Genomic DNA, 50,636 nt, shown 5'->3' with positions numbered 1-50,636 from the left:
CGCCAGCGTCGCCCAGCGCCCCGCAAGCTTGCGGCTGGCCTCTGCCCGCGCGCCTCGATCCGCGCTCCAGCGCGACAGCCGCGCTTCCAGATCCTCGCCGCGCCCGCCAAGGCCGCGTTCCTGAAGAAGGAGCGCCAGCCGCGCGGCTTTCCCGGCGCTGCCGTGCTCCGCCCCAAACAGCAGCATCGCCGCCGAGGCCGGATCGAGCGGGAGGCTGGCGAGTTGCTTCCCGCGTGCGGTAATCCGCCCGTCCGCATCGAGCGCGCCCAGCCCGACCAGAGTCGCACGCGCTGCCGCCACCGAGGCCTCGGGCGGCGGGTCGAGCCATTGCAGGCTTGCCGGATCGCCCGTCCCCCATTTTGCGAGGTCGAGCACCAGCGGCGCCAGATCGGCTGTCTCCATATCCGGCGGATCGAACTGCGGCCTTCCCGCATGTCCGCCCTCCTCCCACAGACGATAGGCCACGCCCGGCCCCTGCCGCGCCGCACGCCCCGCGCGCTGCGCCGCCGCGGCCTGGCTGGCGCGGTGAGTGACGAGATGCGTCGTCCCTGCCGCCCGGTCGAACTCGGCCCTTCGCGAGAGCCCAGCGTCGACCACGACCGACACGCCGTCCAGCGTCAGCGAGGTTTCGGCGATTGCGGTGGCCAGCACGATCCTCCGTCGCCCTTCGGGATCGCGGCGGATGGCTGCGCGCTGCTCGACCGGCTGGACCTGCCCATGGAGTGGCAGAGCCAAAGCGCCCGGCAGACGCTCGGCCAGCCGCTCGCGGGTGCGCTCAATCTCGCCCACACCGGGCAGGAAAGCGAGAATATCGCCCTGCTGTTCCTTCCACACGGTCGCGATGGCCGAGGTCATGGCATCTTCGACCCGTGCCTGCGGGGAGGAGCCAAGCCAGCGGATCTCCAGCGGATAGGCCCGGCCCTCGCTCTCGATCACCGGCCTATCGCCGCCCATGAGCGAAGCGAAGCGCGCCCCGTCGATGGTCGCCGACATCACCAGCACACGCAAATCCTCGCGCAGCACGCCCTGCGTCTCCAGCGCAAGCGCGAGGCCGAGATCGCTGTCGAGATGCCGTTCATGCGCTTCGTCGAACAGCACCGCCGAAACGCCCTCCAACTCGGGATCGTCGAGAATGCGGTTCACGAATATCGCCTCTGTAACGACCAGCACGCGCGTTTTGGACGAACGTTTGCTGTCGAGGCGTGTCAGGTAACCGATGGTGTTGCCCGGCTTCTCACCCAACATCTGCGCCATGCGCTCCGCCGCCGCCCGGGCCGCCACGCGTCGGGGCGAGGTCAGGATCACCGTGCCGCTGCACCACTCCTGATCGAGCAGCGCTGGGGCCACCGCGGTCGTCTTGCCCGCACCCGGCGGCGCAACCAGCACGGCACCACTGCTCTCCCGCAGCGCGGCGAGCAGGTCGGGCAGGACAGCGTGGATGGGTAGCCGGTCGGACACGTTTTTGCGTCCTATCTCGTGCGGTGGGGAATTAGTAGCCGCGCGATACGGCGAACAGGGCCGCCTGGGTCATGGCGCGGCGGGCCTTGCCGTCGGGGAAGATCGACAGCGCGTCGATCGCGCGCTGGGCGAAGTGGCGGGCGCGCGCCTTGGTGTCGGCGACGGCGTTGTGCACTTCGATCAGGCGGATTGCCTCGTCGAGATCGGAGTCCGAGGTGCGGAAACCGGCGATGGCGGCCTTCCAGAACTCGCGTTCTTCTTCGCTGCCGCGGGCGTAGGCGAGGATGACCGGCAGGGTCATCTTGCCCTCGCGGAAATCGTCGCCGCGGTCCTTGCCCATTTCGGCCGCGTCGGAATCGTAATCGAGCGCGTCGTCGACCAGCTGGAAGGCGACGCCGAGGTTGCGGCCGTATTCGTCGAGCGACTGCTCTTCTTCCTCGCTGCATTCGGCGACCACGGCGGCGATGCGGCTGGCGGCAGCAAAGAGCGCGGCGGTCTTGGCGCGGATGATGTGGAGGTAGCGCTGTTCGCTGGTATCGATCTTGCGCTGCGCGGTCAGCTGGTCGACCTCGCCCTCGGCGATGATCGCGCTGGCGCCCGATAGGATCTTGAGAACCTTGAGGCTGCCGTCCTCGGTCATCAGCTCGAAGCTGCGGCTGAACAGGAAATCGCCCACTAGCACCGTGGCGGGATTGCCGAATATGATGTTGGCCGCCGCCTTGCCGCGCCTCAAGTCGCTGCCGTCGACGACATCGTCATGCAGCAGCGTCGCGGTATGGATGAATTCGACCGCTGCGGCGAGCTTGTGATGGCGCGTGCCGCTGTAGCCGACCAGTTCCGCGCCAGCGAGCGTTAGCATGGGGCGCAGGCGCTTGCCGCCGCCCGAAATCAAATGTCCGGCGAGCGCGGGTATGAGCGGCACTTCGCTCTGCATCCGGTCGAGGATGACCTGGTTGACCGCGTTCATGCCCTGCGCCGTCAGCGCCAGCATGGGTTCGATCGAGGGCTCTGGGCCCTTGCGCGGGAGGGGAACGACGTCGGCTGTCATGTCAGCTTGGCCATGTCCTGCCTAAGCTTTCTTGGCAAGAGGCGGTTTGGCGCTAATCTGGCAAGCGATGACGCAAGAGGTGCAACAGACCCCCGCCGAAGACGCGACGCTGGCGGCCTATCGCAAGAGCATCGACAATATCGATGCCGCGCTCGTGCATATGCTTGCCGAGCGGTTTCGCATCACGCAGGCGGTGGGTGCCTACAAGGCCAACGCCACGCTCCCCCCCGCCGATCCCGCGCGCGAGGCCGAGCAGATTGCCAGGCTGCGGCGGTTGGCGGAGGAAAGCGAGCTCGATCCCGAGTTCAGCGAGAAGTTCCTGCGCTTCATCATCGACGAAGTCATTCGCCACCACGAAAAAGCGCAGGGACTGGTACCTTAATCGGGATGCTTTTCGCGGGTGCGGCGCGATGCGGCAGGAGAGTTGCGGCGCGATGAGCGTTCCGACCGTTCGGGACGCGCAGGTTCCTGGCGGCGCGTTTCCTGCGCATCGCTACGCTGGGCCGCCGGCGCGGCGCGTTCCTGGCGACGGTTCTCGCGCTGGGCGGGAGCCGGTGCCGGAGCACGGCGGGTCGCCTGCGGCGCGGGTGCGCGGCGAGTAGCCTGGGGAGCCGGCGCCCGGCGGGCAGCCGCTGCCGAGCCGGTCGGCCCGCGGCGTGCGGCCTCGCGTGCCGGAGCGCGGCGGGCGGTGTCCGATGAACGGGTTACGGCCCGCTGCTGGTTGGAGCGCTCCTCGCGGCGTTCGCGCGCAGTTGCCTCGGCAGCCCGGCGAATGGTCGAACTGCGGTTCGCATCCTCGCGGCGGTCACGCGTCGAGGCGCGATCGCGGCGCTCGGCCCGGCGGTAATCGGTCCGCTGGTCTTCATACCGGCCATCGGCCCCGCGCTCGAAACCAGCCCAATTCTCGACAAGCGCCCGGTGCGCTACGCGGCGCTCGTAGCGTCCACGGCGTTCGGCCCACAGTCGGCGCTGATAGTCGTTCCAGCGATGTCGATAGCCGTAGCGGTCGTAGACGTAATAACCCGTGCCGGGGTAATAATAATCGTCGTACCAGCCGTAATAGCTGTCGTAGTAGGGATCGTAATACGGGTCGTAGTACCCGCCCGAACTGTATCCCACACCCACTGAAACGCCCGAGTGTCCATAGGAGCCGGCCATCATCGTGCAGCCGGAGAGCCCGAGGCCGACAAGCCCGACAAATCCGATCCGAAGAGCGAAGGGCGCGCGGCGCGCCATGATGTTTTTCTCGTCCATGATCCGTGGCTTACATACGATGGATTGAACAACGTCTGAACCTAGATACCGGGCCTCGGTAATCTTAGCGTGACCATCAACCCGCCAAGGTCCTCGCTGGTACCGAGCTCGACCGAGCCAGCGTAGATTTCCGCAACGTCGCGCACGATCGCAAGGCCGAGGCCGGTGCCGGGCTTGCCGGTGTCGAGCCGCGCGCCGCGATCGAAGATGCGAATACGGTCCGCTTCGGGAATTCCGGCACCGTCGTCCTCGACCCAGATGGCGCATTGCTCGGCCTCCGGCTCGGCATCGACGGTGACGAATACAGAGCCGCCGCCATATTTGGCCGCATTCTCGATCAGGTTTCCGAGAATCTCGTCGAGGTCCTGCCGCTCGATGGCGACAGCGGCCTCGCGCTTGCCGTCGAGGTCGAAGCGCGTTTGTTCGTAAATGCGGGTGACCGCGCGCAGCACGCTTTCCGCGCTCGGCCAGACCTCGGCGCGGGCATGACCCGTGGCACGGCGACCCACCGCGCGGGCACGGGCGAGATGATGCTCGACATGGCGCTGCATGGTCTTGGTTTCGCGGCAGACCAAGTCGGAGAGCTTGGGATCATGCGCTGTGGCAGCGTTGGTCAGCACGGTGAGCGGAGTTTTCAGCGCGTGGGCGAGATTGCCGGCGTGGGTGCGCGCTTCCTCCGCCTGTTTCTCGCTGTGGGCAAGCAGCGCGTTGATTTCGTCCACCAGCGGTTCGACTTCGAGCGGCAACGGCTCTTCGATCCGGTTCGCACCTTCGGACCGCATCGACTGGATCGCGGCGCGCACACGGCGGAGCGGCGAGAGGCCGTAATAGCTTTGCAGTGCGGCCATGATGAGAAGGCCAAGGCCCAGTACGGCAAAACTCCACACCAGGATCGAGCGGATGCGCGAAATCTGGAAGTCCAGTTCCTCGCGCGCGCTGGCCACGGTGAAGGTCCACTGGGTGTCGCTGTCGGGCAGAATGATGTTGCGTTCGACCACGCGCAGCGGTTCATCGGCGAACTGATCGCTGTCGTAGAAATGGGGCTTGTCGTCCGTGTGGTCGCCCTCGACCTCGAGCGTGCGATCCCACAGGCTGCGGCTGGGATAGGGGTCCGTTCCCGGCCCGCTGATCTGCCAGTAGACGCCCGAATTGACTTCGAGGAAACGCTGGTCGCCGAGCGAGCGATAAAAGCGCACATCGCCCCATTCGTCGACCTCGGCCGAGGCGATCAGGGCAGTCAGGACGTATTCGAGCTGGTCGTCGAAATTGCTCTGCACCTGCCGGGTCAGCGCGCGTTCAAGCGCGAAACCGCCACCCAGCAGGAGGACCCCGATCCAGATCGCCGCAATCGCCATCATGCGCGCGGCAAGGCTGCGGCGCGGCGCGGGCGGTGCAGGGAGCGTTACGTGTTCGGCTTCGCCGGAAGGCACGGCGGTTTCGCCGGGCGTGGAACCCGCCGCCGCCCTCGCCTCGCTGCCCTCCTCAGGATGCGCGGGGCTGTTCGGCGGGGTCGTCGAGGCTGTAACCGAGTCCACGGATCGTCGTAATTACCTCTGCACCCAGCTTCTTGCGGATGCGCGTGACGAAGACTTCGATCGTGTTCGAATCGCGATCGAAATCCTGGTCGTAAATGTGTTCGATGAGTTCGGTGCGGCTGACCACCTTGCCCTTGTGGTGCATCAGGTAGGAGAGCAGCTTGTATTCCTGCGCGGTCAGCTTGACCGGCTCGCCTTTCAGCGTGACGCGGCCCGAACGCGTATCGAGACGCACCTCGCCAGCCGTCAGTTCGCTGGAGGTGTTGCCCGAAGCGCGGCGGATGAGCGCGCGCAGGCGGGCGATCAGCTCTTCGGTCTGGAAGGGCTTGGCGAGATAATCGTCCGCGCCAGCGTCCAGCCCGGCGACCTTGTCCGACCAGCTGTCGCGCGCGGTCAGCACGAGGACGGGGAACTTGCGCCCCTCCTTGCGCCACATGCCGAGCACAGTCAGCCCGTCGATCTCGGGCAGTCCGAGGTCGAGGATGACTGCGTCATAATCTTCGGTAGAGCCGAGGAAGTGGCCATCCTCGCCATCGGTGGACAGGTCCACCGCATAGCCGTTCTGCTCCAGCGTGCTCTTGAGCTGCTGGCCCAGCGTCGGCTCGTCTTCGACGATCAGGATTCTCATGAATTGCTTTCCTCGCTAATATTCTTGCGCATGTCGTTCATGTAGATGAACGCGTCAAGATGAACGAGGTTTCTGATCGACCGAAATCACCGGGCGGATCAGCGGCTGCGGCTCAGGATACGGCCCGTACGCGCGTCCACGTCGACATAGAGGACCTTGCCCTTCTTGATGAACTTCAAGCGGTAAGCCATCGCGGTCGAATCGTAATCGAAGCCGAGATATTCGGCATCGCCCATCATCGACAGCACGCGGTTCTCGATCTCGCGAGCGCGCAGGATATTGCCCGCCCGCATCTCCTTGCGCGCCTCGCCCTGGTCGGAGCGACGCTGCGCTTCCGCCGGCGTGGCGGTCAGCGGCCCGGCGACGAGGCCGAGGGCGAGCAGGGAGACGAGAAGCTGTTTCATGACAGTGAACTTACTAGGCATCGAGCGTTGAACAAGGTGTGAATGTTGCCGTTCACACCCGTTCAGCGGGTCATCTCGTAGGTCAGCGCAATTCCGACACCGGTCGCAACGACACCGGGCGCCACCGGCGGGGGCGGCGCGGCCATGCTGCGAGAGCCGGTCACGACGATGGCGTCGCTCTGCTCGATCATGCCGCTCGACCCGCGGATGGCCTCGGCGACCTGAAGCAAGCGAACACCGGTATAGCCAGCCAGCCGGGCGTAGTCCTCGGCCTGTGCGCGTCCGCGTTCGAGCGCGTTGCTACGGGCCTGCGCCTTGGCGACCTCGTCGTCTTCGATGGAGAAATTCGGTCCGTTGATATTGGTCGCACCCGCCTGGACCATCGCATCGAGCACTTCACCGACCCGGTCCAGATCGCGCAGCTTGACGGTCACCTGGTTGCTGGCGCGATAGCCGAGAAAGCGCGGTGGCTGGTCGCCCCGGTTCTGGTAATCGTAACGTGGGTTCAGGTTGATGTGCGAGGTCTGGATGTCGCGCTCGGCAATGCCTAGCGCCCGGATCAGCGAAACCAGCCGCTGCATTTCGGCCGAATTGCGCCGCAGCGCCTCGACAGCCGTGTTCGCGTCGGACTGGACTCCCGTCCAGATCGTCGCCGTGTCCGGCTCCACCTCGATCTGCTCGAATACCGTCAATTCGATCACTGGGTTCTGCGCGGCAATCTGCACTTCGCCTGCCTGCGCGGTCATAGGAAGGGCTGCGGCTAGCACCAGCGCGGGGGCGGCAAGCAGTCTGGCGGGGCGCTTCATGGGCAATTCTCCTCTTCTCGGACGCACTGTCCGCGTTGCCGGTTTACGCGCGGCTGAACGGAGAGGTTCCGCAAAAGCCTTTGCGCGCAGGGTTTTGCACGTTAGCGATGCTCGGGAGAGGGAAATTAGCCGCCATGAAACTTCCGAAAATCCTGACCGCAGCGCTAGCCGTGCTTATCGCTGCGCCGCTTGCCGCACAGATGCAGCCCGTCCCCGACCGGGTTGAGGGCGAGGGCCCCTACCCCACGCTGATCGTCTTGGGCGTGACCATGGTCGAAGGTTCGGGCGCGCCGCCGATGGGGCCGGTCGATATCGTGATCGAGGGCAACCGCATCGCCGCGATCCATGGCGGCGGCGCTCCGGACGCGGTGCGCGCAGGCGCTGCGCGGATCATCGATGCCAAGGGCATGACGGTGATGCCCGGCTTCGTCGACACGCATGGCCATAATGGCGATCCCTCCAAGGCCGGGCAGCCTTCCTATGGCTACAAGCTGTGGCTCGCCCATGGGGTGACGAGCGTGCGCGGCGTCTCCTTCTACTGGGGGCCGGGCCAGCCGGACCTGTCCGATACACAGCGCAGCGCCGCCAACACAATCACCGCCCCGCGCCTGTTCCCCTATGCCGCGTTCGGCGACAAGTGGGACCGCGGACCGATCACGACCGGGGCGGAGGCGCGCGAATGGGTGCGCTGGGCCAAGGCGCAAGGGTACTGGGGCATCAAGTTCTTCAACAGCCTCGAACCGGCGCTGCTCGAAGCCGCGCTCGACGAGGCGGAGAAGCAGCAGATGGGCAGCGTCGCCCACCTCGCCCAGCCTGGCGTCCAGCGCGTGAATGCGGCGAAGGCGGTCGAACTCGGCATGGACGGCGTCACCCACTTCTACGGCCATTTCGAAAGCCTGCTGGATGAGGCCGCGCTGCCGACCTACCCGCAGGGCTACAATTACTACGACGAGCAATCGCGCTTCGCCTGGGTCGCGCGGCTTGCCGACCAGGTGGTGGAGCCGGGCAGCGAGGAATGGGACGCCTATATCGACCACCTCGTCGACAGCGGCGTGACGCTGAGCCCCACCTTTAACATCTATTCCGCCAGCCGCGATGTAATGGCGGCCAAGAACCGCGACTGGCACGAGCGTTACTCGCTTCCCAGCCTGATGGATTTCTACGCCCCCAGCGCGACCAATCACGGCAGTTATTACAAGGACTGGTCGACCGAGGACGAAGTCGCCTGGCGCAAGTTCTACCGCTACTGGTTCGACCTCACCAAGGAGTTCCACCGGCGCGGCGGGCGGGTCACCGCAGGCAGCGATCCAGGCTATATCTACCAGACCTGGGGCTTCGCCTATATCGGCGAGTTGGAAATGCTGCGCGAGGCAGGGCTCGAACCGCTGGAGGTCATCCGCGCTGCGACTGTCGCGGGGGCAGAGGAAATCTACCAGGCGCGTGGGCAAACCCCGCCGATGGGCACGATCCAGGTCGGCAAACTGGCCGACCTCGTCATCGTGCCGGGCAATCCGCTCGACAATTTGAAACTGCTCTACGGCACCGGCCACACCAAGCTGAACTACGAGACCGGCGAAATCGAGCAGGTTGGCGGTGTGCGCTGGACGATCAAGGACGGCATCGTCTACGACGCGCCCGCGCTGCTGGAAGACGTTGCGCGCATGGTCGAGGCGCAGAAAGCGGCGCGCTAACCGCTTGCGGGATGCCCTTCGCGTGACTACCTCGCGCGGCCTATGGCACAGCCCCCCATCCTCAGCCTCGAAGGCATGGCCCTGCAGCAGGGCGGCAAGTGGCTGTTCGGCGGCCCGGATCACGCGCCGCTCGACCTGCATATCGGGCCACGCGATCGCCTTGCGCTGATCGGCCGCAACGGTGTGGGCAAGACCACGCTCTTCCGCATGATCGGCGGAATGATCGAAACCGATGCCGGCACGCGCAAGGTGAAGCCGCACGCCAAGATCGTCCTGCTCGAACAGGACCCGGACCTTTCGGGCCACACCACGCTGATGGACTGGGCGCTGGACGGGGAACACGCCCCGCAGGAATTCGAGGTCGAGGCCATCGCGGGTCAGCTCGGCATCGACATGAGCCGCGAGACCACGGGCGCCAGCGGGGGCGAGAAGCGCCGCGCCGCCATCGCCCGCGCTCTGGCGCAGGAGCCCGACCTCTTGCTGATGGACGAGCCGACCAACCACCTCGACCTCGGCGCGATCGACTGGCTCGAAGGCTGGCTCGAGCGCTACAAGGGCGCCTTCGTCGTCATCAGCCACGATCGCACCTTCCTGAAACGCCTGACCCGCGCGACCATCTGGCTCGACCGCGGTGAACTGCGCCGCAAGGAAGTGGGCTTCGGCGGCTACGAGGCGTGGGAAGAACAGGTCTATGCCGAGGAAGCGCGCGCGGCGGAAAAGCTCGACGCAAAGTTGAAACTCGAGGCGCACTGGCTCGAACGCGGCGTGACCGCGCGGCGCAAGCGAAACCAGGGACGGCTCGAGAAACTCTGGCAAATGCGCGCGCAGCGCGCCTCGATGATTTCGGCGGGCGGCACCGCCAAATTGAAACTGGCGACCGAGGAGGACTTTAAGTCCAAGTCGGTAATCGTCGCGGACAAGATCACCAAGGCATACGCTGACCGCACGATCATCAAGCCCTTCTCCCTTCGCATCCAGCGTGGCGACCGCATCGGCATCGTTGGCGCGAACGGTGCGGGCAAGACGACGCTGCTGAAGATGCTTACTGGCGAACTGGAGCCCGACAGCGGTACGGTGGAGATCGCCAAGACGCTGACCGGGGTGATGATCGACCAGCAGCGCCAGCTCCTCACTGCCGACAAGACCGTGCGGCAGGTGCTGGCCGAAGGTGGCGACTGGATCGACGTGCGCGGGGTGCGCAAGCACGTGCAAGGCTATCTCAAGGAGTTCCCGTTCGATCCCAAGATCGTCGATATGCGCGTCGGCGTCTTGTCGGGCGGCGAACGCAGCCGCCTGCTGCTGGCGCGCGAGTTTGCCAAGGCATCGAACCTGCTGGTGCTGGACGAACCGACCAACGATCTCGACCTCGAGACGCTCGATCTGCTGCAGGAAGTGATCGCGGATTACGAAGGCACGGTGCTGATTGTCAGCCACGATCGCGACTTCCTCGATCGCACGGTGACCATAACGCTGGGCCTCGACGGGACTGGCAAGGTCGATGTGGTCGCGGGCGGTTACGAGGACTGGCAGGCCAAGCGACAGGCACCCGTCACCGGCAAGGCGAAGGCCGATAAGGCTGAGGACAAGCCCGCGGCCTCTCCCCCGCCCCCGCCCAAGCCGACCAAGCTGAGCTACAAGGACCAGCGCGACTACGAGCTGCTCCCCGCGCGCATTGAGGAACTGGAAGCGGCCATCGCGCGCGGCGAGCAGATCCTCGCCGATCCGGACCTCTACACCGCCGACCCGCAGCGCTTCGCCAATGTCTCCAAAGGCATCGAGAACGCGCGCGCCGAGAAAGACGCCGCGGAGGAACGCTGGCTGGACCTGGCCGAACAGGTCGAGGCGCTTTGAGCCACGAGGCCCTTGCCGGGGAAATCGCGGGCTGCCGCCTCTGCGCTGCCCACTTGCCCCACGGGGTCCGCCCGGTCGCCAGCTTCTCGCCCACCGCACGCTTGCTGATCATCGGGCAAGCGCCCGGTTCCATCGTCCACCAAACCGGCATCCCGTGGGACGACAAGAGCGGCGACCGCTTGCGCGAATGGACCGGCCTCTCGAAGGAACAGATGTACGATCCCACGCGCGTAGCGCTGGTGCCGATGGGCTTCTGCTATCCCGGCAAGGCAAGCGGCGGCGACAAGCCCCCGCGCCCCGAATGCGCCCCGCAATGGCATCGGCGCGTGCTCGATGTGCTCCCCGAGGACCGGCTGACTCTGCTCGTCGGCACCTACGCGCAGAGCTATTACCTGCCCGACGCGCGCAAGCTTTCGATGACCGAGCGCGTGCGCCGCTTCCGCGAGTTCTTGCCCCGCTTCCTTCCCCTGCCCCATCCCGCGTGGCGCAGCGCGATCTGGATGAAGCAGAACCCGTGGTTCGAAGCGGAGGTCCTGCCGGTTCTGCGCCAAGCTGTTGCAGGACGCGTTTAGGATTACTGCCCGTCCAGTCCGTCAGGCTGGAACACGTGGAACACAGTCCCAAGAGAAATCGCATCGCTCACCGTATCCGGTAGAAATCCGCCACTCGGTCGAGGGCCAGCTTGAGCACCAGCTTACCGCTCCGAGCGGGCCAGCCGAGAACCTTTTCCGCTTCGGACAAGGCTTCACAGCCGCAGGCGACGCGCCAGAGGATGTCTTTCAGCCCCGCCCCCGCCTCGGCCATGGCACCGTCGAAACGAGCCTTCGCGGCGAGCTGGCGTTCCGATGGCGTCAAGCCGTCACCCGCCCCGCCGCCATCCAACCGCACAGGGTCCCAGCGCATCGTGACCGAAGGCGAGAGCTGCGCGCGTTCGTAATCCGCCCGCAGGCGCTCGCCCGCATCGAACTGCCGATCGTCGAGGTGGCCACGTGCGTGGAGCCATGTCAGCGGGCTCTCCCCGAGATTTACCGTAACGGTTCGCCGTTTGCCGGTTGCAGAACCAGCGCGCTTCGGCCCGACCTCGGTCAATTCGCGCTCGACCAGTTCCTTCTTCATGCCGCATCTCCTCGTTCGTGGACAGCGGGCTTGCATTCTTGTGGTTCGTGTAGGAAAGTGGTTTCACCATTTCGGTTAAGAGGGAAAGCATCGTGATCAACCGCATCCGCGATATCCGCAAGGAAAAAGGCATGACGCTCGCCGATCTGGCCGAGGCCTGCACCCCGCCCACCACACCGCAGACAGTGGGCCGGCTCGAGACGGGCATGCGCAACCTCTCGCTCAAATGGATGGAACGGCTTGGAGCAGCCTTGGGCGTAGAACCCGAAATGCTGGTGCGCTCCGAAAGCGCGGGCCAACCGCAGGTGGTCGCCACGCTCGGCCAGACGGGCCCCGAGGCCCTGCCTTCCACCCGCGATGCGATCCTTGCCACCGACCTTGGCGGCGACGGCGCGCTGGTAGTACTCACCATCGACTACCCGCATGGTGAATACCGTCCGGGCGACCAGTTATGGCTGCGCCAGCTCCCTCCGCAAGAGGCGGCGCGCGCGGTCAACCGCGATGTGCTGGTCCCGAGGAAGGGCGGACGCTTCGCTTTTGGCCGGCTGATCGACCGACAAGGCAATCTCGTCGGCCTGCTTCCGCCGGGCCATGGCGAGAAACAACAGGTGGTCGACAATCCGGCGTGGATCGGGGTTGCGGAGATGCTCGTCCGCCGCCTCTAGGGGCGACGGACACGCAACGTCACACTTCGCCGCGCAGCTTCTTTTCCTGCCGGTCGGCGATGGTTTCCTCGGGCACGAAGCTGTTCGAATTGACGCCCATCCAGACCAGCAGCGGTGCCGCCATGTAGACCGAGGAATAGGTACCGACAAACAGGCCGAGCACGATGGCCGCGGTCAGGCCAAAGAGGCTGGCCGGGCCGAAGAACAGCAGCGGCAGCAGCGCCACGAGCAGCGTCAGCGAGGTCATCACCGTACGCGCCAGTGTCTCGTTGACCGAAAGGTCGAGCAGCTCGGGCAGCGGCATCTTGCGATACTTCTTCAGGTTCTCTCGGATGCGGTCGTAGACGACGATGGTATCGTTCAGCGAGTAGCCGATGATCGCCAGAATGGCGGCGATGATTTGCAGACTGAATTCGAGCTGGAACAGGGCGAACATGCCCAGCGCCAGCGACACGTCGTGGAACAGCGCGAAGAGGCCGCCCACGCCGAATTGCCATTCGAAGCGGATCCAGATGTAGAGCGCCACGCCCAGCATGGCGAGCACCAGGGCAAAGACCGCGTCCTCGCGGAATTCGCCCGAGACCTTGCCCGAGACATTGTCGTTCCCGTCCAGACGGAAGTCGGGGTAATTGCCCTGAAGCTCTGCGACAACGGCATTGGCCGCGTTCTGCGCGGCCTCGTTGTTCGCCGCAACATCGTCGGGCAGGCGCACGCGTATCGAAACCTGGTTGTCCTCGCCGAAGCGTTGGACGACCGGCGAGCCGTAACCCAGTGCCTCTATGTCGGTACGCAGCTGCGAAACCGGAGCCTCGCTGCGTTCGGTGAAGGTCGCGCGCACTTCGAGACCACCGGCGAAATCGACGCCGTAATTGAGGCCCTTGGTCATCACCAGCGCCCAGCTCGCCGCGATTAGCAGCAGGCTGACCACGAAGAAGGGCACGCGCCATTTGAGGAACTTGATGTTGGTGTCGTCGGGGACGAGCTTGAGAAGTTTCATGGGTCCGTCCTCCTTAAATGTTCAGGTCCGAAGGCCGCGCCTTCCGCAGCCAGCCCGCCACCCACATCCGCGTCAGCGGCACGGCGGTAAAGACCGAGGTGAACAGGCCCACCACCAGCACGACGGCAAAGCCTTTGATCGGGCCGGAGCCGAACTGGAACAGCAGCACGCCGGCAATGAAGTTGGTGACGTTCGCGTCGTAGATGGCGCGGCTCGCTTCCTTGTAGCCGTTCTCGACTGCCGCCATCACGCGCCGTCCGCGCTTGCGTTCTTCGCGAATGCGCTCGTTGACAAGCACGTTGGCGTCGACCGCTGCACCGATGGTCAGCACGAACCCCGCGATACCCGGCAAAGTGAGCGTCGCCCCCAGCATGGCCATGATGCCAAGCAGCATCATCACGTTGAGGACGAGCGCCACGGTCGCATAGATCCCGAAGCGTCCGTAGGTGACGATCATCAGCACCATGACCAGCAGCGTGCCGATGCCCATGGCCAGCAGGCCCTGCTTGATCGAATCGGCGCCGAGGTCCGGCCCCACCGTGCGTTCCTCGACCACGGTCAGGTCGACCGGCAGCGCGCCCGAGCGCAGCTGGATGGCTAGTTCGTTGGCACTTTCCGTCGTGAAACTGCCGCTGATCTGCGACTGGCCGTTTGCGATCGGTTCGCGCATGACCGGCGCCGAGATCACCTCGTCGTCGAGGATGATGGCAAACTGGCGACCGGTGTACTTGGTCGTCATGGTGGCGAACCGGCGCCCGCCTTCGGGGTTGAATGTGATCGAGACGACAGGCTCGTTGGTCTGGCTGTCGAACGTCTGGACGGCGCCGGTGAGCGTCTCGCCGTCGATCCCGCCGAGGCGTTGCACGACAACGCCGGTGCCCTGGTAAGTTTCGGTATCGGCATAGGGATAGACTTCGCCGCCCGGCACGAAGCCGCGCTGGACTTCTTCGGCTGTCGCATCGCGTTCGACGAGCTTGAACTCAAGCTGGGCGGTCTTGCCAAGCAGTTCCTTGAGCTGGTCGGGGTCTTGCAGGCCGGGCACCTGCACCACGATGCGGGTATCGCCTTGGCGCAGGATGGTCGGCTCGCGCGTACCCAGTTCATCAACGCGGATACCGATGGTGCGCAGCGCGCCTTCCATGGCAGCGTCAACCGCGTTGTCGAGTCCCGCCTCCGTCGGCGTTAGGACGAAGCGCTGACCGTCGACGACTTGCAAATCCCACTCGCGCACGGGACCGGTACCCGCCATCAGGTCCTCTATCTCGCCGCGGGCGCGGTCGATATCGGCCGCGTCGTCGAGAAGGAAGCTCAGCGCTCCATCCTCGGTCGAGACATCCCCGATGCGAATGCGCTGCGGCTCGGCACGGCGCAGGGCGTTGCGCACGCCCTCTTCCATGTCTTCAAGTCGCTTGGCCGCGACCTGACTGCGTTCCGCCTCGAGCAGGATGTGGCTGCCGCCGGCAAGGTCCAGCCCCAGATTGACCGTGGGGTCGGGAAGCTGGTCGGGCCAGTCGTTATTGGTCAACGAAGCGATAGAGGGCAGCGCTGCGAGCGCACCCAGTATCGCGATGCCCCAGAGCATGACCTTTTTCCAGGTCGGGAATTCCAGCATGGCGGCGGCCTATCCTTCTTGTGGGGGCGCTCAGTCGTTGGCCGGCTTGGCCGGTTTCGCGTTCAGCACTTCGCCGATGGTGTGCTTGACCGCGCGGACCTTCATGCCCTTGGTCAGTTCCAGTTCGACAAACTGTTCTTCCACCTTGGTGATCTTGCCGACGAGGCCGCCTGCAGTGACGACTTCGTCGCCGCGCTTGAGGCCGTCGACCTTTTCCCGGTGAGCCTTCTGCTGGCGCATCTGCGGGCGGATCATCAGGAACCAGAAGACCGCGAAAATGGCGACCCAGGGCAGAATCTGGAGCCACACCGGCGGCTCTGCAGCGGCGGTGCCGGCGGCGGCAAGAAGCGTGATCATGAAAAGAAAGCCTGTTGTTGGTAAGCGTCTGTGTCGGTTGCCAGTTGGGCCTTGACGAGGCGCGCTTCAAGGCACGCCCGCAACCCCTCCTGCAAATAGTGGCGCGCGGTTAGCAGCTATGCGATGCACTGGCAATGAATTGGGCAAGACAGGTGCTTGCCATGTGGAAAGACCGCGCCTATAGGGCCGCCTCCACTGGTTTCGGGATGTAGCGCAGCCTGGTAGCGCACCATACTGGGGGTGTGGGGGTCGCTGGTTCGAATCCAGTCATCCCGACCAGTGGTTTTCCCCCTTTTTCTGTCCACACCGACATAGCCGCCAGAAAACGCGGATGCACCCTTTCCTACATGAACCGGTTTGGTTCAGTCAAAGCGGAAAGGAGATCGCAAATGGCACTCATCGATTCGCTCATCGGCCCTATCGCTTCGATCATCGACAAGATCATCCCCGACAAGGAGGCGCGCGCGAAAGCCAAGTTGGAACTGCTCGCGCTGGAGGGCGCGCACGAGCTGAAAACCATCGAGGCGCGGCTGTCCGCCATCATCGCCGAGGCCAATTCGCGCGATCCCTGGACCAGCCGCGCGCGGCCGAGCTTTCTCTATGTCATGTACACGATCATCCTTTTCGCCCTGCCGATGGGTGTGCTCGCCGCCTTCTCGCCCCAAGCCGCGCAGGACATCGGCAGCGGCATCACCGCCTATCTGCGCGGCCTGCCCGACGAACTCTACGCCCTCTTCGGCACCGGCTATCTCGGCTACACCGCCGCGCGCCAGTGGGGAAAGGCGAAGGGGCTGGAAAGGTGAGCCGGGCGCGCTAAGACGCAGGCCATGACCAACACCGTCTTCGTCCTCAACGGCCCCAACCTCAACCTGCTCGGCACGCGCGAACCGGAGATTTACGGCACCGAAACGCTCGCCGATATCGAGGCCATGCTGCACGAGCAGGCGGGGCGGCTGGGGCTGGAGATCAGTTTCCACCAGACCAACCACGAAGGGCAGCTGGTCGACTGGCTGCACGAGGCGAACCGGCAGTGCGCGAAGGCCGTTCTGCTGAACGCCGCCGCCTATACCCACACCTCGATCGCCCTTCTCGATGCGATCAAAGCGATCACGGTGCCGGTCATCGAAGTGCACCTCTCCGACCCTTCCACCCGCGAGGAGTTTCGCCACGTCTCCTTCGTCGGCATGGCCGCGGCCGATTGCGTACAGGGCCTCGGCCCGCGCAGCTATGCCGTAGCGTTGGACAAGGCCGCAGCGCTCTAAATAAGCCCCCTCCCCCTTGTCTTGCGCGCGCGGCTCACGCATAGGCGCGTGCAATAACTGACAAGGGACCATTCATGGCCGAACGTAAAGGTAACGCCGGGAAATCCGGCATGAACGTCGACACCTCGCTCGTGCGCGAACTCGCCGAGATGCTGGGCGACACCGGGCTCACCGAAATCGAAGTCGAGGATGGCGAGCGCAAGATCCGCGTATCGCGCGGCGGCGGCGTGGCAATGGCCGCAGCGCCTGCCCCGATGGCGGCTCCGGCACCCGCAGCAGCCGCGCCGGCTCCGGCAGCCCCTGCACCCGGTAACGACCCCGCGCCCGCCGCTGCCGACACCGCCGGTGCGATCAAGTCGCCCATGGTCGGCACCGTCTACCTCGCGCCGGAACCGGGCGCTTCGGACTTCGTCAGCGTCGGCGACAGCGTGAAGGAAGGCCAGACCCTCGTGATCGTGGAAGCCATGAAGGTCATGAATCCGATCACTGCCGACAAGGCTGGTACGGTGAAGTCGATCCTCGTCGAGAACGCCCAGCCGGTCGAGTTCGACCAGCCGCTCGTCGTCATCGGGTAAACCATGGCCATTTCACGCATCCTCATCGCCAATCGCGGCGAAATCGCGCTCCGCATCCACCGCGCCGCGCACGAGATGGGTATCGAGACGGTCGCGGTTCACTCCACCGCCGACGCTGATGCCATGCACGTCCGCCTCGCCGACCATGCCGTGTGCATCGGTCCGCCGGCCGCCGCCGACAGCTATCTCAACATCGCCAACATCATCTCGGCCGCCGAAATCGCGCAGGCCGATGCGATCCACCCGGGCTACGGCTTTCTCTCGGAAAACGCCAAGTTCGCCGAGATCGTGGAAGCCCACGATATCAAGTGGATCGGCCCAAAGCCCGAACACATCCGCACCATGGGCGACAAGGTCGAGGCGAAGAAGACCGCCGGCGCGCTGGGCCTGCCGCTCGTGCCCGGTTCGGACGGCGCGGTCGCAACGGTCGAGGAAGCGCGTGCAATCGCTGCGGAAATCGGCTTCCCAGTCATCATCAAGGCTGCCAGCGGCGGCGGTGGCCGCGGCATGAAGGTGTGCGAAAGCGAAGACCAGCTCGAAACGCTGATGAAGCAGGCGGGCAGCGAGGCGAAGGCCGCCTTCGGCGACGCCACCGTCTATATCGAGAAATACCTCGGCGATCCGCGCCACATCGAATTCCAGGTATTCGGCGACGGAAATGGCAACGCCATCCACCTGGGCGAGCGCGACTGTTCGCTCCAGCGCCGCCACCAGAAGGTGCTCGAGGAAGCCCCCTCCCCCGTGCTGGGCGAGGAAGACCGTATGCGCATGGGCGAAGTCTGCGCGCAAGCGATGCGCGACATGGGCTATCGCGGCGCAGGCACGGTCGAATTCCTGTGGGAAAACGGCGAGTTCTATTTCATCGAAATGAACACCCGCCTGCAGGTCGAACACCCAGTCACCGAAGCCATCACCGGCGTCGACCTCGTGCGCGAACAGATCCGCATCGCCGACGGCAAGCCGCTGTCGGTCAAGCAGGACGAGATCGAGTTCAAGGGCCACGCGATCGAATGCCGCATCAACGCGGAAGACCCGTTCACCTTCGCGCCGAGCCCCGGCAAGATCAGCTATTACCACCCGGCCGGCGGCATGCACGTGCGTGTCGATAGCGGGCTTTACGCCGGCTATTCGATCCCGCCCTTTTATGACAGCATGATCGCCAAGCTCATCGTCTACGGCCGCAACCGCGAAGGCTGCATGATGCGGCTGAAGCGCGCGCTGGAAGAAATGGTGATCGAGGGCGTGAAAACCTCGGTCCCGCTGCACCAGGCCCTGCTCGAACAGGACGACGTGAAAAGCGGCGACTATTCGATCAAGTGGCTGGAAGAGTGGCTGAAGACGCGGGACGGCTGAATTCGTTGTGCTTCGCAAGCGACGGGGCCGAGTTGCATCGCAGCTTGGCTGCCGACCAGCTTGCGGAGCTCACCAGACTATTCGATGATATTGGCTCGGATGCAGGGGTGCGTCTGTCCAATGCACAGGCGTTGGAACTCATCGCTGGCAAGGACAGCCTGCTCATAAGACAGGTAAGCAAACTTCTGGGCGCTCCGGCCCATGTCGTCCGCGCTATTGCCTTCGACAAATCGCCAGGCACGAACTGGGCTCTGGGCTGGCATCAAGATCGCACTATTTGCGTGAAGCGCCCGGCACAGATTGACGGTTTTGGACCCTGGACCATAAAGCAGGGGCTGCATCACGTGCAGCCACCGTTCAAAGTTACCGAAAGCATGGTGACCGTGCGGGTACACCTCGATGCCGTGACCATGGAGAATGCGCCGCTCAAGATTGCGGTGCAAACGCACCGACTCGGTCAGATTGCGGATGCAGATGCCGAGCGTGTCGCAAAGGAGCACGAGTTGCTCCATTGCGAGGCGAATGCGGGCGATGTCTGGTTCTATTCCACGCCAATTCTTCACGCGTCGGACCGCTCGATCTCAAAAGGACGCAGGCGAGTTCTACAATTGGATTTCAGCGCAAAACGCCTGCCACCACCGCTCGAATGGCTATTGGCCTAGGACGCTCGAAAAGCGCTAGTCGAAGGTGAAGCCGGCGGCCTTGGCCTCCGCGATCACTTCTTCGCCGGTCTGGCGCGGATGGTCGCCCTGCAACCGGCACCAGTCCGCCGCTTCATCGACGAAGATCTCCTTCTCGATGCCGAGCTGTTCGGCTTCGTCGAACAGGCCGGCCGAAAAGCTGCGGTTGCCGGTCGGCTTGAAGCGCCACCAGATATTCGTCCCGCATTTCGAGCAAAAGGCCCGTTCGCCCCAATCGCTCGAGGCGTAGGCGGTGACCGCTTCCTCGCCGCCAAGCGTGAAGCTGTCGCCAGCCAAGGCCGCGTAGAAGGCCCCGCCCCATCGGCGGCACATGGTGCATTGGCAGATTTCGAGTTCGGCTTTCGCGCCCACAAGTTCCACCGTAACCGCACCGCACAGGCAGTGACCGATCATGGTCTTGCTCATAGCGGGACGCCCGGATCGTTCTTGCTGGTGCGGATCGTCAGCGAAGTCTTCACGCTCGCCACATTGGGCGCGGGCGTCAGCTTGCTGGTGAGGAATTCCTGAAAGGCCTGCAGGTCGCGGCTGACGATCTTGATGATGAAGTCGATCTCGCCGTTGAGCATGTGGACTTCGCGCACTTCGGGCAGGTCCTTCATCGCCTGCTCGAATTCGCGCAGCGAGTCTTCCGCCTGGCTCTTCAGGCTGACCATGGCGAAGACGGTGATCGAGAAGCCCAGCTGCGACGGGTCGAGATCGGCGTGGTAGCCGCGGATCACGCCCTCTTCTTCCAGCGCGCGGACTCGGCGCAGGCAGGGCGGCGCGGTCAGGCCGACTCGATGCGCCAGCTCGACGTTGGTGATTCTGCCTTCATCCTGCAGTTCCGACAGCAGGCGACGATCGATATCGTCGAGATTGGCCATGGCGATTCTTCCCCGTTCAGACGGTATGCCAAGGGGATCGTTTTGCGCACATGAAATGTTGGAAGTGCGCAACCATCCGATTGGCTAACATTATTATGTTTGCCAGCAATCGTCCCACATTGCAACGCAGGACAGCGTGCAGCTGGGGTAAAGGGCCGCTTAACTATATCTGTTGAGCCTGAATGAGGGCCGATGTGCGATGGCCCATCCTCCATACTCGCGTCCAACAGCCGGAGACTGAATGCATTTCGACGACCGCCTTGCCACTGTGCTGCGCCTGCGCGCAACCGGCGAGCGTGCGGCGAAGACGCAGTTCCGCCAGCTCATCGACCTGCTCGGCGAGCGTCCGCAGGCGGGCGACCGCGCGCTGAAGGCCGCTGCGTACCTGCGCCTGATCGCGCTGGGCGAGATGATCCCGGCCATGACCCGCGCAGCCATCGTGGGCGAAAGCGGCTGGCGCTTCCGCAATCCCGAACTCGTCAAATGGTTCGGCGAGGCGCATCCCCATGTCGCGGCCGCCGCGCTTTACCGCGCGCAATTGCGTGGGAGCGAATGGGCCGAGCTCATCCCGAAACTGCCGATCCGCGCGCGCGGTTTCCTCCGCCATCGCCGCGATTTGCCGCGCGAGGCTGTGGAGGTCCTCGACCGGCTTGGCGTGTCCGACCGCGCCCTGCCCGAGCCCGAACCGCTCGAGCTGATGGAAGAGCTCGCGCCGCCACCGGAAGAAACGACCGTGTCCGGCGAAACGGCCGAACCCGCCACATCCAACGGCCCGCGTGCCGCGCCGGGCAAGGACGACGTCCGCTCGCTGGTCGAACGGATCGAGGGCTTCCGCCGCGCACGTTTGGGCGACCCGCCGCAGCTGGAGGATCGCGACGCTCCGCGGCTGCCAATGGGCGACGAAGCCGAACAAGGCGCGCTCGACCATTTCCTCTTCGGGGCGGATTCGCGCGGGAAGATCGATTGGGCGGACAGCGGGATCGCCCCCATGGTTGTGGGCACGGACCTGATGGTTCTGGGCTCATCCGCTCTTGCCGATGCTATCGCGCGCCGCCAGCCGCTCTCGAACACGCGCCTCACCTTGCGCGGCGCGCAGCGGATCGAAGGCGAATGGATTGTCGATGCCACCCCCCGCTTCACCCGCGAGGAAGGACGCTTTTTCGGCTATGTCGGGCGCTTCCGCCGGGTGGTGGAAGGGGTGTCCGACCGCCGCGAGGCTGAGGCCGACCGCCTGCGCCAGCTGCTCCACGAACTGCGCACGCCGGTCAACGCCATGCAGGGTTATGCCGAGATCATCCAGCAGCAGATGATCGGTCCCGTCCCGCATGAATACCGCAGCATCGCCGCCACGATAGCGGGCGATTCGGCGCATATCCTCGCCGGTTTCGATGAACTGGATCGACTCGCCAAGCTCGAGGCGGGCGTTCTCGAACTGGAGCCGGGCAATTGCGACTTTGCGGCGATCGCCCGGCGGCAGGTCATGCAACTCCAGACCGTACTGAGCCCGCGCGTCGCGCGCTTCGATGCCAATCTGGCAGATGCGCGCGCACCCCTGGCACTCGACCAGTCGGAAGCCGAAATGCTCGCCTGGCGCCTGCTGGCGACGCTGGCCGGGGCGACCGGCGCTGGCGAAGCGATCCGGCTCGACCTCGATACCTCGGGTGACCAGCTCGAATTCTCGGTGACCCTGCCCGCCAGCCTGCGCGAGGCGGAGGACATTTTCTCGGTCGAGACGCGTCCCGGTTCGGGCGCACTGAGCGCGGGCATCTTCGGGGCCGGCTTCTCGCTGCGCCTCGCCCGTGCCGAGGCCCGCGCCTCGAGCGGGGACCTGGTGCGCGACAACGACCGCCTCGTCCTGTCGCTTCCCCTGCTCGCAGCGGCAGAGACCATACCCGCGCCAGAAAACGCCGCGGGATAGGCAAAACTTCCCTTTCGCTGCTTGCCTCGCGCCAAGCGCGGCGCTAGGCGGCGGTTTCGCCTTCTCGGACGGTTGGCGGGGGCCCGTAGCTCAGTTGGTTAGAGCTGGCCGCTCATAACGGCTAGGTCGCGGGTTCGAGTCCTGCCGGGCCTACCAACCGCCGTCCGGTCAGAAGTTCGACGTAAGTGTCGGGGAGTGGCGCAGCCTGGTAGCGCACTTGTTTTGGGTACAAGGGGTCGCTGGTTCGAATCCAGTCTCCCCGACCACACGTCGAACATTGCAGGGGAGCGAGTAGTGACGACCACCACCGCCTCCCCTTCCACGCCTCTCGATACGCGCGCCATCTGGGCGATCGCCCTGCCCGCCATGGTGACCAATGTCGCCACCGCGCTGATCGGCATCGGCGATATGTGGATCGTGGGGCGCCTAGGCGATGCGCCGACGCAGGGTGCGGTCGACGTGGGTGCGCGGTTGTTCGCGGTCCTCTTCACGGTGATGAACTTCCTCAAGACCGGCACCACCGGGCTGGTGGCGCAGGAAGGCACACGCTCGGGCGCAGAGGCGCAGGCGCTGGTGCTGCTGCGCGGGCTGATCGTCGGCCTCGCCATCGCGGCGCTGCTGATCCTCGCCAAGCCGCTGCTGCTGCCTTTGGCGCTCGACGCTTTGGGAGCGAGCGGCGCGGTGCGCGAGGCGGCGGGGGTCTATGCGGACATCCGTTACTGGAGCGCACCGGCGGTCATGGCGAATTTCGCGATGATCGGTTTCCTCGTCGGCCAGCGCCGGATGAAGACGGTGCTGCTGGTGGAGGTCGCCTACAACCTCCTCAACGTGGGGCTCGGCCTGTGGTTCGTGCTCGGCCTCGACTGGGGCATAGCCGGGATCGGCTGGTCGAGCTTCATCGCCGAATACGCCAAGCTTGTCGTGCTGGCGGGTATCGTGCTCGGCGGGGCGCAGGGCGCCGTGCTGGTGGCGCGGGCCAAGGCTGGCGGCGTGGCGAAGCTGGCCGAGCTGCGCCCCTTCCTTGTCGTCAATCGTGACCTCTTCCTGCGCACGGTGGTGCTTGTGGTGGCGCTGGCCGGGATCACCCGGCTTTCGGCCGAGCGCGGTGCGGTGGTGCTGGCGGCGAACGGGATCATCTACCAGCTCTTCATCTTCACCGCCCTGTTGCTCGACGGGTTCGAGAACGCCGCGCAGGTCTTGAATGGCGAGCGCGCGGGCGCGCACGACCGGCGCGGCTTTATCCTCTACATCCGTGCGATCCTGTGGCGCGGTATGGTCGCCGCCGCGCTGGTCGCCGCCGGCTTCTTCCTGCTCGCCGACCCCATCCTTGCCAGCTTCGCCGCGACCGAGGCGGTCAGGATCGAGGCGCAGGCGCTAGCTCCCTGGCTGGTGGTCATCCCCTTCCTCGGCCTGGCCGGCTTCGTCCTCGACGGGGTCTATGTCGGGGCGAGCTGGACGCACAGGCTGCTGCTGACGATGATCGGCGCGGCCGTGGTCTACGCGCTCTCGCTATGGGTCAGCTGGCCGCTGGGAAGCCACGGATTGTGGCTTTCTTTCAGCCTTTTCCTCGTCGCACGCGCCGGCTTACAGGTAGCATTCATGCCCGGCCTCCTAGCAAGGCACTTCACCGGCGGGGGACCAAAACGGGCGGCGTGAGTTGCCTTCGATGGAGCAAATTGGAAAGATTGCCGCGATGACCCCGATTTCGATCGCTCTCAACCGCTTCGGCCTCGGCTATCGCCGCGAAGATGCGCTGCCAAACGACGCGAAAATTTGGCTCAAGCAGCAGATCGCCGCATACGAACCTGCCCCTTCGGCGCTCGGGGGACGAAGCTTCGGCGGCGCAGATGCCCGAAGCGCGGTTGCCGAGACCTTCGCCTTCCGAGGCCGGCGTGACGAGGCGGGAACGGACCGGCGCGCCGAGATACAGCAAGCGCGGCTCAAGAACCTTCGCAATTCCTACATAGGCGAAGTCGCCCTTCGCGCGCGGTTGGCGCTGGAAAGCGACACTCCCTTCATGGAGCGGCTGGTCCACTTCTGGTCGAACCATTTCGCAGTATCGGTGGACAAGTCTCAGGTTCCCACGCTTATCGGCGCCTATGAATTTGGGGCGATCCGCCCTCATGTTGCAGGGCATTTTCGCGACCTGCTCAAAGCCGCGTCGCTGCATCCTGCCATGCTCGCCTATCTCGACCAGTTCCAGTCGCAGGGGCCCGACAGCCCGGCGGCCAAAGCCCGCCAGCAGCGCGGACGGCCGATGCGCGGATTGAACGAGAACCTCGGGCGCGAAATCCTCGAATTGCACACGCTCGGCGTCGGCGGCGGCTATACGCAGGAGGATGTGAAGGAGCTCGCCCGGGCGCTTACCGGCTGGACGATGCAGGGCATTCCCTATGCCGACAAGGCGCGTCCGCAAGCCAATGGTGCCGCATTCTTTGACTGGATCCACCAACCCGGCACGCGCCGGATCATGGGACGAAGCTACGCTGACGAGGGCGAGCGGCAGGCTTTGGCCATCCTTGACGACCTCGCAGTCCACCCCTCCACCGCGCGCTTCATCGCTACCAAGCTTGCGCGCCACTTTGCCGGTGACACGCCGCCGCAGCCGCTCGTTGACCGCCTTGCCGACACCTTCCGCGAGACCGAAGGGCATCTGCCCAGCCTTTACACCGTGCTCGTCGATGCGCCGGAATGCTGGGTGAGCCAGCCAGTGAAGTTTCGCCAGCCGTGGGAATGGGCAATCGGCATGATCCGCGCGAGCGGACAGGCGGGACAGGCCGACCGGCAATTCGCCATCATGATGCGGGCGCTTGGTCAGGAGGTCTGGCAGCCCGGTTCGCCAGCCGGCTGGGACGACCGCGAGGCAAGCTGGGCGGCGCCCAACGCGATCCTGCGCCGGGTCGAAGCGGCCGAGCGCTTTGCCGAGCAGACCCGTCTCGAAGACACGCGGGCGCTGGCCGAAGCCATGTTTCCCGGCTCTCTGTCCGAGAGCACGATGCAAACCATTCGCTGGGCCGAAAGCAACGAGATGGGTTTCGCCCTGTTGCTCGTCTCGCCCGAAATGATGCGGAGATAGCCATGCTGACACGACGCACCATGCTGGCCGGATCGATGGCGGGGGCGAGCCTTGCCGCTCTAGGCCCCAAACTCGCCTTCGCCCGCGCCGCGAGCGAGAAGCGCCTGCTCGTCCTCGTGATGCGCGGGGCGACCGACGGACTGGCGCTTGCCGCACCGCTGGCCGATCCCGCCTACCGCCAGCACCGCGCCCGCTGGATCGAAACCTATGCTGATGCGCGCAAGCTCGACGGAATATTCGCGCTGCATCCGCGGCTCGATGAATTCGGCAAGCTCTATGCCGATGGCGAAGCGCTTGTCGCCCATGCCGTGGCGACCGACTATCGCGAGCGTTCGCATTTCGACGCGCAGAACCTGCTCGAGACAGGCGGCACGCAGCCCTTCCAGCGCCGCGACGGCTTTCTCAATCGCTTCCTCGGTCTTGCGGGCGGCGGCGAGCTTCCGGCCATCGCTCTGGCCTCTGCCCTGCCGCTGGCGCTGCGGGGCGACAATCCAGCCTCGACCTACGCACCCAGCCCGCTGCCCAAGGCAAGCGAGGGGCTGATCGAGCGCCTCCCCGACCTTTATTCCGCCGACCCGCAGCTTGCCGCGCTGTGGCAAGCGGCGCAGCAGGCGGACGGGATCGCCGACGCCTCCGACATGCGCAATCTCGCGCGGGCCAGTGATGTCGGCGTGCTTGCCGCGCGGATGCTGCGCGACCCGAAAGGAGCGCGGATCGCCATGGTCGACCTGCCCGGCTGGGACAGCCACGCCAACCAGATGGGGATGCTCGACAACCGCTTCCGCCAGCTAGACGGTCTCATCGCCGAGTTCCGCAAGGGCATAAGCCCTGTGTGGAAGGACACGCTCGTGATGGTCGTCACCGAATTCGGTCGCACTGTAGCGATGAACGGGACCAACGGGACCGACCACGGTACCGGCAGCGCGGCGCTGCTGCTGGGCGGCTCGCTTCGAGGCGGCAAGGTTCTGGCCGACTGGCCCGGCCTCGCACCGCAGAACTTGTTCGAGGGCCGCGATCTCAAGCCTACCTTGTCTCTCGAGGCGCTGATGGCCGGCGCGATGGCCGAGCACTACGCGCTGGATGCGGAGAAAGTTATGCGGGAACTCTTCCCGGGCAGGACGGCCCGCCCGGTGGATGGATTGGTCGCCTAGGCGCTTGCGGCACGTGCCTCGTCGGAAGGCGTATCGCCATTACCGGTGTCCAGACGGGTGATGTTCGAGAGCAGCTTCTTGTTCTCGATCCGCACGGTACGGTTTCGGCCCTCTTCCTTGGCGGTGTAGAGCGCGGCGTCGGCGCGGGCGAAGACCTTGCCGTACCCCTCGCCCTCGTTCCGCCCGGCCACGCCGAAACTGGCGGTGAGACGATGGTCTTCGGGCATGCCCTCGACCTGCGTTTCCGCGAAGCATTTGCGGATGCGTTCGGCCATCGAGATTGCCGCTTCGCCGTCGCAATTCCACGCCAGAACGCAGAATTCCTCGCCGCCGATGCGACCGGCAATATCGGTATCGCGGATGGTGTCGGTGACCACTTGTCCGAAGGCGGCGATCGCCTTGTCACCGACCTGGTGGCCCCAGACGTCGTTGACCGCCTTGAAGTGATCGATATCGGCTACGACCAGCGAAACCGGAACGCCTTCCAGCTTGGCCTTCTCGACCTGTGCGATGACGTCCTGCTCGAAGGCACGGCGCGTGCGAAGACCCGTCAGCAAATCCATCTCCGCACGTTCCTTGACCGACTTTATCTGGTCGTAAACACAGGCGCCGACCAGCACCATTGCGCACATCAGGGCAGCGATGGAGAGCGACAGGTTGAGCACGGAATAATAGATCGACTCCCGATACTCACCGGCCGGAATCGAGCTTTCGACCAGCAAGGTTAGCACAGGCCGAATGAAGAATTGCGCGGCAAGCAGGGTTTGCGTGGTGATGATCAGGCGGTCGATGGCTTCACGCTTATGGGCCCCCAGGAGGGTCATCACGCCAATGACATACATGACACCATAACCGACATTAACGATGATCAGCCGCGGCGCGATATCGTTTGAGGTTGCGACCGCGACCAGCAAGGTCAGGGCCGTCATTCCATAAACTGAAAGAAGAGCGCCAAGATAGGGCGGCTGGCCGACGCGCGTCGCCAGACCCCAGATCGCGCTGGCGACGGACATCGCGTAAAAGAACTGCGTCACGTGGAAGATATAGGCTGTGCCCGTATCCAGCAGATGCGTCGCGGCAAATCCGAGGCAAAAGAAGAAATAGGATGCGGCGAAGGCGAGCACATAGCTGCCCATCTTCCCCCGGTTCCACATGACCAGGAAGACGAGCATGAACACCACCGCCATCGTCGGTGTGATCAGACCGATTATCTGTTCCCTCATTAGGTCGCCCCGACCTCCTTACCCCATTGCTTTACGCGAGTACCCCTAACGGCGCGTAAAGAATTGGCGCGTCCTTACAAGTTTCCAGACCGGGTTTCGACCGCAAACTGTCTCGATTTGGGAAATAATGCCGTTAGTTGTTTGCCGACAACACTATCGGCTCCGCCCGATTTGCCAGCACGGCGACCACGGCGGTCCACACGGCGACGTTCTGGCGTAACTGAACCGGATCGATCTTGTCGAGCGTGTCGTCCGCCGTGTGGTGAAGGTCGAAATACCGCGTCCCGTCTTGCTGCAGGTCGATCAGTGGCCCCTTCTGGTCGCGCACGAGGTCTAGATCGGCCCCGCCGGTGGCGGCGATCCGCGTGGGCGCGACGCCGAAGCGGACGACACTTGCAGCCAGCTCGGCATAGAGCGTTGGATCGCTCGCGGTGAAGTTCGTCTCCAGCCGCCAGATGCGGTCGGCGCCGAAATCGCTTTCGAGACCGACATAGACCGTCTCGTCCAGATGCGCTTCGCTATAGGCCTTGGAGCCCCACAGCCCGGTCTCCTCCGCGCCCGCGAACAGCAGGCGGATGGTGCGCAGCGGCTGCCCTTCGGCGGCCACGTGCTTTGCCGCCGCGGCGATGATGCCGCAGCCTGCACCGTCATCGATGGCGCCGGTGCCAAGGTCCCAGCTGTCGAGGTGGCACGCGAGCAGGACCGGCGGCAGCGAGGGATCGCGCCCGGCGATCTCGCCCACGATATTGCCGCTGCGCGTCATGCCGAGATCGCGCGGGGTCATGACCAGCTTCATGCGGATCGGCTGCCCCTCGGCGCGCGCGAACATGCGCTCCAGCGTGTCGGCATCGGGATTGGAAAGCGCGCCGGCGGGCGTGGGCGTCACGCCTTCGGCGAAGGTTGTCGTGCCCGTGTGCGGCACGCGGTGGTTGTCAGTCCCTACCGAGCGGATCACGGTCGCCACCGCGCCCTTGCTCGCTGCCAGCGACGGCGCCATCCAGCGCGCAGGGCCGGCAAACCCGTAATGCGAGCCATCCTGCGCCGCGCGCATATCGTGGCTGACAAAGGCGATCTTGCCCGCAAGGCTACCGCCTTCGGCGGCCACAAGGTCGGCATAGGTCGGGAAGTAGACGACTTCGGCTTCAAGCCCTTCCGGCCCGGTCGACGTAGTGGTCGAAAGCGCGGTGATCGCCATCGGCTGCGCGAAAGGCGCGGTCACTTCGGCAGTTTCGACACCGCGCACCCAGGTCGGCATGTCGAACGGCTCGTCGGCCACATTGGCAAAGCCGTTGGCCTGCAGCCATTCCATCGCCCAGACGCGGCCGCGCGCTTCCTGCTCGGTACCTGGCATGCGCGGGCCGACTTCGGTGGTGATCCCTTCGACGAAATCCCACGCGATCGTGTCGCCTTCCAGCGCCATATCGGCGCGGTCGGCATTTGCGGGAACGGAGAGCGAGAGCGCGGCGAGCGCGAGGAGCGACTTGTTCATGGGGCCGCTTGCTAACAGCCCCGGCGGCAATGCCAACCCCTTCCCTTTGCCTCTGCCACCTTGCCCCTTCCGCTTTGCACGCCTATCTGGCCCACCAAACTTCCCCTCTTTGACGACACATCCAAGGATTCGCCCGATGGCCGCGCAATACGCCTTTGTCATGAAGGACATGACCAAGACCTTCCCCGGTGCCAACAAGCCGGTGCTCAGCAATATCAACCTGCAGTTCTACCAGGGCGCGAAGATCGGCATCGTCGGTCCGAACGGCGCGGGCAAGTCGACGCTGATCAAGATCATGGCCGGCATCGACACCGACTTCACCGGCGAGGCATGGCCGGGCGAGAACATCACCGTCGGTTATCTGGAGCAGGAGCCCGAGCTCGACGAGAGCAAGACCGTGCTCGAAAACGTTAAGGACGGCGCGCGCGAGACCGCCGACATGGTCGAACGCTTCAACGCCATCGGCATGGAAATGGCCGAGGAAGACGCCGATTTCGACGCGCTCAGCACCGAGATGGCGGAACTCCAAGACAAGATCGACGCGGTCGACGGCTGGACGCTGGACAACCAGCTCGAAGTCGCAATGGAAGCGCTGCGCTGCCCTCCCGGCGACTGGCCCGTCACCGATCTTTCGGGCGGCGAGAAGCGCCGCGTCGCGCTGACCCGTCTGCTGATCCAGAAGCCCTCCATCCTGCTGCTGGACGAACCGACCAACCACCTCGACGCCGAATCCGTCCAGTGGCTCGAAAACCACCTCAAGGAATATGCCGGTGCGGTGCTGATGATCACCCATGACCGCTACTTCCTCGACAATGTGGTGGAATGGATCCTCGAACTCGACCGCGGATCCTACTATCCGTACGAGGGCAACTACTCGACCTACCTCGAAAAGAAGGCCAAGCGCCTCGAGCAGGAAAGCCGCGAGGAAAGCGGGCGTTCGAAGGCCCTGTCACGCGAACTCGAATGGATCCGGCAGACGCCCAGCGCCCGCCAGACCAAGTCCAAGGCCCGTATCCGCAAGTTCGAGGAACTCCAGGAAGGCCAGAAGGACCGCAAGCCCGGCAAGGCGCAGATCGTCATCCAGGTGCCCGAACGTCTCGGCGGCAAGGTGATCGAGGCCAAGAACATCTCGAAGGCCTATGGCGACAAGCTGCTCTTCGAAAACCTCTCCTTCATGCTGCCCCCGGGCGGCATCGTCGGCGTGATCGGGCCGAACGGCGCGGGCAAGTCCACGCTGTTCAAGATCCTGACCGGCAAGGAAGAACCCGACAGCGGCACGGTGGAAATCGGTTCGACCGTGCATCTCGGCTATGTCGACCAGAGCCGCGACCATCTGAACCCCAAGAACAACGTTTGGGAAGAGATTTCGGACGGCCTCGACTACATGAAGGTCAACGGCCACGACACCTCGACCCGCGCCTATGTCGGCGCGTTCAACTTCAAGGGCGCGGACCAGCAGAAGAACGTCGGCAAGCTGTCGGGCGGTGAACGCAATCGCGTCCACATGGCCAAGATGCTGAAGGAGGGCGGCAACGTCCTGCTGCTCGACGAACCGACCAACGACCTCGACGTGGAAACGCTGGGCGCGCTGGAAGAGGCGATTGAGAACTTCGCCGGATGCGCCGTGGTCATCAGCCATGACCGCTTCTTCCTCGACCGCCTCGCCACGCACATCCTCGCCTTCGAAGGCGACAGCTACGTCGAATGGTTCGAAGGCAACTTCGAGGCTTACGAAGAAGACAAGCGGCGCAGGCTGGGCGATGCGGCGGATAGGCCGACGCGGTTGGCTTATAAGAAACTGACGCGTTGACAGGCCCTGCGGATCGTTAACAGACTTTCCGCTAACGACCCGATTGCCGACGTTTAATTTTCTATGCGATGCTCGGCCTGTCAGATGGCTAGAGAGGATATCACGTAGTGGACGATGGGATAAAGGTGAGCCGTCTCGGTCCCGAACATGCTCTCCTATACAGGGAACTTCGTCATTCAGATCTTCGGTCACATCCCGAATATTTTGGCGCGTCTCTAGACGAAGAAGCCAGCCTTTCCGAAAGCACTGTGGCCGACCGTCTTTCCCACGGGGTAGTATTCGGTGCCTGGCTAAATGGGCAACTGGTCGGTTGCGCCGGCTTGGCTTCTCGGGAGAAAGTGGAGCTTCGGCACAAGGCAATTTTATGGGGAATGTTTGTGAGGCCCGATGCGCGAGGAGTCGGCCTTGGCAAGCTCCTGCTCGACGCAGTGATCGGACATGCGCGACCCATGTATGGAGAAGTTTTGTTGACGGTTGTCGAGGGAAACGAAACTGCTGCGAGCCTATATGCCGCCGCTGGCTTCGAGGAGTATGGCCGGGAACTTGGCGCCATCAAGATCGGCGACAGTTATTTCGGCGAGATTCTGATGCGGCTGCCCTTGGCGCATCGCTGATTGCCGGAGGTGATACTGAAAAGAGACTCAGTCAGAAAGCTATGGCCGATTTCCACCCCAATCTCGGCCGTTGGACGCGATATTCTGACCGCCTGAAAGCTGCCCCTATGTCTAGCGTTAGGGCCATTTGACTCCCCCCACCCACCTTTGACACAATCGCAGGCGAAGCGCCCGGTTCGCAGGTGCTGTTCAGGGCGGCGCATCCAATCCGCGCCGCGAACGCGAAATTCAACGGGTACCCATGATTACTTCCAACGGCGGCTAGACCGTAAACATCGGCTGCGATTTCGAGTGGCAACTCGTCGTGTGTTTCTGGGGCGCGCAGCGTTTTCCTACTGGGTCTCGATTGGCTATCTCGCAGGAAATCCTAGCAACTATCCTCGGGAAAAAATCCGGCCATGTGTCAACTTCTCGATCTCGACATATATCACTGTATAAAAAGCACTTTCTGCGACACCACCCGGTTGACGCCGTGTCAACTTTGTCAGCTTCGGCCACCCTATTTGACTCCCCCCACCCACCTTTGACACAATCGCGCGCAAGGCATCCGAACCGCGGGTGCGTTGCCTGACGGCGCAATTCCCTCGCGCCGCACACACGAAATTCAAAGGATATCCATGACTACTCCCAACAGCGGTGACACCGTGATCATCGACTACGTCCTCAAGCGGGGCGATGGCGCCGAGATCGGCAACACGGCACAGACCGGCCCGCAGGAAATCACGCTCGGCAGCGGGCAGATCTTCCCGCAGATCGAAGAAGCGCTCACCGGCATGGCCGTGGGCGATGAAAAGAGCGTCGAAATCGAGAGCGACAACGCCTTCGGTCCGCGCCGCGAGGAGCTCATCCTCGACATCCCGCGCGCCAACCTGCCGCCCGAGCCCGCGCCGGAGCCCGGCATGGCTCTGCAGGCCCAGTCGCCCGACGGCCAGCCGATGACGCTGTACGTCCTCGAAGTGGGCGACGAGCAGGTGAAGGTCGACGGAAACCACCCGCTTGCAGGCGAAGATGTGACCTTCGATCTCACCCTGCGCGAGATCAAGCAGGCTGCCTGATTTCCAAAAGGGTCCCGGCGGGCCAGTATGGCGTGCCGGGACCCGCCACCTACCTGTGTCGCGGCAGCGGCGCTTAGGCCGCCCCGATCCCGTGTAGCAGGGCTGTCGCCGATTATATGAAATGTTAAGCCAAATCCGCGATCTTCTGGTATAGCGCGTAACCAGGAAGGAATCGCTGGTGTCCAGACGACAAAAGTCGGGGTATTTCGGCTGGCCCATCGTATTCGGCCTGGCCTGGTTCGCCTGCGCGCTTGTCGCTCTCGACCTGACGCAGGGTGAGGACGGCATCGCCGCTGTCTGGCCGCCCAGCGGCATCTTCGTGGCTGCCCTGCTCCTTTTCGGCCCCCGCCGCCGCCGCATCACGACCCTTTATGTCGCCGCGGCGAGCATGATCTCCAATGTCTGGGCGGGATCGGGCATGCTCGATTCGGCGGGCTACACCGTTGCCAACCTCGCCGAAGGTTATCTCGTCTTCTACCTCATGGGCGCAAGCAAGGCTTCACTCAAGCCCTTGTCGCGGCCGTGGACTACGCTGCGGTTTGCGGCTGCAGCTATCGTCGCGGGCTGTTTCAGCGGCCTGATGGCCGGCCTGCTGTCGGGCAACATGGCGTACCCTTTCCTCTTCTCGTGGACGAGCACGGTCACATTGGGCATGCTGGTCGGCACACCCGTGATCCTGTTCATGGCGCAGGACCCTCAGGACCGGCGCGACCTTCTTACGATGAAGTCGCTGTGGACCATGCTGGTGGTTGCCATCCTTTCGGCCGCCGCCTTCGGTCAAGCCGACATGCCGCTGCTCTTCCTGCCGGTTCTCGGTATTGCCGTTGCGACCGCAGTGATGGGCCTGAGCGGCGCCGCAGTGGCCGTCCTGATTATCGCGACCATCGGGTCGGTGCTCAACGCGTTCAACGCGGGGCCGTTGACATTGTTCTTCTCTACCACCGAAGAACAGGTGTTGTTCTTCCAGATTTACCTCGTGGCGCTGCTCGGCTCTTCCATGCCGCTAGCCTACCTCCTCTCGGAACGCGAGCAGGCGCTTACCCGCACGGCTGAGAACGCCACCCTGCTGGAAGCGGCAGAGCGGGCAGCGAAAGTCGGCCATTGGCGTTTCCAGCCGGGCGATAACTCGGCCCGCTGGTCGCGCGAAGCTCTGCGTATCTGCGGGTTTGAGGAAAGCGAGCATCCTGGGTTCGAGCAGTGGCTCGCCCTTGTCCACCCCGACGATCGCGACCGTATTCGAGCCTTCATCGTCGAGGCAATGAGCCAAGCCCTGCCTTTTGCCTTTGAGACACGGATCGTGCGCGCGCCTGGCGACATCGTCCACATCGATTGCCGCGGTCAGGCCGAAGCCGACGGTGGGGGTAAGGTCATTGCTCTGTTCGGCACCATGCTGGATGTGACCGAGCGCGCACAAACAATGGCGCAACTGGAAATCGCTCGCGCGAAGGCCGAACGCGAAGCCGCCGAAGTACGCATGCTGGCCGAAACCGATGCGCTGACCGGCATGCCCAACCGCCGCTACATCCTCGCCAATCTAGCCGAGGCGATGGACGCCAATGAATTCCGCCACGAGCCGCTGACCGTCGCGATGGTGGACATTGATCACTTCAAAGCGATCAACGACGAATTCGGCCATGAAGTTGGCGACACGGTGCTCAAGCAGATCGCGGCCATTCTGATGGACGAGCTGCGGAGCGACGATTCGGTCGGCAGGATGGGTGGCGAGGAGTTCCTCTTCGTCTTTCCCAAGCGCCGTGCCGCCGAGCTCGACCTGCGCTGCGACCGCATGCGCGAGCGGCTGGCTGCGGAAGAATGGGAGCACCCCATGACCGTGACGCTCAGCATCGGCATTGCCGAACTCCAGCCCGGCTGGGACGAGCGCGACCTGCTGCGCGCCGCCGATGAGGCGCTTTACGAAGCAAAGCGAGCCGGTCGAAACCGGCACACGGTCCACGCTGCCTGACCGGCGACCGTGCAATCAGCTTGCGGCAGGAGGGACGATCGAAGCGCGCTCGACTAGTGCGAAAGGCACGTCCGTATGCGCCTTGCCCGCACCACGACCGGCCACGCGCTCTGCCAAAAGCTTGCACGCCGCCGCGCCCATTTCTTCCAGCTGCTGGCGCACCGAGGTGAGCGGCGGATGCATGCTCTTGGCGATCGGGTCGTCGTCAAACCTGACGATCGACAGATCGCGAGGCAGCGAGAGACCTGCCTTGCGGGCCGCGTCGGCAAGGCCGGCGGCCATCGCGTCGTTGCTGGCAAAGATGGCCGTGGGCCGCGCCGTCAGCAGTTTTGCGCCGGCTTCGGCGCCGCCCACACGCGTGTAATCGCCTTCCGCGACAAGCGACGGATCCAGTTTCACGCCCTTGGATCCCAGCGCGGCGGTGAAGCCGTTGTAGCGCCGCATGCTCGAAAGGTGCGAGCGCGGCCCACGGATGATGCCGACGCGGCGATGTCCGGCCTCGAGCAGCAGCGCAGTGACCGAGCGGGCGGCATCGTATTCGTCCATCGCCACGTTGATGCCGCGGTCTGGATTGAGCATCGAGGCGATGCGGGCGAAGGGGAGCTCCCGCTTTTCCACTTGCAGCATGACATGGCGGTCATCGCACAAGGGAGCGGTCAGGATCACGCCCGCGATGGCCGGATCGTCCAGCAGGCTTTCCGCTTTCCTGTCGGTTGCATGGATGTTTTCCATCTGCAGCTGGAGCCCCGCAGCGCCGGCCTCGCGGCTTGCACCCGAATGGAGGCGAGAAACATAGTCGCGATTCATGTTGTCGAACAGCATGAGGATGCGTCCGGATGGCGTGGTCACGTAATCTTGTCCTGCAATAATCCAGACCTGGCTAATATCGCGCGAATCTTAACGAAACCGCGCCCTTCGCCTGCTCAGGGCGTGATCCACCGTCCGCCGTCGCGGTCGATCAGCGCACGTCGGTGGCCGCCGTTTGAAAGGTAGTACCAATCCGCCTCTTCGATCTCCACGATCAGCACGGCGAGATTGCTTCTGGCGGGTGCCAGTTGCTCTTCGGTCGGACGCTGGCCCTCGATCCAATCGGGTAGCCCGCTGGAGGGTTCTTCGCGCGTTTCCCCCGGCGGCGCACCGAGGTAACAGCGGCGTGCGAAATTATCACTGGTCGACCAAGCCCGATCGGCAAGCGCGGTGCCCTGTTCGATGCGCCCCGTGCCGCGACACCTGATCTGCACTTTCTCCACGCGGTCGTAGAACAGCACACCGACCGGCCCGCCGTCCCCGATCACTGCGGTCTTGGGCGAACGCGCATCCGTGTGGAAGCGCAGGGTCCAGGCCGGTTCGTCGAAATCGCGCAGGACCATGATCCGGGCATCCGCGTCGGACGTGGCGATAACCGGCGTGTGCATGGGCGAATGTCGATCGCTCGCAGCGCCGTGAAGGCGGCGGGCAATGTCCTGTCGGACGTTGTCGATGGTTAAGTCCATCCTCCCCCAACGCGCAACGGGCGCTCAGGTTCGCGTTCAGGGTTTGTGACGAAAAGATGAACGAGAGGGCGCTGAAGCGGTTCAGATACGGGTCAGGCCGATCTGATACAAAGCGATACACCGAAACAGGAAGCCGCAGGTGTGGAGCGGCTATCGCAGCCACAAGGACACGCTCCATGACTTTTACCAAGCTGATGAAAGGCAGTGCGCTCGGCGCCCTCGCGATCGCGATGGCGACCACTGCCCTGCCCGCCGCCGCCTCTGCGGCCGAAGCTGCCGCCGAGCAGCAGAGCAAGCGCGACCGTGATGATCGCCGCTCCGAACGACGCAGCGAGCGTCGCCAGGACAAACGCGCCGAGCGCCGCCAGAACAATCGGAGCGAACGCCGTTCCGAACGCCGGGAGGCACAACGCAGCGAGCGGCGGCAGGAACGCCGACAGGAACGCCGTGTCGAGCGTAACGACAACCGTCGCTCGCAAGGCAATGGAGCCATCCGCCGTGCTGCCGAACGCGTCGCTACCGAGCGCCGCGAGGAACGTACCGGGCGGGATTGGAACCGCGGCGATCGCCGCGCAGCCCGCAACCGCAGCTACTCGGGCGACCGGAACCGCAGCTACCGCGAGGCGCGCCGTGACGGATATCGCGAAGGCCGTCGCGACGAGCGTCGGCGCGATGCCCGCGAGGACCGGCGCAACAGCCGCGATGCCTATCGCAGCGGCTACCGCGACGGTAAGATCAATGAGCAACGCCGCGAACGCCGCGCGCGCTATTACGATGGCCGTCGCTGGCACGAATACAACCGCTGGAACGAGCGCCGCTGGCGCGCGGATCGCCGCTACAATTGGCGCGACTACCGCTATTCGAACCGCGGCCTCTATCGGCTCGGGCGCTACTACGCGCCCTATCGCGACTACCGCTATCGCCGCCTGGGCATCGGCTTCCGTATCGGCAACCTCTTCTTCGGGAGCCGCTACTGGATCAACGATCCCTGGCGCTATCGCCTGCCCGAAGTTTACGGCCCCTACCGCTGGGTCCGCTATTACGACGACGTGCTGCTGGTCGATATCTACAGCGGCGAAGTGGTCGACGTGATCTACGACTTCTTCTGGTAACTCTTTCTTGCCGCTTGCGGCGTGAGAGTGGACCGCGAGCTGCAAGCGCCCCCGCCGAGCGATCGGCGGGGGCTTTTTCGTGTCAGCCCGGCACCTTCCCGAAGGGAAGCATACGGAAAATGCCGCCGTTCCTGTCGAAGAAGGTGTGCTTCAGCGCGCCGAGGATATGCAGCGCGATGAGGTAGATGAACACCGACCCCCCGGTCGCGTGAAGGCCGAAGATCGACTTGGCGAGCTCACTGTTCTCGCCAAGCGGCAGCGGGGGAATGGTGAAGAAGCCGAACATGTCGATCTCGCGCCCGGCAAGCGAATTGGCGAGCCAGCCGCCGAGCGGCAAGCCGATCAGCAGGACATAGAAGAGGATGTGGACCGCGCGGGCGAGCGTCGCTTCCCATTTGGCGAGATCCGATGGCAGCGGCGGGACGGGATGCGTCCAGCGCCACAGCAGCCGGCCCAGCGTCAGGAACAGGATAAGGATGCCGAGCGCCTTGTGATTGGCGAATATCTCCGCCTTCTCCGGCATTTGCGCGTGTTCTGCAGCTTCGGCAATGCGCCAGTTTACGATGACCGCAATGGCGATGACCCAGTGAAAAATCATCGCGCCCAGCGAATAGCGGCGCGCGGCATTGGTATTGATCATAGCGAAGGGCCTCCCGTCCCGTGAAGTGTGACAACGAACCTAGCGCGAAGGGGAATTCGCACAAGATGCCTGCTTTGCGACGACGCTTCGCAGCGCTAACACTCATGCCCATGACCAAGACTGCCGTGATTCCCGACCAGGACGCCCTCATGCGTATCGGCGCGCAGGTGCGTAAACGCCTCGAAGCCGACAGCTCGATCTACAAAGTGCCGACCGACAAGGCGGAAATCTTCGCCGTGCCGAACTTCCTCACGCCCGAGGAATGCCGCCGCTTCATTACCATGATCGATGTCGTCGCGCGCCCGAGCGAGTTGCACGAAACCGCCTATATCGAGAAGTTCCGCACCTCCTATTCGGGTAATTTCAACTCGCAGGACCCCTTCGTGAAGGGCGTCTCGCGGCGGATCGACGACCTGCTCGGCATGAATCCGGTGACGGGCGAGGCAATTCAGGGCCAGCGCTACCTGCCGGGGCAGGAGTTCAAGCCGCATAATGACTGGTTCTACACCGACCAGGAATACTGGAAGCTGGAACGAAAGCGCGGCGGCCAGCGGTGCTGGACGGCCATGGCCTTCCTCAACAAGGTTCCCCAGGGCGGACACACCCACTTCACCCATGTCGGCGCTTCGATCGAACCCAAGCCAGGCGTGCTCCTGATCTGGAACAACGCCAAGCCCGACGGCACGCCGAACGAGGACACGATGCACGCCGGCACCCCGGTCATCGAAGGCTCGAAGTACGTGCTGACCAAATGGTACCGCACGCGCAAGCACAGCTGACCCTGCCGCACTGGCCGCGCCATCAGGCCTTGGCCAGCGCCTCGGCGATGAGCTTGCGGCTGTTTTCCACGCCATAGAGCGCGATAAAGCTGCCCATGCGCGGTCCTTGGTCGCTGCCAAGCAGCGTCTGATAGAGCGCCTTGAACCAGTCGCGCAGGGACGCAAAGCCGTATTGCTCGCGCTTGCCGATCTCGTAGACTTCGGTCTGCATGTCCTCGGCGCTGGTGTCCGCCGGTGCCTTGGCGAGATAGGCGTCGAGCGCCTTCAGTGCCTCCGCCTCGTTCGCCGTGGGCGCGCGCTTGGACAGGGTCGGCACGATGTAGTCGCGCGTATAGGCGACCGCAGTGCCGATCAGCACCTCGAGTTCGGGCGTGATCTCGTCGCTGCCAATGTAGCTGGCGAGATAGTCGCGCAGCGCCTCCTCGCTCGCTTCGGCGCCCAGCACGCTGGCGAGGTTGAGCAGCAGCCCATAAGTCACCGGCAGGCTGTCGCCCGCACCAGGCGCCTCGGTGCCCTCGAACCCGCCGTTGGCGCGCGCCAGGTGCCACACGGGATTGCCGAGTTGCTTGTCGAGCTCCTGCCCCTCCAGCCGCTCCCGGAACTGCCAGTAATCGTCCACCGCGCGCGGGATTACGCGGACGTGCAGCTGCTTGGCGCTTTTGGGGTTGGGGAAGATGTAGAAGCCGAGGCTCTCCTCGCTGCCGTATTGCAGCCATTCCTCGATCGAGAGGCCGTTGCCCTTGGACTTGGAGATCTTCTCGCCGTTCTGGTCGAGGAACATCTCGTAGATCAGGCCTTCGGGCTTGCGGCCGCCCAGCACCTTGACGATCTTGCCCGACTGGACGCCGCTGTCGGTCAGGTCCTTGCCGTACATCTCGTAGTCGACGCCCAGCGCGTACCAGCGCATCGCCCAGTCGACCTTCCACTGAAGCTTGCTCATGCCGCCGAGCGCGGACTGCTCGACCTGCGTGCCGTCCTCGTCGGCAAAGCGGATCGTGCCGGCTTCGGCATCGACGACCTCCACCGGCACCTGCAGCACGCGGCCCGTGGTGGGCGAGATCGGCAGGATCGGCGAATAGGTCTTGCGCCGCTCCTCGCGCAGCGTGGGCAGCATAATGTCGAGGATGTCCTGGTTCTTGCGCAGGACCTGCCGCAGCGCGTCATCGAAACGGCCCGAATTGTACATGTCGCTCGCGGCGACGAACTCGTACTGGAAGCCGAAGCGGTCGAGGAAGGCGCGCAGCATTGCGTTGTTGTGGGCCGCGAAGCTCTCGTGGCCCTTCTCGAACGGGTCGGGTACGCGGGACAGCGGCAGGTGCAGGTTCGCCTCGAGCAGCGCCTGGTTGGGCACGTTGTCGGGCACCTTGCGCAGGCCGTCCATGTCATCAGAGAAGGCGACGAGGCGCGTCTTGCCGTCTTCCGGCCTCGCCCCAATCATCGCCTCGAACGCGCGGCGCACGAGCGTGGTGCGCAGCACTTCCTGGAAGGTGCCGATATGCGGCAATCCGCTGGGGCCGTAGCCCGTTTCGAACAGCACCGGCGAGCCATCCGGCTTCGCGCCATCGGGATAGCGTTTGAGCAGCCGCTGCGCCTCCTGGAACGGCCAGGCCTTCGACACACGTGCGGCGGTGATCAGATCGTTCATGCTCATGGGCTACGCCTTTGCGCCTGCGCGAGCGTTTCGCAAGTGCGAAGTGTTGGACGCGGGTTGGAAAGGCAGGCGGCGAGCCCGACAGGATGGAGCGCATGGAGCACGGTCCTGCGGGTAATAATTTCACCCAGCCCGGCGAACAATAAGCGGGGCGAAGGGATAGAGGCGAGCGCGCTTGCGGCATGCCTCACGCTCTATCGTGGCAGCGGGGAGTAGGACAGCGGCTGGACGCTTCTGCGAAAAGCGGCCGTTCCGCTAACGACCCACCTCGTGACGGTCAGCCGTAGGCCGCTCGTCTGACTACTTGCACTGCGCCTTCGAAGTCGAGGCGATGGACGACGCGGCCGTCGGAGTTTCTCGACCTCTAGATGACATATGAGCTCGATCCGCCCTTCTAGGCATCGTGTGCGATAATCGCACGCGTTCTCGAAGCTCTCTTCGGCGCATTTGAGGCAGTCGATCCTGCCAACACGCTTGACTTAAGTTATTGAAGCATAGGCGGGATCGGAATATTGCACACTTGGACGGGGCTACGAAGGAGAGCCGCGATGAGCAAGGGCGACAAGGACAAATACACCGACAAGCAGAAGCGTAAAGCCGAGCATATCGAGGAAAATTACGAGGAACAGGGCGTCTCCGAAGACGAGGCGGAGAGCCGGGCCTGGGCCACCGTCAACAAGGAAAGCGGCGGCGGAAACAAATCCGGTTCGGGCCGCGGCAAGAAGGATAGCAATGAGAGTTCGCGCAAGGGCGGAAAGAAGAGCCACTGATGCGCGACTATGAACTCCGCTATGCCGAGCCAGCCGATCATAACTCGGCGCCGGTCCATTTCCAGGCCGTCGGTTTTGCCGATGCCCTCGATTACGCGCGAAGAATAGCTCGTGGCGCCCAGGCCGACCTTTATCAGGACGGGCATCCGATCTGCTCGATGGAGCTGGTGAACGATGTGGGAGTGTGGCTGGTAGGCCGACCGCGATCGCTGGTGGCGGAAACGCCTCTGATAGCAAGCCAGCCGCAGCCACTCGATTAGAGCCTCGGCGAGGTATAAGGAAAGAGAAAAGGCTGAGCGGGGGAGCTTTCGCCCCTACAGTCCAAGAACGCTAGGTACCGTTAGCTGCCCGTCAACATGCAGCATTGCGCTTGGCCATCTTCCAAAGGATGTCTCGGGTTGCTGGGCACATCGGTTGAGCCTAGCGGGACTCGGAACCTTCCATGGCGGCCGAGCGTCCTCCGAACATGCCGAGCGCGCTGAACCCAGCGGAAATTTTTGAGAGAGCTGCCGAGGAGGGGAAACGGCGTCTCGACTACAGTCTCCTGGCTCTGCTGGCGACCGGCTTTATCGCCGGCTTTACGATCATCTTCGGAAGCGCCGCACAGGCACTGATCCATTCGGCCGCGCTACCTCACTTTGACGAATTCGCCTCCGTTCTCGGAGCGCTTGGTTTCGCCGTCGGGGTGGTATTCCTCATCGTGGGCCGTGCCGAACTCTTCAGCGAGAACTTTTTCGACCCGATCGCCACGGCCTTCGAAGGGAAGGAGCGGCACGTATTCCGGCGTCTGCTGCGCCTGTGGGTGCTCACCTTCGCGCTCAACATCGTCGGTGGCACCCTTCTGATCCTCGCCCTTTCGGTCGATGGGGCGCTGCCTGCCGGCGCGCGCGAGTCGCTCATGTCCCCGGCATCGGAGATAGCGGAGCGGGCGCCATGGGCGACCTTTGCCCGCTCGGTAGTGGGCGGGGCACTCGTAGCCTTGCTCTCCTTCCTCGTGATCGCCGCGCAGTCCACGGGCGCACGAGCAATGATGGCATATGCGGTAGGTGTGATGCTCGCGCTGGGGCCGTTCGAACATGTTGTCGTGTCGATGCTCCACCTGCTCTTCGGCCTGTTCATCGGGGCCGACCTGGCCGTCCAGCATATCGCCAGGGTCGGTGCGATCTCGCTTGCCGGCAACCTTATTGGGGGGATCGGCCTGGTAACGCTCTCGCATGCGGCACAAGCGTTGGGAGAAGAGGGTGGCTAGATGGGTCAAGGTCCGCTTTCCACCCACAATCCGCCATAGCCGCCTGATCTCCCCGCTTCCAAAAGCAGCTATCTCCGCGAGGAAAACCACCCTTCCCCGCTTGCCTCGCGTTCGTCATGTGTTCTATCGCCTGAGGAGTGAGCCAACCCCTCCCCCTTCCCGCGCTTCATGCCAGCCATGCCGGTACTTGGCTGCGCGACGCCAATGGCTCGACGCGCGGGTGCTCCAAAGGCGAGGCAGTGATGGCGGCGGCGGATACGCCGCTACTGCTGATGAATGCGCCGCTGGTGGCGAGCCGGCTGGGCTATCCCGATCTTTCGGGGCTCGACCTGCTGGAGCTCTTCGCTTTCGTCCATCCGGCGAAGTTCTGCGTGCCAACGCCCAAGGGGCTGGCCCATGCGCTCGCTCTGGCCGAGCCGGAGGATGATGCAGGCGTGCCGCTGCTGCTGCAACAGGCCGCCGGCGCGCTGGTGGCGACTTGCGAGAGCGAGGACTGGACCGAGCGCGAGGGCGCGTGGTCGAGCCTGCAATCGCTGGCCCGCCTGCGCTGGCCCTGGGCCAATGTCCTCGCCCCTCATGTCGCCAAGCCGCAGAAGTCGGAAAAGTGGCTCTTCACGCGCTTACCCGAATGGGAGGAGGCGCCCGAACGTCCGCAGCCCTCGCAGGTCCTGATCGAGGAACCGGAGATCGAGGCGCATCTCGAACGGCTGACCGGCGAGGGGGCGGAACGGCGCGAAGGGCAGCGCCTGTTCGCGCGCGTGGCGGGCCATGTCTTCTCTCCGCGCGACCGCCAGCGCCGCCCGCATGTGCTGCTGGCGCAGGCGGGTACGGGGATCGGCAAGACGCTGGGCTATCTCGCCCCCGCCTCGCTGTGGGCGGCGCAATCGGGCGGCACGGTCTGGGTCAGCACTTTTACCAAGAATCTCCAGCGCCAGCTGCGTCGCGAGAGCACGCGTGCATGGCCCGCCACGCGCCCCGATGGCTCGCCGCCCGTGGTGGTGCGCAAGGGCCGCGAGAATTATCTCTGCCTGCTCAATCTCGAAGACGCGTTGCAGGGCGGCTTTGCCGGGCGCCCGGCGATCCTTGCGCATCTGGTGGCGCGCTGGGCTGCTTATTCGCAGGATGGCGACATGATCGGCGGCGATCTGCCCGGCTGGCTGGGCACGCTGTTCAGGAAGCGGGGGATCGCGGCGCTGACCGACCAGCGCGGCGAATGCGTTTATGCGGGCTGCCCGCATTACCGCAAGTGCTTCATCGAACGCAGCGCGCGGAACGCCGCGCAGGCCGATCTCGTCATCGCGAACCACGCGCTGGTGATGGTCAACGCCGCGCGCGGGCGCGACCTTGCCAGCCGCCCCACCCGCATCGTGTTCGACGAGGGCCACCACGTTTTCGATGCTGCCGACAGCACCTTTTCCGCTGCGCTCACGGGGCAGGAGGCGATCGAACTCCGACGCTGGATCATCGGGCCGGAACGCAATTCGCGCGGGCGTCGACGCGGGCTGGCGGCGCGGCTGGCCGATGTCGCCAGCTATGACGAGGCAGGCGGCGACGCGGTGGAAGCCGCGGTCGAGGCGGCCGAGGCGCTGCCGTCCGATGGCTGGCTCGGCCGGTTGGCGGAAGGCGCGCCTTCGGGTCCGCTCGAGGCGCTTCTCGCGCAGGTCCGCGCCACCACCTATGCGCGCGACGAAAGCGGACAGGAAGCAGGCTACGGCATCGAGACCGAGACCGCGCAGCTTCCCGGCGAGCTGGTCGAGGCCGCGGGCACGGCGGCGCAGGCCCTGGCGCACATCCGCACGCCGCTGCTCAAGCTTGCCGGGCGGCTGGAAGCGATCATGGAAGACGCGCCCGACTGGCTCGACGGACAGGGCCGCGCGCGGATCGAGGGGGCGCGCCATTCGCTCGGCTGGCGGATCGACCTGATCGCGGCGTGGGAAGCGCTGCTTGGTCGCCTCGGCGGACCGGCGGACCCCGAATTCGTCGACTGGCTGGCGGTCGACCGCAACGACGCGCGCGAATTCGACGTCGGCCTTTATCGCCACTGGCTCGACCCGATGAAGCCCTTCGCGCAGGTCGTGCTCGAACCGGCGCATGGCGTCATGCTGACGAGCGCTACGCTGACCGACCGCGACGAGAGCGGCCCCGACTGGGAGCAAGCTATAGCCAAGAGCGGCACGCCGCATCTCGAACTCGCGCCCAAGACCACGCAGGCCGACAGTCCGTTCGACTACGCCGGCCGCGCCGAGGTGCTGATCGTTACCGACATAAAGCGCGGCGATATCCCCGCGCTCGCGGGCGCCTACGCCCGGCTGATCGAGGCAAGCGAGGGCGGCGTCCTCGGCCTGTTCACCGCGATCCGCCGCATGCGCGCGGTCTATGGCCGGATCGCCGACCGCCTCGCCCGCGCGGGCCTGCCGCTTTACGCGCAGCATGTCGATCCGATCGACACCGGCACGCTGACCGATATCTTCCGCGACGATGCGCGCGCCAGCCTGCTCGGCACCGATGCCCTGCGCGACGGGGTGGACGTGCCGGGGCGCTCCCTGCGCTGCGTGGTCATGGAAAGCGTGCCCTGGCCGCGCCCCACCATCCTCCACCGCGCGCGCCGCGCCTCGGCGGCCGAGGCGGCGGGAGGTGCCCAGCGTTATGACGACCGCATCATCCGCGCGCGGCTGGCGCAGGCTTTCGGGCGGCTGATCCGCAGCAAGGACGATGCCGGTCACTTCGTCGTCCTCTCGCCCGCCTTCCCCAGCCGCCTCCTCTCCGCCTTCCCCGAAGGCACGCCCGTCATACGCCTGACGCTTGCGGAAGCTTTACAGCGCGTGGCGAAGGGTGTTGGAGACAGCGCTCACGCCGACACGGCCGAAGCGGAGAGCGAAGAATCGTGAAGATCCTGGGATTATTGCGCCACGCCAAGTCCGACTGGGGGCAGAGCGACAAGCGCGATTTCGACCGGGGTCTGAACAAGCGCGGCTGCAGGGGCGCCGCGCTCATCGGCGAACACATCCGCGATCACGGGGTGAAGTGGGACAAACTCGTCGCCAGCCCTGCGCAGCGCGTGAAGACCACACTGGAACAAGCGGAAATAGGCCCGGAGATCGAGTGGGAAGAAGCGCTCTACCTTGCCTCGACCGACACGATTTTCGACGTGATCCATGAACAGGGAGGCGAGGCGGACACGCTGCTCATTGCTGGCCACAATCCGGGCCTTGGCGACATGCTGTTCGAACTGGTCTCTCCGGCCAACGAGAACGCCCTGTTCGACGAGGCCAAGGTCAAGTTCCCGACCGCCGCCTTCGCCGTGTTCGAACTCGATATCGACGACTGGTCGCAACTGAAGGAAGGCTGCGCCAAGCTGGTCCATTTCGCCCGTCCGCGCGACCTCGATCCGGAGCTCGGGCCGGAGCATTGATCCCCCCATCCCGTTCGTTGGTGGAGAAACCGCTTTCCATCGCCTCCATAACTGCTAATGCGAATACTTCGCAATAAGAGGATATTTCATGCGTAAACTGATTGCCGTCGCTGCCCTTGCCAGCACCGCCCTTTCGCTCGCCGCCTGCTCGGGCGAGGCTGAAGAGGCAACCGACACCACCGCCGAGGTCGAAGCCACCGATACTGCGGAAGCCGAAGTGACCACCGAAGGCGTGCTTGACGCCAGCACCGCGACGGCTGAACAGCTTGCCGCCGCTGGTCTCGGTGCCGAAGCCGCTGCCGCGATCGTCGCTGGTCAGCCCTATGATAGCGTCAGCGCGTTCAACGCCAAGCTGACGGAAACCATGAGCGCGGAAGAAGCTTCCGCCGTGCTCGAAACGGTCTTCGTGCCGGTCAACCTCAACTCCGCCAGCGAAGCCGACATCAAGCTCATCCCCGGCATGACCGAGAAGATGGAACACGAGTTCATGGAATACCGCCCCTATGCGGACATGGACGAATTCAACCGCGAAATCGGCAAGTATGTCGACGAAACCGAGGTTGCCCGCTTCCGCCAGTACGTCACCCTCTAACGGCGCTGGAGCCAGAGCCTGAGACCTTCGATCGCGGCAAGGATCCCTGCGTGGATCCACGCCGTGGTCGGGTCGAAGGCCGACCAGATCCAGTGCAGGAAGGTCAGCACTGCGGCGGGATAGACCAGCCGGTGCAGCGCCTTCCACGACCTTTTGAGCGTCCGCATCGACTTATCGTTCGAGGTCACCGCCAGCGGCACGAACAGCGCGAAGGCCAGCCACCCGGCAAGAATGAAGTCCTGCCCCAGTTCGCCGCCGCTCCAGGCCAGCGCCCCCTTTTTCCAGAGATAGGCGCCCGTGTGGATCGCCGCATAGGCGAAGCTCGCCACCCCCAGGTCGCGCCGGTGCCGCATAAGCCACTGCGCCCAGCGTTGTTTGCGAAACAGCAGGCGGACCGGCGTCACCGCCAGCGTCACCATCAGCAGCCACGCCGCCCAGTCACCGCTGTCGGCGATAGCGTGCCCGTAGCCGTAAGCTTCGGGTGTGAAGGCCCATTGCCCGCCCAGTGCCAGCGCCGGAAGAGCGAGCACGAACCACAGCGTTAGGCGCGAAGTGCGGATGGGTTTCAAGCGGTCGATCCGGTTTTCAGGAAGATCGGGCAGCCTATGCGCAGCCCACCTCTTCAGCGCAAGACCCGCGGGCCGGCGCCGTCACGGCCATGGCGGTCGTCCGCGTTGTAGAGCGCGCATTCTTTTAGGCTCAGGCACCCGCAGCCGATGCAGCCGTCGAGATCGTCGCGCACTTTTTCGAGCGCCGCGATCTGCGCATCGATGCGCTGGCGGACCTCCTTGCTGATCTTCGCCCAGTCGGCGGCGGTGGGCGTACGCCCCTGCGGCAGGCTGGCCAGCGCGCTCTCGATCTCCGCCAGCGACAAACCGAGCCTCTGCGCGATGAGGATGAAGCTCAGCCGCCTTATATCGCTGCGCAGGAAACGGCGCTGGTTGCCGCCGGTACGATGCGCCTCGACCAGCCCCTTCTCCTCGTAGAACCGGATTGCCGAGACCGAGAGGCCGGTCCGACGGGCGATATCGCCGATGGGAAGGAGGTCGTTCGCTTTCATCGATTACTGAGATAGCGCAATTGAAGTTTGACCTCAACTTAGCTTGAGGTTGCATAGGGTGGTGCATCAACCCACGCGCCCCGATCTTCGAGGGCACAAACAGGAGATGCACAATGCCGCACGGTACTATCGAACACGTCAACATTACCGTCACCGATCCCGACCGCAGCGCCCAGCTGTTCGCCAGCCTGCTCGGCTGGAAGGAACGGTGGAGAGGGCCGTCAAAGCTCGGTGGACGCACGATCCACATCGGCGACGAGCGCAACTACCTCGCGATCTACACAAAGGATAGCGCGCGAGGCGATTTCGCCAAGGGCGTGCCGCTCAACCACATCGGTGTTCAGGTCGACGACCTCGCCGCTGCCGAGGCAGTTGTGCGAGCGCAGGGGCTCGAACCGTTCAACCATGGAAGCTACGAGCCCGGGCCGGAGAGCTTCTACTTCTTCGACTGGGACGGCATCGAATTCGAGGTGGTGTGCTATGAATGAGATCGTGTTGCGCCGCCCGCTCTTCGCCAGCCCAGCGCCCATGCGTCCTGCCGAAAAACTTAAGCCGGCAGGCTCCCTGTCTGGCGCAGCGCTTCGCCCAGCGCGAGACCCGCGCTGGTCGCGAGGTTGAGTGAGCGAACCTCCGGCTTCATCGGCAAGCGCACGCTCGCGTCCACACATGCGCGCACCGCATCGGTCACCCCGGCGCTTTCCTTGCCGAACAGCAGGATATCGTCGGGACGATAGGCGAAGTCGTAGGAGGACTGCGTCGCGCGGGTGGTGAACAGGACGAGGCGCTGCCCTGCCCTTGCCGCGCGAAAGGCCTCGAAGCTTACGTGCCGCACGACCTCCACATGATCGATATAGTCCATCGCGGCACGGCGCACGCGGCGGTCGTCCCACGGAAAGCCGAGCGGTTCGATGAGGTCCACGCCCGCGCCCATGCAGGCGCCCAACCGCATGACATTGCCGACATTCCCGGCGATTTCGGGTTCGAACAGGGCGATGCGCATGGTGTTACAGCAGCCCCACCTGCCCCTTGCCCGACCACGGCACCGTGCTGCGGTCGAGAGCGAGCTCGCCTTCCCACGGGCGGCACAACGCGCGCGCATCCTCGGGCGAACCGGAAGTCCAGGTCCCCCAGTCCGCCTTGTCCACCAGCACGGGCATCCGGCTGTGGACCTCGGCGGCGAGGCCGCTCGCATCGGTCATGACCATGGAATAGCAATCGCCCCATTCGTCCGAATTGCGCCACACGCCGGCCACGGCGAACAGCTCGGCATCGGGGCGCGAGAGCCAGCTGCGGGTCTTTCCGCCCTTGGGTCCCTCAGCCTCCGCCCATGCGGTGACGGGGATGAGGCAGCGCCGTTCCTCGAAACTGTAGCGCCAGAAGAAACTGTCGAGCTTGTCGGTGCGTGCGTTGTTGACCGGCTTGGGCTTCAGCGGCTGGCCGTTCTTGCCCTTCATCACCAACGGGAAGCCCCAGCTCATCTGGGTGAGCTTGCCTTCCGCCACCACCGCGCCGGGATAGCCGGGGAAGACCTCTTCGCCGAAATTCGCGCCGCCCAGCTCGTTCACCGCGTCGAACCACGCGGCGACCTCATCCTTGTTCTTGGTCATGCGGTAAAGATTGCACATAGTTGGGAAAATCCGTTCGCCCTGAGCTTGTCGAAGGGCCGTCCTTCACTTGCGGACCAACGCTAGAAGAAAGTGCGGTGCTTCGACAAGCTCAGCACGAACGGAGGCTCAGGCGTTCCCCACGACGAAGCAGGCGGCGGCCACCAGCGCGCCGGTCCAGCGGTTGGAGCGGAAGCGCGCGAGCGGATTGCCGGCATCCTCGCCATCCAGCGTGGCGACCTGCCATGCAAGGTGGCCCGCCGCCGGAAGCAGCGCCAGCAGCGCGATCCAGTCGGCGCGGTAGAGCCAGAAGGCGAGCGCCCAGAGCGCGACGGCTCCGGTGTAGAACAGCGCCACTCCGCCCTTCACATGGCCACCCATGCGCAGCGCGGAGGAGCGGATGCCGACCAGCGCGTCGTCCTCCCGGTCCTGCATGGCGTAGATCGTGTCGTAGCCGATCACCCACAGCGCCGCGCCTGCGTACATCGCGGCGAGCGCGTCCCAATTGTCGGCGCGCAGCTGGGTCCAGCCGACCAGCAGGCCCCATGTGAAGACCATGCCCAGCCACGCCTGCGGCCACCACGTGATCCGCTTCATAAAAGGATAGGCGGCGACCAGCGCAAGGCTCCCGAGCGCGACCATCTGCGCGAGGAGGCGCAGCTGGAGCAGCACCACCAGCCCGGCGAGGCACAGCGCAAGGAGCCATCCCCACGCCATCTTCTTCGACACGCGCCCGCTCGCCACCGGGCGGCTGGCGGTGCGCGCCACTTGCCGGTCCAGCTTCGCATCGACGATGTCGTTGTAGACGCAGCCTGCACCGCGCATGGCCACGCTGCCGAGCAGCAGCCAGCCAAGGAGCGCCCACTGCCAGCCCGCGCCAGCAAGCCATACGCCCCACATGCAGGGCCAGAACAATAGCCACCAGCCGATCGGCCGGTCGAACCGGGCGAGCTGCGCAAGGTCGCGCGGCAGCCGCGGCAGGCGCGCCACAAGGCCGCGATGTTCTGTATCGGGGACGATATCTGCAGGCGCGGTGTCGCTCATGGCTTGCTCCCTACAAGCGCACGTGCCACCTGCAAAGCCATGGCAGCAACTCCCGCATGGCCGCCCAAGAGCGCCCCCCGCCTTTTCGTTTCCGATGAACTCGGCACCGGGCGCATCGTCTGCATCGAAGGCAATCAGGCGAACTACCTCGCTCGCGTCATGCGCGTGGGCAAAGGCGATGCGGTGATCCTGTGCGACGATGTCACGGGCGAATGGATCGCCCGCGTGACCGAGGCCGGCAAGCGCCGGGTCGAGCTGAAGGTCGAGGACCATCTTCGCCCGCGCGAGGAGGTGCCCGATTTCTGGCTCTGCCCCGCGCTGCTCAAGAAAGACCGTTTCGACGTGGTCCTCGAAAAATCGACAGAGCTGGGCGTGGCGGCGATCCATCCGGTGATCACCCGGCGCTGCGTGGCGGACAAGCTCAACGGCGAACGCGCCTCCACCATCGTCACAGAGGCCGCCGAACAATGCGCGCGCACGGCGCTCCCCCAAGTCGCCGAACCGGTGAAGCTCGACGCTTTGCTACGCGACTGGCCGGAAGACCGCATCCTGTTCTTCGCCGACGAGGAAGGGGGCGAACCGGCGGCCGACGCGTTCTGCTATGCCGACGGCCCTGCCGCGCTGCTCACCGGTCCCGAAGGCGGCTTCGACGATGCCGAGCGCGCCGCTATCCGCGCCCATCCCGCCGCCCGTCCCATCAGCCTCGGCCCGCGCATCCTGCGCGGCGAAACCGCGGCGCTGGCGGGAATCGCGGT

General features: G+C 64.8%; 51 protein-coding genes, 3 tRNA genes and 1 pseudogene. 31 read left to right on the top strand and 24 right to left on the bottom strand.

Features of this window, described 5'->3' with window-relative positions; translation table 11 throughout:
- Positions 1-1,458: ATP-dependent helicase HrpB (gene hrpB, locus ED21_RS13945; RefSeq protein ID WP_006834576.1), on the bottom strand; the 1,458-nt coding region annotated here is incomplete at its 3' end.
- A 31-nt stretch (positions 1,459-1,489) separates the two neighbouring features.
- Positions 1,490-2,506, bottom strand: coding sequence for a polyprenyl synthetase family protein (locus tag ED21_RS13940; RefSeq protein WP_006834575.1), 1,017 nt, complete (start codon positions 2,504-2,506; stop codon positions 1,490-1,492).
- Between the two features lie 67 nt (positions 2,507-2,573).
- Here ED21_RS13940 and ED21_RS13935 point away from each other — a divergent pair, with 67 nt between their 5' ends.
- Positions 2,574-2,888 (top strand): chorismate mutase, encoded by a 315-nt coding sequence (locus ED21_RS13935; protein WP_006834574.1) that lies wholly within the window; start codon positions 2,574-2,576, stop codon positions 2,886-2,888.
- On the opposite strand, the gene ED21_RS15705 is transcribed toward ED21_RS13935, so the two are convergent.
- The 5 genes from ED21_RS15705 to ED21_RS13910 all read right to left on the bottom strand — a co-directional run bounded on the left by ED21_RS15705 (position 2,885) and on the right by ED21_RS13910 (position 7,133).
- The gene (locus tag ED21_RS15705; RefSeq protein WP_006834573.1) at positions 2,885-3,760 is read right to left on the bottom strand and encodes a hypothetical protein; all 876 of its coding nucleotides are present in this window, start codon (positions 3,758-3,760) and stop codon (positions 2,885-2,887) included. The genes ED21_RS13935 and ED21_RS15705 overlap by 4 nt on opposite strands.
- A gap of 41 nt (positions 3,761-3,801) precedes the next feature.
- The gene (locus tag ED21_RS13925; RefSeq protein ID WP_006834572.1) at positions 3,802-5,295 is read right to left on the bottom strand and encodes a HAMP domain-containing sensor histidine kinase; all 1,494 of its coding nucleotides are present in this window, start codon (positions 5,293-5,295) and stop codon (positions 3,802-3,804) included.
- Positions 5,243-5,923 (bottom strand): response regulator transcription factor, encoded by a 681-nt coding sequence (locus ED21_RS13920; RefSeq protein ID WP_006834571.1) that lies wholly within the window; start codon positions 5,921-5,923, stop codon positions 5,243-5,245. Before ED21_RS13920 ends, ED21_RS13925 begins: the two co-directional genes overlap by 53 nt.
- Before the next feature lie 98 nt (positions 5,924-6,021).
- Positions 6,022-6,327 carry a PepSY domain-containing protein gene (locus tag ED21_RS13915; RefSeq protein WP_006834570.1) on the bottom strand — a complete coding sequence of 102 codons (306 nt, stop codon included), beginning with the start codon at positions 6,325-6,327 and terminating at the stop codon, positions 6,022-6,024.
- 62 nt (positions 6,328-6,389) lie between these two features.
- Entirely contained in the window at positions 6,390-7,133 is a 744-nt protein-coding gene (locus ED21_RS13910; RefSeq protein ID WP_006834569.1) for an SIMPL domain-containing protein, read from the bottom strand.
- 134 nt (positions 7,134-7,267) lie between these two features.
- On the opposite strand from ED21_RS13910, the gene ED21_RS13905 reads away from it, so the two are divergent.
- The 3 genes from ED21_RS13905 to ED21_RS13895 are packed head-to-tail and all read left to right on the top strand — an operon-like array spanning position 7,268 to position 11,247.
- Positions 7,268-8,824, top strand: coding sequence for an amidohydrolase family protein (locus ED21_RS13905; RefSeq protein ID WP_006834568.1), 1,557 nt, complete (start codon positions 7,268-7,270; stop codon positions 8,822-8,824).
- A 42-nt stretch (positions 8,825-8,866) separates the two neighbouring features.
- Positions 8,867-10,675 (top strand): ABC-F family ATP-binding cassette domain-containing protein, encoded by a 1,809-nt coding sequence (locus ED21_RS13900; RefSeq protein ID WP_006834567.1) that lies wholly within the window; start codon positions 8,867-8,869, stop codon positions 10,673-10,675.
- Positions 10,672-11,247 (top strand): uracil-DNA glycosylase family protein, encoded by a 576-nt coding sequence (locus tag ED21_RS13895; protein WP_034922849.1) that lies wholly within the window; start codon positions 10,672-10,674, stop codon positions 11,245-11,247. The genes ED21_RS13900 and ED21_RS13895 overlap by 4 nt, the downstream gene beginning before the upstream one ends.
- Positions 11,248-11,314: 67 nt before the next feature.
- Here ED21_RS13895 and ED21_RS13890 read toward each other — a convergent pair whose 3' ends face one another.
- Positions 11,315-11,791: a DUF6456 domain-containing protein gene (locus tag ED21_RS13890; RefSeq protein ID WP_006834565.1), complete on the bottom strand. Its 477-nt coding sequence runs from the start codon at positions 11,789-11,791 to the stop codon at positions 11,315-11,317.
- Between the two features lie 92 nt (positions 11,792-11,883).
- Between ED21_RS13890 and ED21_RS13885 the strand changes: the two genes are divergently transcribed.
- On the top strand, positions 11,884-12,456 hold the full coding sequence (locus ED21_RS13885) for a helix-turn-helix transcriptional regulator (RefSeq protein WP_006834564.1): 573 nt from the start codon (positions 11,884-11,886) through the stop codon (positions 12,454-12,456).
- Positions 12,457-12,475: 19 nt separating this feature from the next.
- Here ED21_RS13885 and secF read toward each other — a convergent pair whose 3' ends face one another.
- From secF to yajC, 3 genes are read right to left on the bottom strand one after another with little or no spacing between them, the layout of a single operon-like run.
- Positions 12,476-13,453, bottom strand: coding sequence for a protein translocase subunit SecF (gene secF / locus ED21_RS13880; protein ID WP_006834563.1), 978 nt, complete (start codon positions 13,451-13,453; stop codon positions 12,476-12,478).
- Between the two features lie 13 nt (positions 13,454-13,466).
- Complete coding sequence (gene secD, locus ED21_RS13875) at positions 13,467-15,065, bottom strand: protein translocase subunit SecD (RefSeq protein WP_006834562.1); 1,599 nt, start codon at positions 15,063-15,065, stop codon at positions 13,467-13,469.
- A gap of 30 nt (positions 15,066-15,095) precedes the next feature.
- Positions 15,096-15,422 carry a preprotein translocase subunit YajC gene (gene yajC / locus ED21_RS13870; protein ID WP_006834561.1) on the bottom strand — a complete coding sequence of 109 codons (327 nt, stop codon included), beginning with the start codon at positions 15,420-15,422 and terminating at the stop codon, positions 15,096-15,098.
- Between the two features lie 202 nt (positions 15,423-15,624).
- Between yajC and ED21_RS13865 the strand changes: the two genes are divergently transcribed.
- From ED21_RS13865 to ED21_RS13840, 6 genes are all read left to right on the top strand, one after another.
- Positions 15,625-15,701: transfer RNA gene (locus ED21_RS13865), tRNA-Pro, on the top strand.
- A 110-nt stretch (positions 15,702-15,811) separates the two neighbouring features.
- Positions 15,812-16,225, top strand: a complete 414-nt coding sequence (locus ED21_RS13860) for a holin family protein (RefSeq protein WP_006834560.1) — start codon at positions 15,812-15,814, stop codon at positions 16,223-16,225.
- A 24-nt stretch (positions 16,226-16,249) separates the two neighbouring features.
- On the top strand, positions 16,250-16,684 hold the full coding sequence (locus ED21_RS13855; RefSeq protein ID WP_006834559.1) for a type II 3-dehydroquinate dehydratase: 435 nt from the start codon (positions 16,250-16,252) through the stop codon (positions 16,682-16,684).
- Positions 16,685-16,758: 74 nt separating this feature from the next.
- Positions 16,759-17,259, top strand: a complete 501-nt coding sequence (gene accB / locus ED21_RS13850) for an acetyl-CoA carboxylase biotin carboxyl carrier protein (protein WP_034922845.1) — start codon at positions 16,759-16,761, stop codon at positions 17,257-17,259.
- Between the two features lie 3 nt (positions 17,260-17,262).
- The gene (gene accC, locus ED21_RS13845) at positions 17,263-18,612 is read left to right on the top strand and encodes an acetyl-CoA carboxylase biotin carboxylase subunit (protein WP_006834557.1); all 1,350 of its coding nucleotides are present in this window, start codon (positions 17,263-17,265) and stop codon (positions 18,610-18,612) included.
- Positions 18,588-19,274 carry a phytanoyl-CoA dioxygenase family protein gene (locus ED21_RS13840; RefSeq protein WP_006834556.1) on the top strand — a complete coding sequence of 229 codons (687 nt, stop codon included), beginning with the start codon at positions 18,588-18,590 and terminating at the stop codon, positions 19,272-19,274. The genes accC and ED21_RS13840 overlap by 25 nt, the downstream gene beginning before the upstream one ends.
- A 15-nt stretch (positions 19,275-19,289) precedes the next feature.
- Here ED21_RS13840 and ED21_RS13835 read toward each other — a convergent pair whose 3' ends face one another.
- Both ED21_RS13835 and ED21_RS13830 read right to left on the bottom strand, forming a co-directional pair.
- On the bottom strand, positions 19,290-19,718 hold the full coding sequence (locus ED21_RS13835; RefSeq protein ID WP_006834555.1) for a GFA family protein: 429 nt from the start codon (positions 19,716-19,718) through the stop codon (positions 19,290-19,292).
- The gene (locus ED21_RS13830; protein ID WP_006834554.1) at positions 19,715-20,176 is read right to left on the bottom strand and encodes an Lrp/AsnC family transcriptional regulator; all 462 of its coding nucleotides are present in this window, start codon (positions 20,174-20,176) and stop codon (positions 19,715-19,717) included. The genes ED21_RS13835 and ED21_RS13830 overlap by 4 nt, the downstream gene beginning before the upstream one ends.
- Positions 20,177-20,417: 241 nt before the next feature.
- On the opposite strand from ED21_RS13830, the gene ED21_RS13825 reads away from it, so the two are divergent.
- From ED21_RS13825 to ED21_RS13800, 6 genes are all read left to right on the top strand, one after another.
- Complete coding sequence (locus ED21_RS13825) at positions 20,418-22,094, top strand: sensor histidine kinase KdpD (RefSeq protein ID WP_006834553.1); 1,677 nt, start codon at positions 20,418-20,420, stop codon at positions 22,092-22,094.
- Between the two features lie 79 nt (positions 22,095-22,173).
- Positions 22,174-22,250 (top strand) — tRNA-Ile (locus tag ED21_RS13820).
- A 33-nt stretch (positions 22,251-22,283) separates the two neighbouring features.
- A tRNA-Pro gene (locus ED21_RS13815) sits at positions 22,284-22,360 on the top strand.
- Positions 22,361-22,388: 28 nt separating this feature from the next.
- Positions 22,389-23,750, top strand: coding sequence for an MATE family efflux transporter (locus tag ED21_RS13810; protein ID WP_006834552.1), 1,362 nt, complete (start codon positions 22,389-22,391; stop codon positions 23,748-23,750).
- 37 nt (positions 23,751-23,787) lie between these two features.
- Positions 23,788-25,170: a DUF1800 family protein gene (locus ED21_RS13805; protein WP_034922861.1), complete on the top strand. Its 1,383-nt coding sequence runs from the start codon at positions 23,788-23,790 to the stop codon at positions 25,168-25,170.
- Between the two features lie 2 nt (positions 25,171-25,172).
- On the top strand, positions 25,173-26,321 hold the full coding sequence (locus tag ED21_RS13800) for a DUF1501 domain-containing protein (RefSeq protein ID WP_006834550.1): 1,149 nt from the start codon (positions 25,173-25,175) through the stop codon (positions 26,319-26,321).
- Here the strand turns inward: ED21_RS13800 and ED21_RS13795 are convergent.
- Positions 26,318-27,544 carry a GGDEF domain-containing protein gene (locus tag ED21_RS13795; protein WP_006834549.1) on the bottom strand — a complete coding sequence of 409 codons (1,227 nt, stop codon included), beginning with the start codon at positions 27,542-27,544 and terminating at the stop codon, positions 26,318-26,320. The genes ED21_RS13800 and ED21_RS13795 overlap by 4 nt on opposite strands.
- A gap of 133 nt (positions 27,545-27,677) precedes the next feature.
- Positions 27,678-29,033 carry a M20/M25/M40 family metallo-hydrolase gene (locus tag ED21_RS13790; protein WP_006834548.1) on the bottom strand — a complete coding sequence of 452 codons (1,356 nt, stop codon included), beginning with the start codon at positions 29,031-29,033 and terminating at the stop codon, positions 27,678-27,680.
- A 136-nt stretch (positions 29,034-29,169) separates the two neighbouring features.
- Between ED21_RS13790 and ettA the strand changes: the two genes are divergently transcribed.
- The 4 genes from ettA (at position 29,170) to ED21_RS14890 (ending at position 34,475) form a co-directional block, all read left to right on the top strand.
- Entirely contained in the window at positions 29,170-30,843 is a 1,674-nt protein-coding gene (gene ettA, locus ED21_RS13785; protein WP_006834547.1) for an energy-dependent translational throttle protein EttA, read from the top strand.
- A 125-nt stretch (positions 30,844-30,968) separates the two neighbouring features.
- Positions 30,969-31,457 (top strand): GNAT family N-acetyltransferase, encoded by a 489-nt coding sequence (locus tag ED21_RS15255; RefSeq protein WP_083800474.1) that lies wholly within the window; start codon positions 30,969-30,971, stop codon positions 31,455-31,457.
- A gap of 617 nt (positions 31,458-32,074) precedes the next feature.
- Positions 32,075-32,512 carry a peptidylprolyl isomerase gene (locus ED21_RS13775; protein WP_006834545.1) on the top strand — a complete coding sequence of 146 codons (438 nt, stop codon included), beginning with the start codon at positions 32,075-32,077 and terminating at the stop codon, positions 32,510-32,512.
- Positions 32,513-32,690: 178 nt separating this feature from the next.
- On the top strand, positions 32,691-34,475 hold the full coding sequence (locus ED21_RS14890) for a sensor domain-containing diguanylate cyclase (protein WP_006834544.1): 1,785 nt from the start codon (positions 32,691-32,693) through the stop codon (positions 34,473-34,475).
- Between the two features lie 15 nt (positions 34,476-34,490).
- Here ED21_RS14890 and ED21_RS13765 read toward each other — a convergent pair whose 3' ends face one another.
- Together ED21_RS13765 and ED21_RS13760 are read right to left on the bottom strand one after the other, a co-directional pair.
- Positions 34,491-35,324, bottom strand: coding sequence for a substrate-binding domain-containing protein (locus tag ED21_RS13765; protein WP_156787492.1), 834 nt, complete (start codon positions 35,322-35,324; stop codon positions 34,491-34,493).
- A gap of 74 nt (positions 35,325-35,398) precedes the next feature.
- Positions 35,399-35,968 carry a flavin-binding protein gene (locus tag ED21_RS13760; RefSeq protein ID WP_034922839.1) on the bottom strand — a complete coding sequence of 190 codons (570 nt, stop codon included), beginning with the start codon at positions 35,966-35,968 and terminating at the stop codon, positions 35,399-35,401.
- A gap of 176 nt (positions 35,969-36,144) precedes the next feature.
- Here ED21_RS13760 and ED21_RS15250 point away from each other — a divergent pair, with 176 nt between their 5' ends.
- Entirely contained in the window at positions 36,145-37,080 is a 936-nt protein-coding gene (locus ED21_RS15250; RefSeq protein WP_006834541.1) for an RcnB family protein, read from the top strand.
- Between the two features lie 82 nt (positions 37,081-37,162).
- On the opposite strand, the gene ED21_RS13750 is transcribed toward ED21_RS15250, so the two are convergent.
- Positions 37,163-37,720, bottom strand: a complete 558-nt coding sequence (locus ED21_RS13750) for a cytochrome b (RefSeq protein WP_006834540.1) — start codon at positions 37,718-37,720, stop codon at positions 37,163-37,165.
- A 110-nt stretch (positions 37,721-37,830) separates the two neighbouring features.
- Here ED21_RS13750 and ED21_RS13745 point away from each other — a divergent pair, with 110 nt between their 5' ends.
- Positions 37,831-38,499 (top strand): 2OG-Fe(II) oxygenase, encoded by a 669-nt coding sequence (locus tag ED21_RS13745; protein ID WP_006834539.1) that lies wholly within the window; start codon positions 37,831-37,833, stop codon positions 38,497-38,499.
- Between the two features lie 22 nt (positions 38,500-38,521).
- Here ED21_RS13745 and ED21_RS13740 read toward each other — a convergent pair whose 3' ends face one another.
- A complete protein-coding gene (locus tag ED21_RS13740) occupies positions 38,522-40,150 on the bottom strand; it encodes a lysine--tRNA ligase (protein ID WP_006834538.1) in 1,629 nt (542 codons plus the stop codon).
- A gap of 548 nt (positions 40,151-40,698) precedes the next feature.
- Between ED21_RS13740 and ED21_RS13735 the strand changes: the two are divergent.
- The 6 genes and pseudogenes from ED21_RS13735 to ED21_RS13710 all read left to right on the top strand — a co-directional run.
- Positions 40,699-40,911 (top strand): annotated as a pseudogene (locus ED21_RS13735) (plasmid stabilization protein); the annotation flags it as partial.
- An 8-nt stretch (positions 40,912-40,919) separates the two neighbouring features.
- On the top strand, positions 40,920-41,180 hold the full coding sequence (locus ED21_RS13730) for a hypothetical protein (RefSeq protein WP_006834536.1): 261 nt from the start codon (positions 40,920-40,922) through the stop codon (positions 41,178-41,180).
- Between the two features lie 182 nt (positions 41,181-41,362).
- Entirely contained in the window at positions 41,363-42,169 is an 807-nt protein-coding gene (locus tag ED21_RS13725) for a formate/nitrite transporter family protein (RefSeq protein WP_006834535.1), read from the top strand.
- A 137-nt stretch (positions 42,170-42,306) separates the two neighbouring features.
- A complete protein-coding gene (locus tag ED21_RS13720) occupies positions 42,307-45,057 on the top strand; it encodes an ATP-dependent DNA helicase (protein WP_006834534.1) in 2,751 nt (916 codons plus the stop codon).
- Positions 45,054-45,581 (top strand): histidine phosphatase family protein, encoded by a 528-nt coding sequence (locus ED21_RS13715; RefSeq protein ID WP_006834533.1) that lies wholly within the window; start codon positions 45,054-45,056, stop codon positions 45,579-45,581. Before ED21_RS13720 ends, ED21_RS13715 begins: the two co-directional genes overlap by 4 nt.
- A gap of 88 nt (positions 45,582-45,669) precedes the next feature.
- Positions 45,670-46,173 (top strand): hypothetical protein, encoded by a 504-nt coding sequence (locus tag ED21_RS13710; RefSeq protein ID WP_006834532.1) that lies wholly within the window; start codon positions 45,670-45,672, stop codon positions 46,171-46,173.
- Here ED21_RS13710 and ED21_RS13705 read toward each other — a convergent pair.
- A complete protein-coding gene (locus ED21_RS13705) occupies positions 46,170-46,742 on the bottom strand; it encodes a sulfite oxidase heme-binding subunit YedZ (RefSeq protein WP_006834531.1) in 573 nt (190 codons plus the stop codon). The two genes, ED21_RS13710 and ED21_RS13705, sit on opposite strands and share 4 nt — an antisense overlap.
- A 53-nt stretch (positions 46,743-46,795) precedes the next feature.
- Positions 46,796-47,233 carry a redox-sensitive transcriptional activator SoxR gene (gene soxR / locus ED21_RS13700; protein ID WP_006834530.1) on the bottom strand — a complete coding sequence of 146 codons (438 nt, stop codon included), beginning with the start codon at positions 47,231-47,233 and terminating at the stop codon, positions 46,796-46,798.
- 113 nt (positions 47,234-47,346) lie between these two features.
- On the opposite strand from soxR, the gene ED21_RS13695 reads away from it, so the two are divergent.
- The gene (locus tag ED21_RS13695; protein WP_006834529.1) at positions 47,347-47,721 is read left to right on the top strand and encodes a VOC family protein; all 375 of its coding nucleotides are present in this window, start codon (positions 47,347-47,349) and stop codon (positions 47,719-47,721) included.
- A 59-nt stretch (positions 47,722-47,780) separates the two neighbouring features.
- Here ED21_RS13695 and ED21_RS13690 read toward each other — a convergent pair whose 3' ends face one another.
- The 3 genes from ED21_RS13690 to ubiA form a co-directional block, all read right to left on the bottom strand.
- Positions 47,781-48,233, bottom strand: coding sequence for a tRNA (cytidine(34)-2'-O)-methyltransferase (locus ED21_RS13690; RefSeq protein ID WP_006834528.1), 453 nt, complete (start codon positions 48,231-48,233; stop codon positions 47,781-47,783).
- 4 nt (positions 48,234-48,237) lie between these two features.
- Positions 48,238-48,858: an SOS response-associated peptidase gene (locus ED21_RS13685; RefSeq protein ID WP_006834527.1), complete on the bottom strand. Its 621-nt coding sequence runs from the start codon at positions 48,856-48,858 to the stop codon at positions 48,238-48,240.
- Positions 48,859-48,966: 108 nt separating this feature from the next.
- On the bottom strand, positions 48,967-49,881 hold the full coding sequence (gene ubiA, locus ED21_RS13680) for a 4-hydroxybenzoate octaprenyltransferase (protein ID WP_006834526.1): 915 nt from the start codon (positions 49,879-49,881) through the stop codon (positions 48,967-48,969).
- A 39-nt stretch (positions 49,882-49,920) separates the two neighbouring features.
- Between ubiA and ED21_RS13675 the strand changes: the two genes are divergently transcribed.
- Positions 49,921-50,636, top strand: a 716-nt coding sequence (locus ED21_RS13675; protein ID WP_006834525.1) for a 16S rRNA (uracil(1498)-N(3))-methyltransferase, incomplete at its 3' end; no start/stop codon positions are given.

This window comes from Erythrobacter sp. SD-21 (assembly GCF_000181515.1).
GTDB lineage: Bacteria > Pseudomonadota > Alphaproteobacteria > Sphingomonadales > Sphingomonadaceae > Qipengyuania.
Note: the sequence above shows the minus strand (reverse complement) of the source record. Positions and strands in the feature narration are given on the sequence as shown.

What these genes read in the sequence shown, in the direction of transcription:
- ED21_RS13940 (WP_006834575.1), bottom strand. Translation starts at nt 2,506, where the DNA reads ATGACAGCCGACGTCGTTCCCCTCCCGCGCAAGGGCCCAGAGCCCTCG.
- ED21_RS13935 (WP_006834574.1), top strand. Translation starts at nt 2,574, where the DNA reads ATGACGCAAGAGGTGCAACAGACCCCCGCCGAAGACGCGACGCTGGCG.
- ED21_RS15705 (WP_006834573.1), bottom strand. Translation starts at nt 3,760, where the DNA reads ATGGACGAGAAAAACATCATGGCGCGCCGCGCGCCCTTCGCTCTTCGG.
- ED21_RS13920 (WP_006834571.1), bottom strand. Translation starts at nt 5,923, where the DNA reads ATGAGAATCCTGATCGTCGAAGACGAGCCGACGCTGGGCCAGCAGCTC.
- ED21_RS13915 (WP_006834570.1), bottom strand. Translation starts at nt 6,327, where the DNA reads ATGAAACAGCTTCTCGTCTCCCTGCTCGCCCTCGGCCTCGTCGCCGGG.
- ED21_RS13910 (WP_006834569.1), bottom strand. Translation starts at nt 7,133, where the DNA reads ATGAAGCGCCCCGCCAGACTGCTTGCCGCCCCCGCGCTGGTGCTAGCC.
- ED21_RS13905 (WP_006834568.1), top strand. Translation starts at nt 7,268, where the DNA reads ATGAAACTTCCGAAAATCCTGACCGCAGCGCTAGCCGTGCTTATCGCT.
- ED21_RS13900 (WP_006834567.1), top strand. Translation starts at nt 8,867, where the DNA reads ATGGCACAGCCCCCCATCCTCAGCCTCGAAGGCATGGCCCTGCAGCAG.
- ED21_RS13890 (WP_006834565.1), bottom strand. Translation starts at nt 11,791, where the DNA reads ATGAAGAAGGAACTGGTCGAGCGCGAATTGACCGAGGTCGGGCCGAAG.
- secF (WP_006834563.1), bottom strand. Translation starts at nt 13,453, where the DNA reads ATGAAACTTCTCAAGCTCGTCCCCGACGACACCAACATCAAGTTCCTC.
- secD (WP_006834562.1), bottom strand. Translation starts at nt 15,065, where the DNA reads ATGCTGGAATTCCCGACCTGGAAAAAGGTCATGCTCTGGGGCATCGCG.
- yajC (WP_006834561.1), bottom strand. Translation starts at nt 15,422, where the DNA reads ATGATCACGCTTCTTGCCGCCGCCGGCACCGCCGCTGCAGAGCCGCCG.
- ED21_RS13860 (WP_006834560.1), top strand. Translation starts at nt 15,812, where the DNA reads ATGGCACTCATCGATTCGCTCATCGGCCCTATCGCTTCGATCATCGAC.
- ED21_RS13855 (WP_006834559.1), top strand. Translation starts at nt 16,250, where the DNA reads ATGACCAACACCGTCTTCGTCCTCAACGGCCCCAACCTCAACCTGCTC.
- accB (WP_034922845.1), top strand. Translation starts at nt 16,759, where the DNA reads ATGGCCGAACGTAAAGGTAACGCCGGGAAATCCGGCATGAACGTCGAC.
- accC (WP_006834557.1), top strand. Translation starts at nt 17,263, where the DNA reads ATGGCCATTTCACGCATCCTCATCGCCAATCGCGGCGAAATCGCGCTC.
- ED21_RS13835 (WP_006834555.1), bottom strand. Translation starts at nt 19,718, where the DNA reads ATGAGCAAGACCATGATCGGTCACTGCCTGTGCGGTGCGGTTACGGTG.
- ED21_RS13830 (WP_006834554.1), bottom strand. Translation starts at nt 20,176, where the DNA reads ATGGCCAATCTCGACGATATCGATCGTCGCCTGCTGTCGGAACTGCAG.
- ED21_RS13825 (WP_006834553.1), top strand. Translation starts at nt 20,418, where the DNA reads ATGCATTTCGACGACCGCCTTGCCACTGTGCTGCGCCTGCGCGCAACC.
- ED21_RS13805 (WP_034922861.1), top strand. Translation starts at nt 23,788, where the DNA reads ATGACCCCGATTTCGATCGCTCTCAACCGCTTCGGCCTCGGCTATCGC.
- ED21_RS13800 (WP_006834550.1), top strand. Translation starts at nt 25,173, where the DNA reads ATGCTGACACGACGCACCATGCTGGCCGGATCGATGGCGGGGGCGAGC.
- ED21_RS13795 (WP_006834549.1), bottom strand. Translation starts at nt 27,544, where the DNA reads ATGAGGGAACAGATAATCGGTCTGATCACACCGACGATGGCGGTGGTG.
- ED21_RS13790 (WP_006834548.1), bottom strand. Translation starts at nt 29,033, where the DNA reads ATGAACAAGTCGCTCCTCGCGCTCGCCGCGCTCTCGCTCTCCGTTCCC.
- ettA (WP_006834547.1), top strand. Translation starts at nt 29,170, where the DNA reads ATGGCCGCGCAATACGCCTTTGTCATGAAGGACATGACCAAGACCTTC.
- ED21_RS13775 (WP_006834545.1), top strand. Translation starts at nt 32,075, where the DNA reads ATGACTACTCCCAACAGCGGTGACACCGTGATCATCGACTACGTCCTC.
- ED21_RS13760 (WP_034922839.1), bottom strand. Translation starts at nt 35,968, where the DNA reads ATGGACTTAACCATCGACAACGTCCGACAGGACATTGCCCGCCGCCTT.
- ED21_RS15250 (WP_006834541.1), top strand. Translation starts at nt 36,145, where the DNA reads ATGACTTTTACCAAGCTGATGAAAGGCAGTGCGCTCGGCGCCCTCGCG.
- ED21_RS13750 (WP_006834540.1), bottom strand. Translation starts at nt 37,720, where the DNA reads ATGATCAATACCAATGCCGCGCGCCGCTATTCGCTGGGCGCGATGATT.
- ED21_RS13745 (WP_006834539.1), top strand. Translation starts at nt 37,831, where the DNA reads ATGACCAAGACTGCCGTGATTCCCGACCAGGACGCCCTCATGCGTATC.
- ED21_RS13740 (WP_006834538.1), bottom strand. Translation starts at nt 40,150, where the DNA reads ATGAGCATGAACGATCTGATCACCGCCGCACGTGTGTCGAAGGCCTGG.
- ED21_RS13730 (WP_006834536.1), top strand. Translation starts at nt 40,920, where the DNA reads ATGCGCGACTATGAACTCCGCTATGCCGAGCCAGCCGATCATAACTCG.
- ED21_RS13725 (WP_006834535.1), top strand. Translation starts at nt 41,363, where the DNA reads ATGGCGGCCGAGCGTCCTCCGAACATGCCGAGCGCGCTGAACCCAGCG.
- ED21_RS13710 (WP_006834532.1), top strand. Translation starts at nt 45,670, where the DNA reads ATGCGTAAACTGATTGCCGTCGCTGCCCTTGCCAGCACCGCCCTTTCG.
- soxR (WP_006834530.1), bottom strand. Translation starts at nt 47,233, where the DNA reads ATGAAAGCGAACGACCTCCTTCCCATCGGCGATATCGCCCGTCGGACC.
- ED21_RS13695 (WP_006834529.1), top strand. Translation starts at nt 47,347, where the DNA reads ATGCCGCACGGTACTATCGAACACGTCAACATTACCGTCACCGATCCC.
- ED21_RS13690 (WP_006834528.1), bottom strand. Translation starts at nt 48,233, where the DNA reads ATGCGCATCGCCCTGTTCGAACCCGAAATCGCCGGGAATGTCGGCAAT.
- ED21_RS13685 (WP_006834527.1), bottom strand. Translation starts at nt 48,858, where the DNA reads ATGTGCAATCTTTACCGCATGACCAAGAACAAGGATGAGGTCGCCGCG.
- ubiA (WP_006834526.1), bottom strand. Translation starts at nt 49,881, where the DNA reads ATGAGCGACACCGCGCCTGCAGATATCGTCCCCGATACAGAACATCGC.